Source organism: Pantoea sp. AS142 (assembly GCF_037152305.1).
Taxonomy (GTDB): domain Bacteria; phylum Pseudomonadota; class Gammaproteobacteria; order Enterobacterales; family Enterobacteriaceae; genus Pantoea.
Genome location: NZ_JBBCMO010000009.1, coordinates 173,015 through 229,943 on the forward strand (window position 1 = coordinate 173,015; position 56,929 = coordinate 229,943).

53 protein-coding genes, 3 tRNA genes and 1 other annotated feature (3 of these 57 running past the window's edge) are annotated in these 56,929 nt (G+C 55.8%); of the genes, 27 read left to right on the top strand and 29 right to left on the bottom strand.

Annotated features, from left to right (window positions below):
* The 3 genes from nhaA to dnaK all read right to left on the bottom strand — a co-directional run.
* Positions 1-16: the start of a Na+/H+ antiporter NhaA gene (gene nhaA / locus WFO64_RS16680; protein WP_337013176.1), read on the bottom strand. It extends 1,157 nt beyond the left edge of the window; 16 of the gene's 1,173 nt are visible here — the first part of the coding sequence; its start codon is at positions 14-16; the stop codon falls past the left edge of the window.
* Between the two features lie 162 nt (positions 17-178).
* Positions 179-1,324, bottom strand: coding sequence for a molecular chaperone DnaJ (gene dnaJ, locus WFO64_RS16685; protein WP_337013177.1), 1,146 nt, complete (start codon positions 1,322-1,324; stop codon positions 179-181).
* A 104-nt stretch (positions 1,325-1,428) separates the two neighbouring features.
* Entirely contained in the window at positions 1,429-3,339 is a 1,911-nt protein-coding gene (dnaK, locus tag WFO64_RS16690) for a molecular chaperone DnaK (protein ID WP_337013178.1), read from the bottom strand.
* A gap of 301 nt (positions 3,340-3,640) precedes the next feature.
* Here dnaK and satP point away from each other — a divergent pair, with 301 nt between their 5' ends.
* Positions 3,641-4,210, top strand: a complete 570-nt coding sequence (satP, locus tag WFO64_RS16695) for an acetate uptake transporter (protein WP_337013179.1) — start codon at positions 3,641-3,643, stop codon at positions 4,208-4,210.
* 36 nt (positions 4,211-4,246) lie between these two features.
* Here the strand turns inward: satP and WFO64_RS16700 are convergent, their stop codons facing one another.
* The 3 genes from WFO64_RS16700 to tal form a co-directional block, all read right to left on the bottom strand.
* Positions 4,247-5,554, bottom strand: a complete 1,308-nt coding sequence (locus WFO64_RS16700) for an MFS transporter (RefSeq protein WP_337013180.1) — start codon at positions 5,552-5,554, stop codon at positions 4,247-4,249.
* 104 nt (positions 5,555-5,658) lie between these two features.
* Positions 5,659-6,246, bottom strand: coding sequence for a molybdopterin adenylyltransferase (mog, locus tag WFO64_RS16705; RefSeq protein WP_337013181.1), 588 nt, complete (start codon positions 6,244-6,246; stop codon positions 5,659-5,661).
* 125 nt (positions 6,247-6,371) lie between these two features.
* Positions 6,372-7,325: a transaldolase gene (gene tal / locus WFO64_RS16710; protein WP_337013182.1), complete on the bottom strand. Its 954-nt coding sequence runs from the start codon at positions 7,323-7,325 to the stop codon at positions 6,372-6,374.
* A gap of 208 nt (positions 7,326-7,533) precedes the next feature.
* Between tal and yaaA the strand changes: the two genes are divergently transcribed.
* Complete coding sequence (gene yaaA / locus WFO64_RS16715) at positions 7,534-8,307, top strand: peroxide stress protein YaaA (RefSeq protein WP_337013183.1); 774 nt, start codon at positions 7,534-7,536, stop codon at positions 8,305-8,307.
* A gap of 49 nt (positions 8,308-8,356) precedes the next feature.
* Here yaaA and thrC read toward each other — a convergent pair whose 3' ends face one another.
* From thrC to WFO64_RS16740, 5 genes are all read right to left on the bottom strand, one after another.
* Entirely contained in the window at positions 8,357-9,640 is a 1,284-nt protein-coding gene (thrC, locus tag WFO64_RS16720) for a threonine synthase (RefSeq protein WP_337013184.1), read from the bottom strand.
* Positions 9,641-9,643: 3 nt separating this feature from the next.
* Positions 9,644-10,573, bottom strand: coding sequence for a homoserine kinase (gene thrB, locus WFO64_RS16725; protein ID WP_337013185.1), 930 nt, complete (start codon positions 10,571-10,573; stop codon positions 9,644-9,646).
* A gap of 2 nt (positions 10,574-10,575) precedes the next feature.
* Positions 10,576-13,038 carry a bifunctional aspartate kinase/homoserine dehydrogenase I gene (gene thrA / locus WFO64_RS16730; RefSeq protein ID WP_337013186.1) on the bottom strand — a complete coding sequence of 821 codons (2,463 nt, stop codon included), beginning with the start codon at positions 13,036-13,038 and terminating at the stop codon, positions 10,576-10,578.
* A 26-nt stretch (positions 13,039-13,064) separates the two neighbouring features.
* Positions 13,065-13,183, bottom strand: a sequence feature (Thr leader region).
* The gene (gene thrL / locus WFO64_RS16735) at positions 13,122-13,190 is read right to left on the bottom strand and encodes a thr operon leader peptide (protein WP_071591720.1); all 69 of its coding nucleotides are present in this window, start codon (positions 13,188-13,190) and stop codon (positions 13,122-13,124) included. It overlaps the preceding feature by 62 nt.
* A gap of 187 nt (positions 13,191-13,377) precedes the next feature.
* The gene (locus WFO64_RS16740; protein WP_337013187.1) at positions 13,378-14,082 is read right to left on the bottom strand and encodes a tRNA/rRNA methyltransferase; all 705 of its coding nucleotides are present in this window, start codon (positions 14,080-14,082) and stop codon (positions 13,378-13,380) included.
* 608 nt (positions 14,083-14,690) lie between these two features.
* Here WFO64_RS16740 and arcA point away from each other — a divergent pair.
* On the top strand, positions 14,691-15,407 hold the full coding sequence (gene arcA, locus WFO64_RS16745; protein ID WP_337013188.1) for a two-component system response regulator ArcA: 717 nt from the start codon (positions 14,691-14,693) through the stop codon (positions 15,405-15,407).
* A gap of 69 nt (positions 15,408-15,476) precedes the next feature.
* Here arcA and creA read toward each other — a convergent pair whose 3' ends face one another.
* On the bottom strand, positions 15,477-15,950 hold the full coding sequence (gene creA / locus WFO64_RS16750) for a protein CreA (protein ID WP_337013189.1): 474 nt from the start codon (positions 15,948-15,950) through the stop codon (positions 15,477-15,479).
* A gap of 193 nt (positions 15,951-16,143) precedes the next feature.
* Here creA and robA point away from each other — a divergent pair, with 193 nt between their 5' ends.
* The gene (gene robA / locus WFO64_RS16755; RefSeq protein WP_337013190.1) at positions 16,144-17,025 is read left to right on the top strand and encodes an MDR efflux pump AcrAB transcriptional activator RobA; all 882 of its coding nucleotides are present in this window, start codon (positions 16,144-16,146) and stop codon (positions 17,023-17,025) included.
* 48 nt (positions 17,026-17,073) lie between these two features.
* Here the strand turns inward: robA and gpmB are convergent, their stop codons facing one another.
* The gene (gpmB, locus tag WFO64_RS16760; RefSeq protein ID WP_337013191.1) at positions 17,074-17,721 is read right to left on the bottom strand and encodes a 2,3-diphosphoglycerate-dependent phosphoglycerate mutase GpmB; all 648 of its coding nucleotides are present in this window, start codon (positions 17,719-17,721) and stop codon (positions 17,074-17,076) included.
* Between the two features lie 206 nt (positions 17,722-17,927).
* Here gpmB and yjjX point away from each other — a divergent pair, with 206 nt between their 5' ends.
* Positions 17,928-18,446: an inosine/xanthosine triphosphatase gene (gene yjjX / locus WFO64_RS16765; protein ID WP_337013192.1), complete on the top strand. Its 519-nt coding sequence runs from the start codon at positions 17,928-17,930 to the stop codon at positions 18,444-18,446.
* On the opposite strand, the gene trpR is transcribed toward yjjX, so the two are convergent.
* Both trpR and sltY read right to left on the bottom strand, forming a co-directional pair.
* On the bottom strand, positions 18,447-18,767 hold the full coding sequence (trpR, locus tag WFO64_RS16770) for a trp operon repressor (protein ID WP_086905154.1): 321 nt from the start codon (positions 18,765-18,767) through the stop codon (positions 18,447-18,449).
* A 45-nt stretch (positions 18,768-18,812) separates the two neighbouring features.
* A complete protein-coding gene (gene sltY, locus WFO64_RS16775; RefSeq protein ID WP_337013193.1) occupies positions 18,813-20,732 on the bottom strand; it encodes a murein transglycosylase in 1,920 nt (639 codons plus the stop codon).
* 270 nt (positions 20,733-21,002) lie between these two features.
* On the opposite strand from sltY, the gene atzF reads away from it, so the two are divergent.
* The 11 genes from atzF (at position 21,003) to ettA (ending at position 36,039) form a co-directional block, all read left to right on the top strand.
* Complete coding sequence (atzF, locus tag WFO64_RS16780) at positions 21,003-22,799, top strand: allophanate hydrolase (protein ID WP_337013194.1); 1,797 nt, start codon at positions 21,003-21,005, stop codon at positions 22,797-22,799.
* A 2-nt stretch (positions 22,800-22,801) separates the two neighbouring features.
* A complete protein-coding gene (gene uca, locus WFO64_RS16785; protein WP_337013195.1) occupies positions 22,802-26,431 on the top strand; it encodes an urea carboxylase in 3,630 nt (1,209 codons plus the stop codon).
* 9 nt (positions 26,432-26,440) lie between these two features.
* Positions 26,441-27,142: a GntR family transcriptional regulator gene (locus tag WFO64_RS16790; RefSeq protein ID WP_337013196.1), complete on the top strand. Its 702-nt coding sequence runs from the start codon at positions 26,441-26,443 to the stop codon at positions 27,140-27,142.
* Positions 27,143-27,170: 28 nt separating this feature from the next.
* Positions 27,171-28,439, top strand: coding sequence for an urea ABC transporter substrate-binding protein (gene urtA, locus WFO64_RS16795; protein ID WP_337013245.1), 1,269 nt, complete (start codon positions 27,171-27,173; stop codon positions 28,437-28,439).
* Positions 28,440-28,542: 103 nt separating this feature from the next.
* Positions 28,543-30,108, top strand: coding sequence for an urea ABC transporter permease subunit UrtB (urtB, locus tag WFO64_RS16800; RefSeq protein WP_337013197.1), 1,566 nt, complete (start codon positions 28,543-28,545; stop codon positions 30,106-30,108).
* Complete coding sequence (gene urtC / locus WFO64_RS16805) at positions 30,108-31,181, top strand: urea ABC transporter permease subunit UrtC (protein ID WP_337013198.1); 1,074 nt, start codon at positions 30,108-30,110, stop codon at positions 31,179-31,181. Before urtB ends, urtC begins: the two co-directional genes overlap by 1 nt.
* A complete protein-coding gene (gene urtD, locus WFO64_RS16810) occupies positions 31,178-31,969 on the top strand; it encodes an urea ABC transporter ATP-binding protein UrtD (RefSeq protein WP_337013199.1) in 792 nt (263 codons plus the stop codon). Before urtC ends, urtD begins: the two co-directional genes overlap by 4 nt.
* 1 nt (position 31,970) lies before the next feature.
* A complete protein-coding gene (gene urtE, locus WFO64_RS16815; protein ID WP_337013200.1) occupies positions 31,971-32,669 on the top strand; it encodes an urea ABC transporter ATP-binding subunit UrtE in 699 nt (232 codons plus the stop codon).
* Complete coding sequence (locus WFO64_RS16820) at positions 32,644-32,859, top strand: hypothetical protein (protein WP_337013201.1); 216 nt, start codon at positions 32,644-32,646, stop codon at positions 32,857-32,859. The genes urtE and WFO64_RS16820 overlap by 26 nt, the downstream gene beginning before the upstream one ends.
* A gap of 572 nt (positions 32,860-33,431) precedes the next feature.
* Positions 33,432-34,196: a DNA-binding transcriptional repressor DeoR gene (deoR, locus tag WFO64_RS16825; protein WP_337013202.1), complete on the top strand. Its 765-nt coding sequence runs from the start codon at positions 33,432-33,434 to the stop codon at positions 34,194-34,196.
* Positions 34,197-34,371: 175 nt separating this feature from the next.
* Complete coding sequence (ettA, locus tag WFO64_RS16830) at positions 34,372-36,039, top strand: energy-dependent translational throttle protein EttA (RefSeq protein WP_337013203.1); 1,668 nt, start codon at positions 34,372-34,374, stop codon at positions 36,037-36,039.
* 51 nt (positions 36,040-36,090) lie between these two features.
* Here the strand turns inward: ettA and WFO64_RS16835 are convergent, their stop codons facing one another.
* Both WFO64_RS16835 and WFO64_RS16840 read right to left on the bottom strand, forming a co-directional pair.
* Entirely contained in the window at positions 36,091-36,471 is a 381-nt protein-coding gene (locus tag WFO64_RS16835) for a type II restriction endonuclease (protein ID WP_337013204.1), read from the bottom strand.
* A 111-nt stretch (positions 36,472-36,582) separates the two neighbouring features.
* Positions 36,583-37,479 carry a LysR family transcriptional regulator gene (locus WFO64_RS16840; protein ID WP_337013205.1) on the bottom strand — a complete coding sequence of 299 codons (897 nt, stop codon included), beginning with the start codon at positions 37,477-37,479 and terminating at the stop codon, positions 36,583-36,585.
* A 206-nt stretch (positions 37,480-37,685) separates the two neighbouring features.
* Between WFO64_RS16840 and WFO64_RS16845 the strand changes: the two genes are divergently transcribed.
* Entirely contained in the window at positions 37,686-38,687 is a 1,002-nt protein-coding gene (locus WFO64_RS16845; RefSeq protein ID WP_337013206.1) for a zinc-binding alcohol dehydrogenase family protein, read from the top strand.
* Between the two features lie 45 nt (positions 38,688-38,732).
* Here the strand turns inward: WFO64_RS16845 and nadR are convergent, their stop codons facing one another.
* From nadR to serB, 3 genes are all read right to left on the bottom strand, one after another.
* Complete coding sequence (gene nadR / locus WFO64_RS16850) at positions 38,733-39,974, bottom strand: multifunctional transcriptional regulator/nicotinamide-nucleotide adenylyltransferase/ribosylnicotinamide kinase NadR (RefSeq protein ID WP_337013207.1); 1,242 nt, start codon at positions 39,972-39,974, stop codon at positions 38,733-38,735.
* A gap of 78 nt (positions 39,975-40,052) precedes the next feature.
* The gene (gene radA / locus WFO64_RS16855) at positions 40,053-41,435 is read right to left on the bottom strand and encodes a DNA repair protein RadA (protein WP_003854897.1); all 1,383 of its coding nucleotides are present in this window, start codon (positions 41,433-41,435) and stop codon (positions 40,053-40,055) included.
* Between the two features lie 13 nt (positions 41,436-41,448).
* On the bottom strand, positions 41,449-42,426 hold the full coding sequence (serB, locus tag WFO64_RS16860) for a phosphoserine phosphatase (RefSeq protein WP_337013208.1): 978 nt from the start codon (positions 42,424-42,426) through the stop codon (positions 41,449-41,451).
* A 107-nt stretch (positions 42,427-42,533) separates the two neighbouring features.
* Here serB and WFO64_RS16865 point away from each other — a divergent pair, with 107 nt between their 5' ends.
* Complete coding sequence (locus WFO64_RS16865) at positions 42,534-43,184, top strand: YtjB family periplasmic protein (RefSeq protein ID WP_337013209.1); 651 nt, start codon at positions 42,534-42,536, stop codon at positions 43,182-43,184.
* A 90-nt stretch (positions 43,185-43,274) separates the two neighbouring features.
* On the opposite strand, the gene yjjG is transcribed toward WFO64_RS16865, so the two are convergent.
* From yjjG to WFO64_RS16880, 3 genes are read right to left on the bottom strand one after another with little or no spacing between them, the layout of a single operon-like run.
* Complete coding sequence (gene yjjG, locus WFO64_RS16870; RefSeq protein ID WP_337013210.1) at positions 43,275-43,955, bottom strand: pyrimidine 5'-nucleotidase; 681 nt, start codon at positions 43,953-43,955, stop codon at positions 43,275-43,277.
* 18 nt (positions 43,956-43,973) lie between these two features.
* Positions 43,974-44,414, bottom strand: a complete 441-nt coding sequence (rimI, locus tag WFO64_RS16875) for a ribosomal protein S18-alanine N-acetyltransferase (protein ID WP_337013211.1) — start codon at positions 44,412-44,414, stop codon at positions 43,974-43,976.
* A complete protein-coding gene (locus WFO64_RS16880; RefSeq protein WP_337013212.1) occupies positions 44,386-44,796 on the bottom strand; it encodes a DNA polymerase III subunit psi in 411 nt (136 codons plus the stop codon). The genes rimI and WFO64_RS16880 overlap by 29 nt, the downstream gene beginning before the upstream one ends.
* Before the next feature lie 106 nt (positions 44,797-44,902).
* Here WFO64_RS16880 and rsmC point away from each other — a divergent pair, with 106 nt between their 5' ends.
* The 4 genes from rsmC (at position 44,903) to WFO64_RS16900 (ending at position 46,404) form a co-directional block, all read left to right on the top strand.
* A complete protein-coding gene (gene rsmC / locus WFO64_RS16885) occupies positions 44,903-45,934 on the top strand; it encodes a 16S rRNA (guanine(1207)-N(2))-methyltransferase RsmC (RefSeq protein ID WP_337013213.1) in 1,032 nt (343 codons plus the stop codon).
* 151 nt (positions 45,935-46,085) lie between these two features.
* Positions 46,086-46,172 (top strand) — tRNA-Leu (locus tag WFO64_RS16890).
* 30 nt (positions 46,173-46,202) lie between these two features.
* Positions 46,203-46,289, top strand: a tRNA-Leu gene (locus WFO64_RS16895).
* 28 nt (positions 46,290-46,317) lie between these two features.
* A tRNA-Leu gene (locus WFO64_RS16900) sits at positions 46,318-46,404 on the top strand.
* A 128-nt stretch (positions 46,405-46,532) separates the two neighbouring features.
* Here the strand turns inward: WFO64_RS16900 and WFO64_RS16905 are convergent.
* Positions 46,533-46,817: a DUF1435 domain-containing protein gene (locus tag WFO64_RS16905; RefSeq protein ID WP_337013214.1), complete on the bottom strand. Its 285-nt coding sequence runs from the start codon at positions 46,815-46,817 to the stop codon at positions 46,533-46,535.
* Positions 46,818-47,041: 224 nt separating this feature from the next.
* On the opposite strand from WFO64_RS16905, the gene WFO64_RS16910 reads away from it, so the two are divergent.
* From WFO64_RS16910 to WFO64_RS16920, 3 genes are all read left to right on the top strand, one after another.
* Entirely contained in the window at positions 47,042-48,139 is a 1,098-nt protein-coding gene (locus WFO64_RS16910; RefSeq protein ID WP_337013215.1) for a diguanylate cyclase, read from the top strand.
* A 197-nt stretch (positions 48,140-48,336) separates the two neighbouring features.
* Positions 48,337-49,131, top strand: coding sequence for a siderophore-iron reductase FhuF (fhuF, locus tag WFO64_RS16915; protein WP_337013216.1), 795 nt, complete (start codon positions 48,337-48,339; stop codon positions 49,129-49,131).
* Between the two features lie 94 nt (positions 49,132-49,225).
* Positions 49,226-49,690: a YbaK/EbsC family protein gene (locus tag WFO64_RS16920; protein WP_337013217.1), complete on the top strand. Its 465-nt coding sequence runs from the start codon at positions 49,226-49,228 to the stop codon at positions 49,688-49,690.
* A gap of 149 nt (positions 49,691-49,839) precedes the next feature.
* On the opposite strand, the gene WFO64_RS16925 is transcribed toward WFO64_RS16920, so the two are convergent.
* From WFO64_RS16925 to WFO64_RS16935, 3 genes are all read right to left on the bottom strand, one after another.
* Positions 49,840-50,826 carry a nucleoside hydrolase gene (locus WFO64_RS16925; RefSeq protein WP_337013218.1) on the bottom strand — a complete coding sequence of 329 codons (987 nt, stop codon included), beginning with the start codon at positions 50,824-50,826 and terminating at the stop codon, positions 49,840-49,842.
* 11 nt (positions 50,827-50,837) lie between these two features.
* The gene (locus WFO64_RS16930; protein WP_337013219.1) at positions 50,838-51,860 is read right to left on the bottom strand and encodes a LacI family DNA-binding transcriptional regulator; all 1,023 of its coding nucleotides are present in this window, start codon (positions 51,858-51,860) and stop codon (positions 50,838-50,840) included.
* 85 nt (positions 51,861-51,945) lie between these two features.
* On the bottom strand, positions 51,946-53,334 hold the full coding sequence (locus WFO64_RS16935) for an MFS transporter (RefSeq protein WP_337013220.1): 1,389 nt from the start codon (positions 53,332-53,334) through the stop codon (positions 51,946-51,948).
* A gap of 580 nt (positions 53,335-53,914) precedes the next feature.
* Between WFO64_RS16935 and WFO64_RS16940 the strand changes: the two genes are divergently transcribed.
* A complete protein-coding gene (locus WFO64_RS16940; RefSeq protein WP_337013221.1) occupies positions 53,915-54,469 on the top strand; it encodes a histidine phosphatase family protein in 555 nt (184 codons plus the stop codon).
* On the opposite strand, the gene WFO64_RS16945 is transcribed toward WFO64_RS16940, so the two are convergent.
* Positions 54,451-55,416, bottom strand: a complete 966-nt coding sequence (locus tag WFO64_RS16945; protein WP_337013222.1) for a WD40 repeat domain-containing protein — start codon at positions 55,414-55,416, stop codon at positions 54,451-54,453. The two genes, WFO64_RS16940 and WFO64_RS16945, sit on opposite strands and share 19 nt — an antisense overlap.
* 503 nt (positions 55,417-55,919) lie before the next feature.
* Here WFO64_RS16945 and WFO64_RS16950 point away from each other — a divergent pair.
* Positions 55,920-56,929, top strand: the 5' portion of a protein-coding gene (locus WFO64_RS16950; protein WP_337013223.1) for a glycosyltransferase family 32 protein. Its footprint extends 4 nt past the window's final position; 1,010 of the gene's 1,014 nt are visible here — the first part of the coding sequence; the start codon lies at positions 55,920-55,922; the stop codon falls past the right edge of the window.
* Positions 56,910-56,929: the 3' portion of a LysR family transcriptional regulator gene (locus tag WFO64_RS16955; RefSeq protein ID WP_337013224.1), read on the bottom strand. 898 nt of this gene lie beyond the right edge of the window; 20 of the gene's 918 nt are visible here — the last part of the coding sequence; the start codon falls outside the window, past its right edge — the gene reads right to left on this strand; the stop codon is at positions 56,910-56,912. The genes WFO64_RS16950 and WFO64_RS16955 overlap by 24 nt on opposite strands.

The following is a 56,929-nucleotide window of genomic DNA, read 5'->3' on the forward strand; positions in this document are numbered from 1 at the left end:
TTAGTCTGATATTCACGCACGTTGTCCTTATCCAGAGATCGATCCAAGTCCCTAAGAGTAACGGCAGTGACAGCTCGAAAAAAACAGTTTATTTATCGGGAATCATTCGGAAATAGCGAATCGTTAATCGCAGGCAAAAAAAAAGCCGGCGACTTGCGCTGGCTTTAAGAAGATGAATTTAACGGGTTAAATCATCAAAGAATTTTTTCACGCCGTCGAAAAAGCTTTTGGAACGCGGGCTGTTGTGCTCACCGCTTGGGCCGCCAAAACTCTCTTCCAGTTCACGCAACAGCGTTTTCTGTTTCTCATTCAGGCTGACCGGTGTTTCCACCACGACACGGCACAACAGGTCACCGACCGCACCACCGCGTACAGATTTTACACCCCGTCCACGCATGCGGAACAGCTTGCCGGTCTGCGTTTCTGACGGTACTTTCAGCTTCACGCGACCATCCAGTGTCGGTACTTCAATCTCACCGCCCAGCGCCGCCATTGCAAAGTTGATCGGCACTTCACAGTAGAGATTGTTCTCTTCCCGCTCGAAGATCGGGTGTTTCTTCACCGATACCTGAACGTAGAGATCGCCTGCTGGTGCGCCCTGCTCGCCCGCTTCGCCTTCACCACTCAGACGAATGCGATCGCCGGTGTCAACCCCTGCCGGGATTTTCACTGACAGCGTTTTCGACTTCTCAACACGGCCATGACCATGACAGGCGGTGCACGGATCTTTAATCACCGAGCCGCGACCTTGACAGGTCGGACAGGCCTGCTGGACGGTGAAGAAGCCCTGCCGCATCTGCACCTGACCTGCACCGTGACAGGTTGAACAGGTTTGTGGCTGCGTTCCCGCTTTCGCGCCGCTGCCGTGGCAGACATCACACTCTTCCAGCGTTGGAATGCGAATCTCTTTGGTCACGCCGCGTACCGCTTCTTCCAGCGACAGCTCCATGTTGTAGCGTAAATCGGCGCCACGGGATGCGCGCTGACGGCGTCCACCCCCAAAGATGTCACCGAACACGTCGCCAAAGATATCGCTGAAGTCTGCACCGCCGCCACCAAAGCCGCCGCCGCCAAATCCACCGCCCCCCATGCCGCCCTGTTCAAAGGCTGCATGACCATACTGATCGTAGGCGGCACGCTTCTGCGCATCGGTCAGGATCTCGTATGCTTCCTTGACCTCTTTGAACTTAGCTTCGGCTTCTTTATCACCGGGATTGCGGTCCGGGTGGAATTTCATTGCCAGGCGTTTGTAAGCCTTTTTGATTTCACGCTCGTCCGCGGATTTGGCGACGCCTAAAATCTCGTAGTAATCACTCTTCGCCATGTTTATTTAGCCCTTAACATGATCGCACGGGCGTGGAGAAATCTCCTACGCCCGTGCTGGTTTCAACGGCTGTCAGGCCAACCGTCGCGCCCGGTCAGGGGCAATTATTTCTTGTTATCTTTCACTTCTTCGAATTCAGCATCGACAACGTCGTCATCTTTCTTCGCTGACGCGTCACCGGCATCCGCTGCACCCGCCTGAGACTGCTGTGCCGCTTCCATCAGCTTGCCGGACACTTCCATCAGCGCCTGCATTTTGGCGTCGATTTCTGCTTTGTCTTCGCCTCTCAGCGCAGTTTCCAGCGCGGCCAGAGCAGCTTCAATTGGCGCTTTGTCATCAGCTGACAGTTTGTCGCCCGCTTCTTCAAGCTGCTTACGCGTGCTGTGGGCAATCTGATCACCCTGGTTACGTGTCTGTACCAGCTCTTCGAACTTGCGGTCAGATTCCGCGTTCGCTTCAGCATCACGCACCATTTTTTCGATCTCTTCATCGTTCAGACCTGAAGAGGCTTTAATGGTAATTTTCTGCTCTTTACCGCTATTTTTGTCTTTCGCCGAAACGTGCAGGATACCGTCCGCATCGATGTCGAAAGTGACTTCGATCTGCGGCATACCGCGTGGCGCGTTCTGGATACCGTCGAGGTTGAACTGGCCCAGTGACTTGTTGTCATTGGCGCGCTTACGCTCACCCTGCAGCACGTGAATGGTCACGGCTGACTGGTTATCTTCAGCCGTCGAGAAGACCTGGCTGTGCTTGGTTGGGATGGTGGTGTTCTTGCTGATCAGCGAGGTCATCACGCCACCCATGGTTTCGATACCCAGTGACAACGGGGTAACGTCCAGCAGCAGCACATCTTTCACGTCGCCGCCCAGTACACCACCCTGAACCGCAGCACCGACTGCGACTGCTTCGTCCGGGTTCACGTCTTTACGTGGCTCTTTACCGAAGAACTCGGTCACTTTGGCCTGAACCAGTGGCATACGGGTCTGACCACCCACCAGGATAACGTCGTTGATGTCTGACACAGACAGACCCGCATCCTGCAGCGCAACTTTCAGTGGCGCGATTGAGCGTGCAACCAGATCTTCAACCAGTGACTCTAGTTTAGAGCGGGTTACTTTGATGTTCAGGTGCTTAGGACCGGTCGCATCTGCCGTGATGTATGGCAAGTTAACATCGGTCTGCTGCGCAGAAGAGAGTTCGATTTTCGCTTTCTCTGCCGCTTCTTTCAGACGCTGCATAGCCAGTGGATCGTTGTGCAGATCGATGCCCTGGTCTTTCTTGAATTCAGCAACCAGATAGTTAATCAGGCGACTATCGAAGTCTTCACCACCCAGGTGGGTATCACCGTTGGTCGCCAGAACTTCAAAGGTTTTCTCGCCGTCAACTTCGTCGATCTCAATGATTGAGATATCGAAGGTACCGCCACCCAGGTCATAAACTGCGATGGTACGGTTGCCCTGGCCTTTGTCCAGACCGTATGCCAGTGCAGCAGCAGTTGGTTCGTTAATAATACGTTTGACTTCCAGACCCGCGATACGGCCTGCATCTTTGGTCGCCTGACGCTGCGCATCGTTGAAGTAAGCCGGCACGGTAATCACGGCTTCAGTCACTGGCTCACCGAGGTAATCTTCGGCGGTCTTTTTCATTTTCTTCAGCACTTCAGCAGAGATCTGCGGCGGTGCCATTCTCTGACCTTTAACTTCCAGCCAGGCATCGCCGTTGTCAGCGCTGGCGATTTTGTAAGGCATGATTTTAATATCACGCTGTACTTCTTCGTCCTGGAAGCGACGACCAATCAGACGCTTAATTGCGAACAGAGTGTTCTGCGGGTTGGTCACTGCCTGACGTTTAGCCGGTTGACCGACCAGAATTTCGCCATCCTGTGTATAAGCAATAATTGAAGGCGTGGTGCGATCGCCCTCGGCATTTTCCAGCACGCGTGCTTTAGTGCCATCCATGATCGCGACACAAGAGTTGGTTGTACCCAGGTCAATACCAATAATCTTACCCATCTAAACATCTCCCACTTAAATTCGTTGCCAATTTGGGTTGTGAACCTTTTATGTGGGCAGATTGTTTGCATTCAACCTGCCAGCACATGCTTTTTTCCAATGTTCACAACACTCGATGACAAGTAAATGGGGCCGCTTCGATGCGCATCAAGGGTTAAATCAAAAAAAATTTTCACCTGTGACCCTTTCGGGATCAAAGAACGCAGATCCCACGCTGAATATGATGCGGCGCCTTGTTTCCCTCAGGGGGCAAGTGTGAGTCTTTTTATTTCATCAACAATCATCTTACTGCCGAGGAACTATGGCAAATTCAACGCTGGCTAACCCTGCCCCGCTGGGATTAATGGGTTTTGGCATGACAACCATTTTGCTGAACCTGCACAACACGGGCCTGTTTGCCATGGACGTGGCAATTTTAGCCATGGGGATTTTTTATGGCGGGATTGCGCAGGTGCTGGCCGGTCTCCTGGAGTTTAAAAAGAACAACACGTTTGGACTGACCGCCTTTACGTCCTACGGCATGTTCTGGTTAAGCTTTGTAGCAATCCTGCTGTTACCGGAAATGGGTCTGGCGAAAGCGCCTGACGAACGTTTTCTGGGTGCGTGGCTGGCATTGTGGGGCATCTTCACGCTGTTTATGTTCGTCGGCACGCTGAAAGGTGCGCGGATGCTGCAGTTTGTTTTCGGCTCGCTCACGCTGCTGTTTCTGCTGCTGGCCGTGGCCCATCTTATGCACCTGCCTGTACTGGTGGTGTCCGCGGGCTGGGTTGGGATACTCTGTGGTGCCAGCGCCTGCTATCTGGCGATGGGTGAAGTGCTGAATGAAACCTTTGGCCGCACCATTCTGCCGATTGGCGCGAAATCGCTTTAAGCATAATAAGACGCGGAGCCAGGCTCCGCGCTCCCATTACAACGGTTTAATACTCTGATGCAACCCCGGCTCGTGGCTGACATCACGCCGCAGCCAGATCCCCGTCAACAATCCCACCAGCGCCAACGCCATCACATACCAGCAGGGTGCCATCACTGAGACGTTCATCAGTAGCGACACACAGATCGGTGTCAGGCCGCCAAAGATCGCATAGGAGAGGTTGTAGGAAAAAGAGAGCCCGGTAAAACGCACTTCTGCCGGAAAGGCGCGCACCATCACAAACGGCACTACGCCGACAATACCAACGCTGAGACCCGCCAGGCCATAGAGCAGAAAGAGCTGCTGCGGATAGAGGGCGCTCAGGTGATAAAACTGCCAGCTACAGAGCGCCAGCAGCAGGCTGCCGACACACAGGGTACGACTGGCACCAAAGCGATCGGCAGCGAGTCCGGCAATAATACAGCCAATGCAGAGCATCACAGTGGCGATGCTGTTGGCCTGGAGGGTCAGTGCAGGCGCGATGCCCTGCTGATTCTGCAGCCAGACCGGCGACATCAGGATCACGACTACGATGCAGGCAGAGAGCAGCCAGGTCAGCAACATGGAGATGACAACCGACTTTTTATGCTCCGCCAGCACGGTCTTCAGCGGCAGAGTTTCAGCCAGCGCTTTACGCTGCTGCATCTCAATAAACACCGGCGTTTCATGCAGCCAGCGGCGCAGGAACATCGCAACCAGCCCAAACACGCCACCGAGGAAGAATGGAATACGCCAGCCGCCGTCATGAATCGCCTGCTGCGACATCGAGGTATTAATCAGTGTCGCCACCAGCGACCCCAGTAAAATGCCGATAGTCAGTCCGGCCGTCAGCGTGCCACAGGCGATGCCGATACGTTTATAGGGTACGTGCTCAGCGACAAACACCCAGGCTCCCGGCACTTCACCGCCAATCGCCGCGCCCTGCAACATCCGCATCAGCAACATCAGGAGTGGCGCAGCAAGGCCAATCGTCTGCCAGGTGGGTAGAGCACCCATCATTAAGGTCGGCAGCGCCATCAACAGAATACTCAGACTGAACATCTTTTTGCGCCCGAGTTTATCGCCAAAATGCGCCATCACGATGCCGCCCAGCGGGCGTGCCAGATAGCCTGCGGCAAAAATGGCAAACGTCTGCAGCTGACGCAGCCATTCCGGGATATCAGAAGGGAAAAAGAGGTCGCCGATGACTGTGGCGAAGAAGACGAAGATGATGAAGTCGTAGAACTCCAGTGCGCCGCCCAGTGCGGCCAGCGCCAGGGTTTTGTAATCTTTACCAGACAGACGCTGGGTGTGAGTGGGATTCATAATATTCCAGAAGCAAAAGACGAGGTTGTAAAGATCTTATTACTATAACGTCAATCTTTTGCCACACCAGCGAGGCTATAGCTTATGCCTGAAATGGAGATTATTTAGTTATTTATCTCACGTATCGCGCTTTTAGGCCGAAATGCTGCTACCACATCAGGATGTGTTTCGACGTAAGGCCCTTCCAAAAGCTGTAAACAATAAGGTACAGAGGCAAAGATACCGTGAACTTTTACTTTGCCCTGCTCATCCTTCAGCCCTTCCAGCGTCTCTTTGATCGACTTCGGCTGACCGGGAAGATTGAGGATCAGCGACTGTTTGCGGATTACCCCGACCTGACGCGACAGAATCGCGGTCGGCACGAACTGCAGGCTGATCTGCCTCATCTGCTCACCAAAACCAGGCATTTCGCGATCGGCAACGGCTAAGGTGGCATCGGGCGTGACATCGCGTCGGGCCGGACCGGTGCCGCCCGTGGTTAACACCAGATGGCAAAAACGTTCATCGACCAGCTCGCAAATCGCGTGCTCAATCATCGGCTGCTCGTCGGGTACCAGGCGGGATTCAATCTCAAACGGGCTGCTGAGTGCGTGACTCAGCCAGCTCTCTAGCGCGGGAATACCCTGATCGGGATAGATGCCGTTGGCGGCGCGATCGGAGACCGAGATCAGGCCAATGCGTAATGTATTCATGATGAGCTTCGCTGTGAATTACCGCGTTGCGGTGGAGTAAAAGAGGAATAGCAGAGAGGATAATATAAAGTGAAAGGGTCGGAAAAGGGAAAACCGTGGCAGCCGGCGCCGCCACGGTCAGCTGATTACAGCAGTTCTGCCAGCATTTTCTCAAGTTTGCCCTGATCAACGGCAAAATTGCGGATACCTTCTGCCAGCTTAGCAACCGCCATGGGGTCCTGGTTGTGCTGCCACAGGAACTCAGACTCGGTCATTCTGGCCGGACGCGCTTTAACTTCGCCGCTGTAGCTCAGTTTACGCTCCAGAGTGCCTTCGCTCTCCGCCAGCTCTTTCAGCAGCGCAGGTGAAATAGTCAGACGGTCACAGCCAGCCAGCTCGATGATTTCGCCTACGTTACGGAAGCTGGCACCCATCACTACAGTTTCATAGCCGTGCTGCTTGTAATAATTGAAGATTTCAGAAACTGAAACCACGCCTGGATCTTCGTGCGCGGCATACTCTTTTTTGTCGGTGTTAGCTTTGTACCAGTCGAGGATACGGCCAACAAACGGAGAAATCAGAAACACGCCTGCTTCGGCACAGGCACGCGCCTGCGCAAAGGAGAACAGCAGCGTCAGGTTACAGTTGATGCCCTCTTTTTCCAGCTGCTCTGCCGCGCGGATACCCTGCCAGGTGGATGCCAGTTTGATCAGGATGCGGTCATTACTGATACCGGCATCGTTATAGAGTTTGATCAGGCTGCGGGCTTTGGCGATGCTGCCTTCCGTGTCGTATGAGAGACGCGCATCGACTTCAGTGGAGATACGGCCCGGGATCAGTTTGAGAATTTCCAGCCCAATGTTCACGGCCAGCTTGTCAGAAACCAGCTGCAGCTGCTCTTCTTTGTTGCTGCTCTGCTCACGCGCCCAGCTGATCGCTTCATCGATCAGTTTACGGTATTCAGGGATTTGCGCGGCGTTGAGAATCAGAGAAGGGTTGGTGGTGGCGTCTTGCGGCTGATAGAGCTTCATGGCTGCGATATCACCGGTGTCGGCAACTACGGTCGTGAGCTGACGCAGGGAGGTAAGTTTGTCCGTCATGTTCTTTTCTCTTAGTTAACTGTCAGTGTGAAAAAAGCTGTTGCGATAATATCATGCGGCAACGGTGGCGCAAGGTCAGGGAATGCCGTTTACGATAGCGCGAACAAATAGGTGTGATTCGTCATTTTTTGCGGTTTTTTTGGTACACTGCGGAGCCTGATAAACAGCCAATGCCCTGTTAAAGCAGGCATTAACCGAGGAAGCAACTATGTTGATGGTGATCTCTCCCGCCAAGACGCTGGATTATGAAAGCCCGCTGGCGACAAGGCGGTTCACCCAGCCTGCGCTGTTAGAAAAGTCACAACAGCTGATTGAAATTGCGCGCGATCTGTCACCTGCCAGCATCGCCTCGTTAATGGGCATCAGCGACAAACTGGCGCACCTCAATGCCGAGCGATTTAACAGCTGGCAGCCCGATTTTTCCCCACAAAATGCCCGTCAGGCAATCCTGGCGTTCAAAGGTGATGTCTACACGGGTTTGCAGGCCGAAACTTTCAGCGATCAGGATTTCGATTTTGCTCAGCAGCATCTGCGCATGTTGTCAGGCCTGTATGGCGTGCTGCGTCCACTCGATTTAATGCAGCCTTACCGGCTGGAGATGGGCATTCGTCTGGCGAATCCTGCGGGCAAAGATCTCTACACCTTTTGGGGTGATCTCATCACGGAAACCCTGAATGCCACGCTGGCGGAACAGGGTGATAAGGTGTTAATCAACCTCGCCTCGGACGAATATTTCAGGGCGGTCAGACCAAAGACGCTGCAGGCACAGATGATTAAGCCTGTGTTCCTTGACGAGAAGAACGGCAGCTACAAAGTGATTAGCTTCTATGCCAAAAAGGCGCGTGGATTGATGAGTCGCTATGTGATTCAGCAGCGCCTGACAAAGCCGGAACAGCTTAAGGCGTTTGATCTGGATGGCTATCGTTTTGATGCGGCCGGCAGCAGCGAGAGCGAGCTGGTATTTAAGCGCGCGGAGCAGTAAATACTCCGCGAGCCATGTGCTTCCCGCAGCCGGGAAGCATTTCACAGGACTACTTCAGCAGGAACGCTCGCAGCGGAGCGAAATCAGCTTTCATCTGATGCGACAGCAGCGGCAGTTCGGCGCGCTCCGCTAATTCCGGTGGCAGCGTCAGGGTCTGCTCAAGGATCGCTTCCACGCTTTCCCGGAATTTCGCCGGATGTGCGGTACCGAGGAACACACCATACTCCCCCTCCTGCAGTTGATCGCGCAACAGACGCCAGGCGATGGCGGCATGTGGCTCAGAAATGTAGCCCATTTCAGCCAGTTCGCGCATTGCGGCGCGCGTGGTCTCATCAGAAACGGCACCACAGGCCAGATCGGTTAAGCGCCAGGTTTTACGGCGGAACAGCTCTTCCACACGCGGCCAGTTGTTAGGCTGGCTGACATCCATGGCATTCGACAGCGTAGAGACAGTCTGGTTTGGCTGCCACTCGCCGTTGCCCAGGAAGCGCGGCACCGTATCGTTGGCGTTGGTGGCGGCGATAAAGCGTTTGATCGGCAGGCCCAGCGATTTCGCCAGCAGACCGGCAGTCAAATCACCAAAGTTGCCGCTTGGCACTGACACCACCAGCTGGTTACGTTTTTCCTGAGGCAGCTGTGCAACCGCTTCAAAGTAGTAACAGATCTGCGCCAGCAAGCGGCTGATGTTGATGGAGTTAGCCGAGTTCAGGCCAATTGCCCGTTTCAACTCTTCATCATCAAACGCCTGTTTCACCAGCGACTGGCAGGCATCGAAATCGCCATCAATAGCAATGGTTTCGATGTTACCGCCTAAGGTACAGAAGAGTTTTTCCTGCAGCGGACTGATTTTGCCCTGCGGATAGAGGATCACCACACGCACGTTCTTCATGCCGTAAAATGCGTGAGCCACAGCCGCACCGGTATCACCGGAGGTGGCGGTCAGAATCGTGATCTGCTCGTCCGAGCCTGAGACATACGACAGCATCTGTGCCATAAAGCGGCCGCCGAAATCTTTAAATGCCAGCGTCGGGCCGTGGAACAGCTCCAGACAGGCCACATCCTCACTGACTTCTTTCACCGGGGCTGGAAACGCAAAAGCGGCTTTTACACGCTCATGCAGCTGATGGGCCGGGATTTCGTCACCAATGAAAGCAGAGAGAATTTTGCTGCTGCGGCTGACAAAATCCATCTCCAGCATCGCGTCGATGTCGGTCAGTTCAAACTCTGGCAGTTCCAGCGGAAAGAACAGACCCTGCTGCGATCCCAGACCCTGTTTCACCGCCTGGGCGAAGCTGACCTGCTCGTTGTGATCCTTAAGATTGTAGAGTTTCATGCGTTATCCCAATTGTCGTGCGCCAGCCGTGTCAAGACGGCAGATATGGACGAAGCCTTCATCATTCTGCAGATAGTGCTGGCTCAGCCAGTCAGCCATCCGCTGTGCCGTTTCCATCTGATTGCAAACGGCGAAAAGTGTCGGACCAGAGCCTGAGATACCGCACGCCAGTGCGCCAATATCTTTAGCGGCCTGCCGCGCCTCAGCGAAGCCTGGCAGCAGCCTGGTCCGATAAGGTTCAGCAATCACATCCTGCATCAGTTTAGCTGCCAGCTGCGGCTGACGCGTATGACAGGCGTGAATGAAGCCGGCCAGCAAGCGGCCATGCTTGATACAGTCCTCTTTGCGGTACTGCGCCGGTAAAATGGCTCGCGCTTCTGCGGTCGACACTTTAATGCCCGGATAGGCCATCACCCATAGCCAGTCGTCAAAGCCTGGCACCGCCTGGCTGATGATGTCATTCTCCTGCAACATCAGCTGAATGCCGCCGAGGAAGCAGGGGGCGACATTATCATAATGCACGCTGCCGGAAATCCGCCCTTCCAGCTCCCCCATCAGCGTCAATAACGTGCTGTCGTTGAGTGGTTTGCCGCAAAACTCGTTCATCGCCATTAAACCGGCCACAACCGAGCAGGCGCTGGAACCCAGCCCGGAGCCAATTGGCATATTTTTCTCCAGCGTCATCGCCACCGGAATCTCTTTGCCAATTGCCTCACAAAAACGTTGCCAGCACTGATAAACAATATTCTCTTTAGGATCGGCGGGCAGCTTGCTGACAAACCGTCCGGCGTTGATCAGTGAAAACTGCTCTGCCGCTTCAACGGAGACGCAGTCACCCAGCAGGGAGCCATCCACCGGCGAAACCGCCGCGCCCAGCACATCGAAGCCGACGCTGACGTTACCAATTGAGGCCGGTGCGTAAATTTTTACCATGATTAAACTCCCAACTTCCATGACAGCGTTCGCAACAGGTCGGCAAAAACACCGGCCGCTGTGACATCATTTCCTGCACCATACCCGCGCAGAACCAGCGGAATCGGTTGATAGTAGCGGCTGTAAAACGCCAGTGCGTTCTCACCGTTTTTCACTTTATAGAGTGGATCGTTGCCGTCAACAGCGTCGATCTTCACTTTACAGACGCCACCCTCTTCAATCACACCCACGTAACGCAGTACTTTACCCGCATCACGAGCCTGTGCAACGCGGGCGGTAAAGGCGTTATCCAGCTCAGGCAGACGCTGCATAAACTGTCCAACGTCCTGAATTTCAATCAGGCTGGCAGGCAGCAGCGGCTCAATCTGAATGTCACTCAGCTCCAGCTGATGGCCCGCTTCACGCGCCAGGATCAGCAGCTTGCGCGCCACATCGGTACCAGAGAGATCGTCACGCGGATCGGGCTCGGTGAAGCCCATCTCACGCGCCAGATTGGTCGCCTGCGACAGCGTCACCCCTTCATCGAGCTTGCCGAAGATAAATGATAGCGAGCCTGAGAGGATGCCAGAGAAGCGCAGCAGCTCATCACCGGCGTTCATCAGGTTCTGCAGGTTTTCGATCACCGGCAGTCCGGCACCGACGTTGGTATCATAAAGGAATTTACGCCGCGATTTGGCGGCAGCGGCCCGCATCTGCTGATAGTAATTCCAGGATGAGGTGTTGGCCTTTTTGTTCGGCGTCACCACGTGGAAACCTTCGCTGAGAAAATCAGCATACTGATCGGCGACCGCCTGGCTGGAGGTACAATCCACAATTACCGGATTGAGCAGATGGTACTCTTTCACCAGGCGGGTGAGACGACCGAGATTAAACGGCTCTTTCGCTTCGCTCAACGCCGTCTGCCAGTTGCTTAAATCGATGCCGTGGACGTGGGTTAACAACGCACGCGAGTTAGCGATGCCGCAGACTCGCAGGTCGATATGCTTCTGCTTCAGCCACGCCTGTTGACGATGTAACTGATCCAGCAGCGCACCGCCGACGCCGCCGACGCCGACCACAAACACTTCGATCACCTGATCGGTGGCGAACAGCATCTGGTGCACCACGCGAACGCCGGTGATCACTTCATCATTGTTTACCACCACCGAGATGGAGCGCTCGGAGGAACCCTGAGCAATCGCCACGATATTGATATTGGCGCGCGCCAGCGCCGAGAAGAATTTGGCTGAGATGCCGCGCAGGGTGCGCATGCCATCGCCCACCACCGAAATCACCGCCAGGTTTTCAATGATATCCAGCGGATCCAGCAGATCATCTTTCAGTTCCAGGTAGAACTCCTCCTCCAGCACCTGACGCGCCCGCGCCAGCTCGCTCTGCGGCACGCAGAAACTAATGCTGTATTCGGAAGAGGATTGGGTGATCAGCACCACCGAGATACCGGTACGCGACATCGCCGCAAAAACTCGGGCCGCCATCCCGACCATCCCTTTCATACCGGGACCGGAGACGTTGACCATCGCCATATTATTCAGGTTAGTGATGCCTTTTACCGGGTTTTCATCCTGTTCGCCTTCGGCGCCAATCAGGGTGCCGAAGGCCTGCGGATTGGCGGTGTTTTTGATAAGACAGGGGATCTGAAACTGGGCAATCGGCGCGATGGTGCGGGGATGCAATACTTTTGCCCCGAAATAGGAGAGCTCCATCGCCTCCTGATAAGACATAGATTTCAGCAGGCGTGCATCCGGCACCTGACGCGGATCGCAGGTATAGACGCCATCCACATCAGTCCAGATTTCGCAGCAGTCGGCGCGCAGACAGGCGGCCAGCACGGCAGCTGAATAGTCTGAGCCGTTACGGCCCAGCACCACCAGCTCACCGCGCTCGTTACCGGCAGTAAAGCCAGCCATCAGAATCATGTTCTGCGTCGGAATTTGACTCGCTTCAATGCGACGGGTCGATTCAGCAATATCAACAGTGGATTCGAGGTAGTGGCCGACCGCCAGTAATTTCTCCACCGGATCGATTACGCTGACCTCATGGCCGCGCGCTTGCAGCAGCGCTTCCATGATCGCAATCGAGAGTTTTTCGCCACGACAGATAATCGCCGCGTTGACGCTGTCCGGGCACTGTCCCAGCAGGCTGATACCGTGTAGCACCTGCTTCAACTGCGCAAACTCCAGGTCAACGCGAGTCTTCAGTCGATCATACTCAAAGCCCGGCTGCGCTTCAGCCAGTCCATGCAGTAGCTCGTTGAAGATACGTTCGGCGTCGCTGATATTCGGTAAAGCATCCTGACCACTGATGGTTTTTTCAATCATCGCCACCAGATGGTTAGTGATCTTTGCTGGCGCAGAGAGCACGGTTGCAACCTGTCCTTGTTGCGCATTACTTTCCAGAATGTCAGCGACGCGAAGAAACCGCTCCGCATTCGCTACCGAGGTCCCGCCGAATTTCAGCACTCGCATGATATAAACTCTCCTGAATTTAAGCCGAAAAAAAAGCCCGCACTGTTTAGGTGCGGGCTTTTTTTCTGTTTTTCCTGTATGCGTCAGCCCGCACCGTTACCTGTGGTAATGGTGGTGGTAATAATTGTGGTGTTCAGGCTGATTTTACGCATTTAGATTTATTTTCTGTCTGTTTTGTCTGTCCGTCTTGCTTCCAGAAGTAAAGCAAAGCGCACATTAAGTCAACCCCATCTGGCCGGTGGACAGATTTCCACCACTGCGCACAGGAACCGGTGAAACTGTAAAATGGTGTTAGATCGTTTGCAATGCAAAAATTCTCTGCGATCTGTTGCTATAAAATCAGCTTTTTGCCGAGGATTTATCTGTGAGTTTTTTTTCAATATCGTGCAGTAGGCGATGCAGCATCGCACTGTCACGCTGTTCCAGCAGACCCACCCGCTGATCTATCCAGTCTGACAGCTTCTCATCATCACTGACGCCCAGTTGCGCCAGCAGCTGATGGAAGCGCTGACGCAGCGCCTGCAACTGCTGCCCATCGGCGACGGATGCTACTGGCGCCTCAACCTGATTCAGTTTTGACAGCTGGTAGCAGTAGACCATTACCGCCTGACCAAGATTGAGTGAAGGATAATCATTTGCCATCGGGATACCGGTCAGCAGATCGACCTGCTCCAGCTCCTCATTGGTCAGTCCGCTATCTTCGCGGCCAAACACCAGCGCCATACTGTTTACCCACTGACGCTTCTCCAGCAGTTGCGTTTTAACCTGCTCCGGTGTGGCGTAATAGCGAAACTTTGCCCGACTGCGCGCAGTGGTCGCGACCGAAAAATCGATATCTGCTAATGCGTCGGCCAGAGTTGCAAACGTCTGAACGTTATCGAGAATGTCGCCGGCACCATGTGCCACCCGGCGCGCGGCAGGATCCTGCCAGGCGTCGCTGGCGACAATGCGGAGCTGACTGAACCCCATGGTTTTCATGGCACGCGCCGCAGCGCCGATATTTTCTGGCCGCGCGGGCGAGACGAGAATAAGGGGAAAAAGCATATTTATTCCGTTGGTCCATTTACATAACGCCATATTAACATGGCTGTTAATGATTCAGTTGCAAGAAGGTAATATGAAAATCATTTGTTAACGATGTTAAACCGGTTAAAAGTGAGGACCTGAAACTTTTTATCACTGAAAGCAGCCTTATTAAAGAATGCATTATTAAACCATTTAACTTCAATTAGATAGAATGTGATTCCCAGTAGGTTTTATTTTGGCTCGACTGCGTAAAAAATGTAACTAAAATGATGCTTTTTGTGAGCTAACCGGGCAATCTGCGAGAAGTTTTTCACAAAAGTGTTAACGTGCTACAATTGCATTTGATATAAGTCAACGAAGCGTTGTTTTTATGCTTATCGGTTGTGGTTGGTGCTGTTAGGTTGCTGTTAATACAGTTAGGATATGCGCCATTATCATTAACGCCCGGGGCATGCAATTTTCATCCTGAATGGCTGAGCTAATACTGTTGTTGGCGTTGATAGATGGCTTATCAAAATATGATTTCGTACAACGGTTCAGTGCGGCCCGCCGCTCTCGATGATGGAGAACGCCATACCGCTGTACGCCCTGTTTTCAATTTGTTGGCAAATTTTAGGTAGCTAAACATGCAGACCCCGCACATTCTTATCGTTGAAGACGAACTGGTCACGCGTAATACCCTCAAAAGTATTTTTGAGGCGGAAGGTTATGTGGTGTATGAGGCGACGGATGGTGCTGAAATGCATCAGGTGCTGACCGAAAATGACGTTAACCTGGTTATCATGGACATCAACCTGCCGGGTAAAAACGGCCTGTTGCTGGCACGTGAACTGCGTGAGCAGGCCAATGTTGCACTGATGTTCCTGACCGGCCGTGACAACGAAGTCGATAAAATTCTTGGTCTGGAAATTGGCGCTGACGACTACATCACCAAACCGTTTAATCCGCGTGAGCTGACTATTCGTGCCCGTAACCTGCTGTCGCGCACCATGAATCTGGCTATGCCAGGCGAAGAGCGCCGTCAGGTAGAGAGTTATAAATTCAACGGCTGGGAGCTGGATATCAACAGCCGTTCACTGATCAACCCCAATGGCGAGCACTACAAGCTGCCACGCAGTGAGTTTCGCGCTATGCTGCACTTTTGCGAAAACCCTGGCAAAATTCAGACCCGCGCCGATCTGCTGAAGAAAATGACCGGCCGCGACCTTAAGCCACACGATCGCACCGTGGATGTCACCATCCGTCGTATCCGTAAGCACTTTGAATCAACGCCGGATACGCCAGAGATCATCGCCACTATTCATGGTGAAGGTTATCGCTTTTGCGGCGACCTGCAGGATTAAGCAGCGGTCAGTGCCGCAAATAAAAACGCCCCCGCGGGCGTTTTTTTTGGTCTAAATGCGGCCACACAATCAGTGCCACGGCATAATCGGCACGGCGCTGAGCGCATTTTTCGGTGAGCCATCGACTACTTTATCGGAATAGGTCAGATAGACCAGAGCGTTGCGCTTTTTGTCGAAGAAGCGTACAACCTGCAGCTTCTTGAAGATCAATGAGGTGCGCTGGCGGAATACCACGTCACCCTGCGCTTTGCCCTGCGCGATTTTCTCGCTTAGCTCGACCGGGCCTACCTGCTGACAGGAAATCGCTGCATCAGAGGTATCTTCTGCCAGACCCAGTCCGCCTTTAATGCCCCCGGTTTTCGCCCGACTGATATAACAGGTTACATTTTTGACATCCGGGTCATCAAACGCTTCTACCACGATCTTGTGGTCAGGCCCGAATATCTTGAATACCGTATCAACAGAGCCAATCTCTTCAGCAAACAGCGGGCTGGAAAGGGTCAGCGTGGTAAGCGCAGCGATCACAAGGCGGGTTATTGTCATGGAGTTACCATTGCAAATTGAATAGATGAGAATGTAATGTACTGTTAATCGATACAATGACCAACCCAAAACGGGTTCAGCCCGTACTGATTTAGCACAATCTTCCCCGGAAAACGGCCCACGTCTTTTGAGCAATGAGTGCTAATATTCTTCGAATGCGTTTAGCTGCACCACCAGAGTATGAGGATGTTTTATGGACCAAGCCGGTATCATTCGCGATTTGCTTGTCTGGCTGGAGAGCCATCTGGATCAACCCCTTTCACTGGACAACGTTGCCCAGAAAGCGGGTTACTCTAAATGGCATTTACAAAGGATGTTTAAAGACGTGACCGGAAACGCAATCGGTGCCTATATCCGTGCGCGTCGTTTGTCTAAAGCCGCTGTGGCGCTGCGCCTGACCAGCCGCCCCATTCTGGACATCGCACTGCAGTATCGTTTTGATTCACAACAGACTTTTACCCGCGCATTCAAGAAACAGTTTGCGCAGACGCCGGCCTGGTATCGTCGCTCTTCCGACTGGAACTCATTCGGTATTCGTCCCCCTATTCGTCTGGACGATGAGACGCAGCCGGAACCCGCTTTCGTCACTTTGCCGGAAACTGTGCTGGTAGGACAAACCCAGAACTACACCTGTATTCTGGAGCAGATTTCCAGCTACCGCGATGAGATGCGTATTCACTTCTGGAAGCAGTTCCTGCTGGAAACGGACATGGTGCCGCCGGTGCTGTATGGTCTGCATCAGGTGCGTGCCAGCCAGGAAAAAGATGATGAGCAGGAGATTCTCTACACCACAGCGGTGCCTGCGGATAGCGCAGTCAATCTGCATTCCGGCCAGAACGTTATCCTGGAAGCGGGCGACTACGTGCAGTTCACTTATACCGGCCCACGCGTCAATCTGCAGGAATTTATCCTGCTACTCTATGGCACATGCATGCCAACGCTGGGACTGACCCGTCGTCTGGGACAGGACATCGAACGCTTTTATACCGATGGCGGTAAAAAGCGCGGTGAGCCACCTACCGAGATCCGTTGCGAATATCTGATTCCTATTCGCCGCCAGGTTGTAAGCAGCTAAGATCAGGGCTGTTGTCATCGCGACGGCAGCCCTGACAACATCACCAAATCAGCGTTGCAGCTCGTCGAGCGCGGGCGCATCCAGATGAGAAATATCTCCCGCCGTCTCTACAATCCACCCTTCAGCCAGCCAGGCGCTCTGCTGATAATCAACACGTGAGAGTGAGCAGTTGCGCAGACGCAGGCGACGTTCAGCGTACGCAGGCAGACCGAGAATCATGCTGACCAGCGAACCCAGCGCCATACCGTGACTGACGAGCAGCGGCCGGCTTCCGGCAGGCAGATCGAGACAGGCATTCAGCGCGGCGTACATGCGCGTCGCCATCTCCGTCATCGACTCCCCTTCAGGAATACGACCGCCTTCCGTGCCGTTGACCAGCGTGGCGCGCCACTGTTCTTCTTCGGCGGTTAAACCCTCCAGCGGACGCTTCTCCAGCACCCCCATATTCAGCTCACGCAACCGCGCATCAAGGGTCACCGGGCAACCGCAGGCATTCGCAATAATCTCCGCGGTGCGCCGTGTGCGCCCCAGATCGCTGGCAATAATGTGCGTGATGCCCAGATGTTTCACGCGCTCACCCACCTGCCAGGCTTGTTGCTCACCTTTTTCCGTCAGCGGACTGTCGGACTGCCCCTGAATGCGGCGTTCCGCATTCCATACCGTTTCACCGTGACGAACAAGATAGACCTGTAGCATGTTAGTTTCCGTTATACTGCGACAAAAATCGCCTTAAAGCCTGTCCCATCAGGCGTCATTGTTGCAGGCAGTCTGGACACTGACAGCGCGGAACAACCCGGCGTACACGGAGTACGTGAGGATTGTGAGCACTGCCCAGGTTCAGACTGACCCATAAAATAGCTTGATGGGCCAGGCACTTAATCACCTGAGGGTTCAATACAATTATGTACCATGTTGTCGCAGCCACAACCAACCCAGCGAAGATTCACGCCATTGCTCAGGCTTTCAGCGACGTTTTCGGCGAGGGATCCTGCCATATTGAAGGGGTCGAGGTCGATAGCGGCGTCGCAGCACAACCGTTAACCCATCTTGAAACGCGAACTGGCGCACGTCAGCGCGTAATGAATGCCCGGCAGGTCCGGCCTGAAGCGGCGTTCTGGGTCGCGATTGAGGCCGGCATCGAAGATGATAGCGCGTTTGCCTGGATGGTGGTGGAAAACCAGAAGCAGCGCGGCGAATCGCGCTCGGCCAGTTTCACCCTGCCGCCGGTGGTGCTGGCAGGTCTGCGTGAAGGCCGCGAGCTCGGCGAAGAGATGGCGCGGTTAACCGGCATCGAAAATATCAAACATCAGGGAGGCGCTATCGGGGCGTTCACGAACGGCCTGCTCAGCCGCTCCAGTGTCTATCATCAGGCCCTGATTCTGGCGCTCTGCCCGTTCATCCATCCGCTCTATCAGCAGTAATCAGGCGCGTCCCAGACGCGCTTCCAGCCAGCGTTTCAGCTCTGGCGGCGCCTCTTTCAGGCTATTAGACCCGCGGGTAATGGTTGCGATGCCGACGCCGAGCTCATTTTTCAGCTCGCGCTGGCTCATTTCGCCGTTCATTAACTCTTCGATAATCCGCAGTCGGGTGCCGAACGCTTCCCGCTCATCAGGCGTCATCATCAGTTGCATCAGTGGCAGCGCATGGCCATCAGCAAAGGCCTGCTGCATCAGAACGACAAAGCGTTGCCAGCTATCTTCTGCCGGATGCGCATCGGTAGAGGGGGAATCAGAATGGGTCATGAAGAGGCTTCCGTACTCGCTAAAGAGTACGGAAGCTTAGCACAGCTAGTAACGGCGATTCCACTCAGCATCTGACAGGAGCTTGTCAGGCTTGCCCATGAAATGACGATAGTAGGCGTCATACGCCAGCACATTCTTCACGTAGCCACGTGTTTCAGAGAACGGGATAGTCTCGATAAACGCGACGGCGTCGAGATTGCCTGCACTGGTTTTCTGCCAGCTTCGCACCCGGCCCGGCCCGGCATTGTAGGCCGCAGAGGCGAAAATCCGGTTCTGGTTAAACTGCTGATAGACATACTCCAGATACTGGGTGCCAATCTGAATATTGGTTTCCGGATCGAGCAGCTGGCTGGTGTTGCTGTAGCCAGGGATGTTGTACATCTTCACGGTATGCGCCGCGGTGGCAGGCATAATCTGCATCAGACCACTGGCCCCGACCGGCGAACGCGCTTTCGGGTTCCATGCGCTTTCCTGACGCGAAATCGCCATCGCATAACTCGGCGGGATCTGCTTCACCGCGGTGTTGCGCTCATAGACGCTCTGCCACGCCAGCGGGAAACGCTCTTTCAGACTGTCCCACATTTTGGCGGTGATAGTCGCCTGCACGCTGAGATCCCACCAGTCCTGCTCATTGGCGTAGCGCGCCAGCATCTGCTGCTGCGTATGCGTGCGGCTGCTGATCAGATTGCTCCACTCACTGCGTGCCAGGTTATCCAGCCCCCAGTACATCAGCTCGCGGACGCGGGCCAGCTCCGGTCCCTGCACCGTGGCACTGTCAGGCTTCGGCGCTTCATCCACCTGCAACGGGTAGTCAACGCCCAGGCGTTGGGCCGCCACCATCGGATAGAAGCCACGCGCCTGCAGCAGTTTGCGCAGGATCTCTTCTGCTTCCTCTTTGCGATCTTTCTCAAACAGCAGGTCAGCCTGCCAGTACTGCCACTCATCTTTCTCTTTCGCTTCCAGCGGCAGACGGGCGATCCAGGTGTTCAGGCCACGTCGGTCATGCTGAGAGAGTGCCAGTCGTACCCGGCGTTCCACCAGCGCGGTAGACTCACTGTTCATGACTACCGCATCCCGCCAGCGCGCCTGCTCAGACGTGAGATCGCTACCCATCATGCGCCAGACCACAATCTCTTTCAGCGCCTGCTCATCTTCCGGCCCCATCTTCTGCGCCCGGACCAGAATCGGAATCAGGCTGCGGGCATTTTCAATATCCTGCCGTGCCACGCGCGTAAAGGCGTAAATCGTGGCCTGCCGGGTGAAGTCAGTTGGCCCAACGGCGCTGGCAAACGTGCTGACCGTCAGGGGATCCTGCTGCAGGGCCTGCACCGCATCAGACATGGTCTGATAATCGGCGGGCAGCGTTTTCGCCAGATAGCTCACCAGGCTGTCATTACCTGCCTTCATCGCCAGCCGGATACGTTCCAGGATCGTAATCGGCGAAATCTGGCCGGAAGCCTGCCATACCGAGAAGAGTTTATCGCAGTCTGTGGGCAGCGCCGTGCCACGCAGCCAGATCTGCTTCGCGCCGTCAAACGCGGCCTGCTGCTGACCGGTGGCCCATTTGGCGTAATACCAGTTGCAGCGCGCCTGCACCGGCTTAGGTTCGGTCGGGCTGAAGTTCAGCACACCCTGCCAGTCCTGTCGGAAGGCCAGCACATTGATAAAGCGGGTGCTGAGCGATCGCGCAGGTGGCAACGTCGGATACTGGCGAATAAAGTTCTGCACTGCCAGGGTGGTCTCCTGATCGAGATCCTGTGCCAGCAGGCGATATTGCAGATATGGATAGAGCGGATAATCCTGTAGCGTGGGCAATAGCTGAGCCACAGTGGCCATCTGATTACTGTCCCATGCCTGTTTAATTTGTTGATAACGTTGCCGTTGTTGATCAAGCGAATCGGCCCATGCGCTGCTGGCCGTACCGACCAGGCAGATCCCTATCATCCAGTTACGCCACTTCACCACGTAAATCTCCTCTGTTGCTGGGCGCCGGCGAGTTGCCAGACTGTCTTCATGCTAACCAGGGCATCGGACTCTTGCCATGTTCTTCACAAAATTTACGCACAAGGAGAGTGAACGCACCGTCATTGCTCAGCGTGCGCGCCGTGATTGTGCAAATTATCATCAGAAAATCTTATCACTGAACACATTAAACTGTTGAATCATTGCGTTAAAAAAGTGGCACAGCCTTTGCTCTGTTGAATCCCATCTTGTATACCAGATGGAATCCTTTGTATGACTTCAACCATCGGCCTGACGCTTCACGCCTGGGAGCAGCGCTATCAGCAGGCTCCGCAACAGATTACCTCGCTGCTGAGCGGGCACCTGGCGGCTCTCGATCCGCAGGATAATGCCTGGATATATCTGGCGACACCCGAACAGTTAGCAGCACAGATTGAACCGCTACTGGCGCACTTTCAGCGCGACCCCGGCTCACTGCCGCTGTTTGGTGTCCCTTTCGCCGTCAAAGACAACATCGATGTGGCGGGCTGGCCGACCAGCGCCGCCTGTCCCGCCTTTACCTATACTGCCAGCGAAGATGCGGTAGCCGTCGCCAGGCTGAAAGCCGCTGGCGCGGTGGTGATAGGCAAAACCAACCTCGATCAGTTCGCCACCGGTCTGGTGGGCACCCGCTCACCTTACGGTGCAGTCAGCAACACGTTTGATGCCGATTACGTCAGTGGCGGCTCCAGCTCAGGCTCGGCGTCGGTGCTGGCGCGCGGGCTGGTCGCCTTTTCACTGGGCACCGATACCGCCGGATCGGGCCGCGTTCCGGCGGGCTTTAACAATATTGTTGGACTGAAGCCGACCAAGGGCTGGTTCTCTGCGCGCGGCGTGGTGCCCGCCTGTCGCCTCAACGACACCCTTTCCGTGTTCGCGCTGACAGCAGAAGATGCCTTTAGCGTTGCCAGTGTCATAGGAGGCTATGATGCCGGTGACGCCTATTCACGCGTGAATCCGCGCACCGCCCCGGCCAGCCTGCCCGCTCATCCCCATTTTGCTATCCCGACGAATCCGGAGTTTTTTGATGATGCCGCCGCTGAAGCCGCCTGGGATCGGGCGCTGGAGGCGTTGCAGGCAGGCGGCGTGACGCTGCACCCCATCGACTTCACCCCGTTCCGGAAGCTGGCTGAACAGCTCTATTTCGGTGCCTGGGTCGCCGAACGCACGGCGGCGGTGGGCGGGATGCTTGATCGTCCGATGGAGATGGACCCGGTAGTCCACGAAATCATCGCCAGCGGCCTGAAATTTAGCGCGGTCGATGCCTGGAAGGCGGAGTATCTGCGGGCCGAACTGACGCGTCAGATTCAGCAGACGCTGGCACAGTTTGATGCGCTGGTGGTGCCGACCTCGCCCACCATTCATACCCTGGAGGAGATGAAACAGGAGCCGATTCACTACAACTCGCAGTTTGGCACCTATACCAACTTCACTAATCTTGCCGACCTCGCTGCACTGGCGCTGCCCGCGCCGTTCCGCAACGACGATCTCCCGGCAGGCATCACGCTGATTGCGCCTGCCTGGCACGATCGGGCGCTGGCTGAATTTGGCCTTCGCTGGCAGCAGCAGCTTGCCCTGCCGCTGGGCGCAACCGGCCAGCCCTGCCCTGCCCGGCGCACCACGCTGCCTGCCTCACCCGACCACGTCCGGCTGGCGGTGGTTGGCGCGCATCTTACCGGCATGCCGCTTAATTTCCAGCTCACCGAACGCAAGGCGGTCTGGGTGGAAGAGACACAGACCGCGCCGCACTACCGCCTGTTCGCCCTGCTGGAGGGCGCGATCAAAAAGCCTGGCCTGATGCGTGACGAACAGGGCGCCGCGATTACCGTGGAACTGTGGGATATCCCGGTGGCGCGCTTTGGCGAGTTTGTCGCGGAGATTCCCGCACCGCTGGGTATAGGCAGTCTGACGCTGGCCGATGGCCGGGTGGTGAAAGGTTTTATCTGCGAAGGTGCGGCGCTGAACAACGCGTTGGAGATTACTGAGACCGGCGGCTGGCGCAACTGGCTGAAAACACAGGGGAGTCACTGATCATGTTCACCACCGTACTGATTGCCAACCGCGGCGAAATTGCCTGTCGCGCCATACGAACCCTGAAGCGTTTGGGCGTCAAAAGTGTCGCGGTCTATTCAGATGCTGACCGCAACGCGCAGCACGTTAAGCAGGCGGATATCGCCATCGCGCTGGGCGGTAACAAAGCCAGTGACAGCTATCTGCGCATCGACAAAATTCTGGCGGCGGCTCAGCAGAGCGGCGCCCAGGCTATCTGGCCAGGCTACGGTTTCCTTTCAGAAAGCCAGCCGTTTGCCGAAGCCTGTGAAGCGGCGGGTATCGCCTTTGTCGGCCCGACCGCGCAGCAGATTGGTGAGTTCGGCCTTAAGCACCGCGCCCGTGACCTGGCAGCCAGTGCGGGTGTTCCGATGACGCCAGGCACACCGCTGCTCGCGTCGCTGGAAGAGGCGATGCAGGCGGCGGATGAAATTGGCTACCCGGTGATGCTAAAAAGCACCGCGGGCGGTGGCGGCATTGGCCTGACGCGCTGCGCCAACGCCGACGCGCTGGCCAGCGCCTGGGAAAGCGTACGCCGTCTTGGCGAGCAGTTCTTCAGTGATGCCGGCGTGTTTCTGGAGCGCTGTATCGATCGCGCCCGCCATCTTGAAGTGCAGATTTTTGGCGACGGTAACGGCACCGTGGTGGCGCTGGGCGAACGCGACTGCTCCCTGCAGCGCCGCAATCAAAAGGTGGTGGAAGAGACGCCTGCGCCCGGCCTTTCACAGGCGACGCGTGATGCCCTGCTCGCCTCGGCGGTACGGCTCGGCGAACGGGTGAACTACCGCAGCGCAGGCACCGTGGAGTATATCTATGACGTCAGCCAGCAAGCCTTTTACTTTCTTGAAGTGAACACCCGCCTGCAGGTAGAGCATCCGGTTACCGAATGCGTCACCGGACTCGATCTGGTGGCGTGCATGTTGCAGGTCGCGGCGGGCGATGCCGTTGACTGGTCTCGTCTGCAGCAGGCTCCGCAGGGTGCAGCCATTGAAGTGCGCCTCTACGCGGAAGATCCCCTGAAGAACTTTCAGCCCAGCCCCGGTCTGTTAACCGGCGTCACTTTTCCTGATGGCGTGCGGGTCGACAGCGGCATTGAGACCGGCAGCGAGGTTTCCAGCTTCTACGACCCGATGATCGCCAAGCTGATTGTGCATGCCGACACTCGCATTGCTGCGCTGGATAAACTTCACCATGCGCTGGATGCCACTCAACTGCATGGCATCGCCACCAACCTCGATTATCTGCGCCAGATTACCGCCAGCGACGCATTTCGCAGCGGCAACGTCTGGACGCGCTACCTCGACAGCGTTGTGCCTGCCGCATCGGTAGTGGAAGTGCTGCAACCCGGCACCTTCAGTTCGGTTCAGGACTATCCTGGCCGCCTCGGCTACTGGGATATCGGCGTGCCGCCCTCCGGTCCGATGGATGATTTCGCTTTCCGGCTGGCTAACCGCATCGTCGGTAACCATGACGCGGCGGCGGGTCTGGAGTTTACCCTGCAGGGACCCACACTGCGGTTTCACTGTGATGCCATTCTGGCGCTGACCGGTGCAGACTGCGACGCCACGCTTGATGGTGAACCGGTCAGCACCTGGCAGCCGCTGGCGGTAAAAGCGGGACAGACCCTGACGCTGGGACGCGCCCGGCAGGGCTGCCGCAGCTATCTGGCGGTGCGCAACGGCTTGGACGTGCCAGAGTACCTGGGCAGCCGCAGTACCTTTTCACTGGGCCAGTTCGGCGGTCACGCCGGGCGCACCCTGCGGGTTGCCGACATGCTGGCCATCTCACAGCCTGAACGGGCAGCCTGCACCACGCCTGCCCCGGTCAGCGACCCGCAGCCGCTCGATGCGGCGCTGATTCCGCACTACGGCAGCGAATGGCGCATCGGCGTGCTCTACGGCCCGCACGGCGCACCGGACTTCTTCACCCAGGCCGCCATAGACGAGTTCTTTGCCAGTGACTGGCAGGTACACTACAACTCCAACCGCCTCGGCGTGCGGCTGGTCGGCCCAAAACCGACCTGGACCCGCGCCAACGGCGGCGAAGCGGGCCTGCATCCCTCCAACGTTCACGACTGTGAATATGCCATCGGCGCGGTCAATTTTACCGGCGACTTTCCGGTGATCCTGACACACGACGGCCCGAGCCTCGGCGGCTTTGTCTGTCCGGTGACCATCGCCAAAGCCGAGCTGTGGAAAGTAGGCCAGGTCAAACCTGGCGACACCATCCGCTTCCACCCCATCACCGCAGACGATGCGCTGGCGCGGGAAAAAGCGCAGATGCGGCTGATTGAAACATTGCGGCCGGAACATCCGACCCTATTTGCCGTGCCATCACTGGCCGAAACCGCCCACGGCTCTGCGACCATTCTGGCTGCACTGGAGGCCACCGGCAGCACGCCGAAAGTGGTCTATCGCCAGGCGGGCGACAAATATGTGCTGATTGAGTATGGCGACAACGTGCTTGATCTGGCGTTACGTCTGCGTGTCCATCTGCTGATGAATGCGCTGACGGCGCAGGCGGAGCCTGGTGTAGAGGAGCTGTCGCCTGGCGTGCGTTCGCTGCAGGTGCGCTACGACAGCCGCATCATTAACCAGTCCGCCCTGATGTCGCTGCTGCTGGCGCTGGAAGCGACCCTGGGCGAGGTCAGCACGCTGAAAGTGCCGTCGCGGGTGGTGTGGATGCCGATGGCATTTGAAGACAGCGCCACGCTGGGTGCCGTCAGCCGCTATCAGGAAACGGTGCGCGCCCGCGCCCCCTGGCTGCCAAACAACGTTGACTTTATCCAGCGCATTAATGGCTTAAGCAGTCGCGAACAGGTACGCGACACCCTGTTCGACGCCAGCTATCTGGTGCTGGGGCTGGGCGACGTCTACCTCGGCGCACCCTGTGCTGTGCCGATCGATCCGCGCCATCGCCTGCTTAGCTCCAAATACAGTCCGGCGCGCACCTTTACCGCAGAAGGCACCGTCGGTATTGGCGGCATGTACATGTGCATCTACGGCATGGATTCGCCTGGCGGCTATCAGCTGGTGGGCCGCACGCTGCCTATCTGGAACACCTTCCTGAAAAACCCGCAGTTCGTAGCCGATGCGCCATGGCTGCTGCGCTTCTTCGATCAGGTGCGCTTCTATCCGGTGAGTGAAACCGAACTGAACCAGCTGCGCGAAGATTTCCGTGAGGGCCGCGCCAGCCTGCGTATTGAAGAGACGCTGTTTGATTTTGCCGCCCATCAGCAGTTCCTCGCCGACCACGCCGCTGAGATCGCAGCGTTCCGCCAGCGCCAGACTGCCGCCTTTGAACAGGAAGTGCAGCTATGGGCGCAGGAAGAGCAGAACGCGCTGCCGATGGATGACGCGATCGCCAGCGCCAGCGCCAGCGCCAGTGAAGAGGATAAGACGGGGCTGGCGGTGCAGGCTGACCTCAATGGCAACATCTGGAAAGTGCTGGTACAGCCGGGCGACGAGGTCAGCGCCGGGCAGACGCTGATTATCGTTGAGGCGATGAAGATGGAGCTGGCGATTGTCGCCCCGCAGGCGGGTCGGGTAACGCAGATTGCCTGCCAGGCGGGCCGTCCGGTCAGCCCTGGCGATAACCTGCTGTGGCTGGAATAAGGAGCGGCAATGACAACCCAACCTCAATCCCCTAAAGCGCGCCCGGAAGCGCTGGCTGAACGGGTCTATCAGGCGCTGAAGGACGATATTTTTGCCTTTCGCCTGATGCCGGGCGATCGCTTCAGCGAAAGCGAAATCGCCGGACGGATGGCGGTCAGCCGCACGCCAGTGCGCCAGGCACTGTTCCGGCTGGAGCGCGAAGGCTTTGTCGACGTGTGGTTTCGCAGCGGCTGGCAGATTAAGAACTTCGATTTCGCCTGGTTCGAGTCGCTATATGACCTGCGTACCGTGCTGGAGTGCGAGGCGGTAAAACGTCTCTGCGCCCTGCCCGCGCCGCAGTGTGCCGCGCTGTTAAACGAACTGTACCAATTCTGGTGTCAGGCGGAGGCGCTCACCGAAGGGCTGGTAGTGTCGCAGCATGACGAAGCGTTTCACATGACGCTGGTCGCAGCAGCGGGCAACCCGGAGATGGCACGCATCCACGCCGAACTCACGGAAAAGATCCGCATTATTCGCAGGCTGGATTTCACCCGCGACGACCGCATCTGTGCCACCTATCAGGAACATGCTCAGATTTTACAGGCAATTTTTCAGCAGCAGACCGCCGAGGCGCAACGCATTCTGACCGATCACATCGCCATCAGTAAGGCGGAGGTCAGGAAGATCACCCTGCACCGCCTCCAGCAGGCCCGGCTCCAGCTCACCGAATAACACAACAACCATTCAGGGGTTTCAGATGATGAAAAGACGTTCGTTGCTCAAGGCTTTCGCCCTCTCCGCTACCGTTGTCAGTATGGGATTCGCCTGGAATGCGCAGGCAGCTGACACCATCAAAGTGGGGATCATGCATTCACTCTCCGGCACCATGGCGATTTCTGAAACGCCGTTGAAAGATGTAGCGCTGATGACCATTGATGAGATCAACGCCAAAGGGGGCGTGCTGGGGAAAAAGCTGGAGCCGGTGGTGGTCGATCCCGCCTCTAACTGGCCGCTGTTTGCCGAGAAAGCCCGTCAGCTGCTGACCCAGGACAAAGCGGCGGTGGTGTTTGGCTGCTGGACCTCGGTGTCGCGCAAATCGGTATTGCCGGTGTTTGAAGAGCTGAACGGCCTGCTGTTCTATCCGGTGCAGTATGAAGGGGAAGAGATGTCACCTAACGTCTTCTACACCGGCGCTGCACCTAACCAGCAGGCAATTCCGGCGGTGGAGTACCTGATGAGCGAAGATGGCGGCAGCGCAAAACGTTTCTTCCTGCTGGGCACCGACTATGTCTATCCGCGTACCACCAATAAGATCCTGCGCGCCTTCCTGCACAGCAAAGGCGTGGCGGATAAAGATATCGAAGAGGTTTACACGCCGTTTGGCTACAGCGACTACCAGACCATTGTGTCGAACATTAAAAAGTTTGCAGCAGGCGGCAAAACGGCGGTGATCTCGACCATCAACGGCGACTCCAACGTACCGTTCTACAAAGAGCTGGCTAACCAGGGCATCAAAGCCACTGACATTCCGGTCGTCGCCTTCTCGGTAGGCGAAGAGGAGCTGCGCGGCATCGACACTAAACCGCTGGTGGGTCAGTTAGCGGCCTGGAACTATTTCGAGTCGATCGAGAATCCGACTAACGCGAAATTTGTCGCCGATTACCGCGCTTACGCCAAAGCACACAACCTGCCGAACGCCAGTACCGTCGTCACCAACGACCCGATGGAAGCGACGTATGTTGGCATTCATATGTGGGCGCAGGCAGTAGAAAAAGCGGGCACCACCGACGTGGACAAAGTACGGGCGGCGATGGCCGGTCAGACCTTTAACGCGCCGGATGGCTTTACCCTGACCATGGATCAGACCAACCATCATCTGCATAAGCCGGTCATGATTGGTGAAGTGGAAGAGAACGGCCAGTTCAGCGTGGTGTGGCAGACCGATAAGCCGGTGCGCGCGCAGCCGTGGAGCCCGTACATTGCCGGAAACGACAAAAAACCCGACCACCCGGTGAAGACCGCGCAGTAATCGCGCATTGCTGATGGATCTGCAGCATCACACGCTGTGAAGCGGCAGCACGGTAGTTTGTCTTCAGGCTGCCGTGCTGCCTTCCCCTGATGAGGCTCTCTTTATGAATCTATGCCGCTGCATTTTCAGCCTGCTCCTGCTGATGCCGCTGTTTGCCAGTGCCGGACCGGCGGCTGACTTTGCCGCCGCCAGCCGCAGCCAACAGGCTACGCTGCTGCAACAGTGGGCCGCCGCACCGGACAGCCATCGCCTGACGCTGCTGGAAGCGCTGAATGCCGAAACGGTAGTCATCGACCAGAACAAACAACCGTTCAGTCAACAGGGTTCAACGCTGCAGCCGCTGGATGCGGTGGCGCAGCCCACGGGCAACCTGAAAAAACTGTTTATGAACAATCGTCTGCGCGTACTGGTTAACAACGCGCTTGCCGCCCATCAGCTGCTCAGTAACGATGCGGCCCTGCGTCTGCGCGCAGCGCAGCAGTTACAAAATGAGGGCGTCGCCAACCAGTTGCCGCTGCTGGAGCAGCGCCTGGCCGCCGAGCAGGATAGCCGGGTGCATGCCGCATTAGGACTGGCGCTGGCGAATCTGCAACTGGCAGATGGCGAACCGATGGTGCGCCTTCGGGCGGTGAAACTGCTGGGTGAGTCCAGCGATCCCAATACTCAGGCCAGCCTGCAACGCCTGACCCAGCCTGCGAATGAGCCGGACGCCACGGTGCGGACGGCAGCGGCGGAGAGCCTGCAACAGATTCAGAAACGGCTGATGTGGGGCGATCTGCTGGGGCAGGCCTTTAGCGGCCTGTCGCTGGGCTCCATTCTGCTGCTCGCCGCGCTGGGCCTGGCGATCACCTATGGCCTGCTCGGGGTGATTAACATGGCACACGGTGAAATGCTGATGCTCGGCGCTTACGCCACCTGGTGGGTACAGAGCCTGTTTCAGCAGTTTGCTCCGCACTATTTAGACTGGTATCCGCTGCTGGCGCTGCCAGCCGCTTTTCTGATCACCGCCGCCATCGGGATGGCGCTGGAACGCTCAGTGATCCGCCATCTCTATGGTCGTCCGCTGGAGACGCTGCTCGCGACCTGGGGGATTAGCCTGATGCTGATCCAGCTGGTGCGGGTGCTGTTCGGCGCACAAAACCTGGAGGTGGCGAATCCGTCGTGGCTTTCGGGTGGTTTACCGTTGCTGCCCAATCTGGTGCTGCCGTGGAACCGCATTGCGGTGATCCTGTTTGTGGTGTTCGTGCTCGTGCTTACCTGGCTGCTGCTGAACCGGACCCGCCTTGGCATGAACGTGCGCGCCGTGACCCAGAACCGCGCCATGGCGGAGTGCTGTGGGGTGCCGACCGGCCGCGTCGATATGCTGGCATTTGGGCTCGGCTCAGGCATTGCCGGGCTGGGCGGCGTGGCGCTGTCGCAACTGGGCAACGTCGGACCGGAGCTGGGTCAGGGTTACATCATTGATTCGTTTCTGGTGGTGGTGCTGGGTGGTGTCGGCCAGCTGGCGGGCACCGTGGTTGCCGCATTCAGCCTGGGTATTCTGAACAAAGTGCTGGAGCCGCAGATTGGTGCCGTGCTGGGTAAGATCCTGATTCTGGTAATTATCGTGCTGTTTATTCAGAAACGTCCGCAGGGACTGTTTGCAGTTAAAGGAAGGGTGACTGACTGATGACGCAACCCATCACGCTTCGCGTGGCGCGCACCGCACCGCGCCTGACAATCAGCATCGGCCTGGCGATTGCTTTGGCGTTACTGGTGATGCCGTTTCTGGCGCTGTTGCCCGCCACGCATCCGCTGGCGATCTCTACCTATACTCTGACGCTGGTCGGTAAAATCCTCTGCTACGCGGTGGTCGCGGTGGCGCTGGATCTGGTGTGGGGTTACGCCGGATTGTTATCGCTGGGCCACGGCCTGTTTTTTGCCCTCGGCGGTTATGCCATGGGCATGTATCTGATGCGCCAGGCCGCAGGCGAGGGCTTACCCGCTTTTATGTCTTTTCTCTCCTGGCGTGAACTGCCCTGGTTCTGGACCGGCACCGACTCTTTCGCCTGGGCGCTCTGTCTGAGCATGCTCGTGCCGGGCCTGCTGGCGCTGCTGTTTGGCTTCTTCGCCTTTCGCTCAAAGATCAAAGGCGTCTACTTTTCCATCATGACCCAGGCGCTGACCTACGCCGGTATGCTGCTGTTTTTCCGTAACGAAACCGGTTTTGGTGGCAACAACGGCTTTACCGGCTTTACCACCCTGCTGGGCTTTTCGGTAACGGCAACCGGCACCCGTATCGGGCTGTTTATCGCCACGGTGCTGCTGCTCTTGCTGAGCCTGGCGACGGGCTTCGCCCTGGCGCGCAGCAAATTTGGCCGGGTGCTGACCGCCGTGCGGGATGCAGAGAACCGCCTGATGTTCTGTGGTTACGACCCGCGCGGCTTCAAGCTGTTTGTCTGGACGCTCTCCGCCGTACTGTGCGGTCTGGCCGGGGCGCTCTATGTGCCGCAGGTCGGCATTATCAACCCGGGTGAGATGTCACCCGCTAACTCGATTGAAGCAGCAATCTGGGTGGCATTGGGCGGACGCGGCACACTGATTGGCCCGCTGCTGGGCGCGGCGATTGTTAACGGCGCGCGCAGCTTTTTTACCGTCGCCTTCCCCGAATACTGGCTCTTTTTCCTGGGACTGATGTTCATCCTGGTGACGCTGTTTCTGCCGCATGGCGTGATTGGCCTGCTGCGCCGGAGGAAAAAATGAGTGCTGACCTTTTTACCCAACCCCAGCAGGCAGATCGCCATCGGGTGCAGCGCGATCCGGTGCTGCAGCTGGAGCAGATCAGCGTGTCGTTTGAGGGCTTCCGGGCGCTGACCGATCTTTCGCTGCAGATTGGTGTCGGTGAGCTGCGCTGCGTGATCGGTCCCAACGGTGCGGGCAAAACCACGTTGATGGATGTGATCACCGGCAAAACCCGCCCCGATTCCGGTCGGGTGATCTACGACCAGGACAGCGATCTGACCCGTCTCTCACCGGTGGAGATCGCCCGGGCCGGAATTGGCCGTAAGTTCCAGAAACCCACGGTGTTTGAGGCGTTAACCGTGTTTGAGAATCTTGAGATCGCGCTCAGGGCAGATAAATCGGTCTGGGCCAGCCTGCGCGCCCGCCTCAGCAGCGACCAGCGCGACCGCATTGATGAGGTGCTGACACTGCTGCGACTGGGCGGCGAACGCCAGCGCAGCGCGGGCCTGCTGTCGCACGGCCAGAAACAGTTTCTTGAGATCGGCATGCTGCTGGTGCAGGAGCCGCATCTGCTGCTGCTGGATGAACCGGCCGCGGGCATGACCGACGCAGAGACAGACTACACCGCCGAGCTGTTCCGCAGTCTGGCGGGCAAACATTCCCTGATGGTGGTGGAACATGACATGGGCTTTGTGGAGACCATCGCCGACCATGTCACGGTGCTGCATCAGGGGCAGGTACTGGCCGAAGGTTCGCTGCGCGAAGTTCAGGCCAATGAGCAGGTTATCGACGTTTATCTGGGGCGCTGACATGTTACAGGTTACTAAACTGAATCAATATTATGGCGGCAGCCACATTCTGCGTGGCCTGTCGTTTGAGGTAAAGATTGGCGAAATCACCTGTCTGCTGGGGCGCAATGGCGTGGGGAAAACCACGCTGCTGAAGTGCCTGATGGGGCTGATCCCGACGAAGTCAGGTGAGATTCACTGGCAGCAGCAGCGGATAAATGGCCGCAAGCCCCACCAGCGGGTGCAGTCCGGCATCGCCTATGTGCCACAGGGACGGGAAATCTTTCCGCGTCTGACGGTGGAAGAGAATTTGCTGATGGGCCTGTCACGCTTTCCGGCTGCGCAGGCACGTGACGTGCCGGAGGAGATCTACCAGCTCTTTCCGGTGCTGCTGGCGATGAAGTCGCGTCGGGGCGGCGATCTCTCTGGCGGTCAGCAGCAGCAACTGGCGATCGGCCGGGCGCTGGCCTGTCGGCCCCAGCTGTTGATCCTTGATGAACCGACAGAAGGGATCCAGCCCTCGGTGATCAAAGAGATCGGCGCGGTGATCCGCCAGCTGGCGCAGCGGGGAGACATGGCGATCCTGCTGGTGGAGCAGTTTTATGACTTTGCGGCGGCGCTGGCGGACAGCTATCTGGTGATGTCGCGTGGGGAAATCGTGCAGCGTGGCCGCGGCGACACCATGGAAGCAGAAGGTGTACGCGGACTGGTGGCCATTTAACCCCCGCTCAGAGCAAGCCGGTCTCGACAAAAAAGTCGCTCTGCGTAATCAGCGTGCTGGCCTGCTGCGCGGCAAGAAAGCCCTCTGGCCGTCAGGTGGCGGGCAGAATAGAGGTTGCCACCTGATGGTCGTGGTTATGCGGGTGGCCTGCGGACACGGCGCGGTCGAGAAGCCGGTCATCAGCGCATAGCCCTGTGGCGCATGCCACTCAAACTGCATCTCATCGCCCTACTGCGGAAGATCATCCGCGAAAAAGACGATTTCCGGGTCACAGAGCTTCGGCTGATCGAGATGCTGTAATGCCAGCGGATCCGTATAGCCGCGCCAGGCGGGTGTGGGTCCAGGTCATCAGATCGGTCATGTTTGAGCCGATTACCCCCATTATTACGATGGTTTCTGCCGGATATTTTTTAAACTTCAAATGTAATGAAAGTAACAATAACCATTTTAAAAGGTTAAGTATGAGACAAAGAATCCTGCGGCATCAGGAATCAGTGAGTAGTGGCATGAAAAGGGATTTACAGCGTGACTTTTATAACAAGATAACATCATGGATCGCGCCGGCTGAGAGACGTGACCGTCTGCTGTAATGGGCAGATATCACAGCGCGGCGGAGGTTTGCGGCTCTTAAAGATTGCGGGTAATATTGACCAGCCTGACGTATGAAACGCAACTCATTCAAATCTGTGAGGTTTGTCGCGATATGACGTCGATTAGGACGTCCCTTCTCCGCACTAAAGGATAAGTAACAGAGAGATGACCATGGAAACCCGACGCGACGAACGCATTCACAAGCTGACACAGGCGCTTAAACGCACCGACAAACTGCATCTGAAAGATGCGGCACAGTTGCTGGGTGTTTCAGAGATGACGGTTCGCCGCGATTTAACCGAACCGGGTTCCAGCGTGGTCCTGCTGGGCGGCTATATCGTCAGCGATCCGAAAAGCCATTCCAGCCACTATTTTGTCAGCGATCAGCTTGGACAGAATGCCACCAGAAAGCAGCGGCTGGCTCAGGCGGCCGCCAGCCTGATCAGCGAGAACGATACGGTTTTTTTTGACTGCGGCACCACCCTGCCCTACATCATTGATGCCATTCCCGTCACCCTGTCGTTTACCGCCATCTGCTGCGCCATGAATACCTTTCTGACTCTGAAAGAGAAACCGGCCTGTAACGTCATCCTCAGCGGCGGTGAATTTCATGCCGACAATGCCCTGTTTACGCCGATTGGTGTGCACACCATTCTTGACGATCTCTGTCCGACGCTGGCCTTTATCTCGGCAGCGGGCATCGACAAAGATCAGGGGGCGACCTGCTACAACACCAATGAGTTGATGATGAAACATCATGCCCTGCTGCGCGCCCGCCAGTCGGTGCTGGTGGCTGACAGCAGTAAATATGGCAAAGTGCTGCCTGCCCGCATTGCCGGGCTGCAGCGCTTTGATCTGCTGGTCAGTGACAGCGCGCCCGATCAGGCGTTGCAAAACTGGCTGGCACAGCAGGCGATACCGTTGCGCCTGCCCTGACGCCTGCCTCTGGCATCCTCTCCTGACGCTGCCAGCCAGACAGTTAACCCCTGAAGGGTCCGGCATTGACTCCGGCACGGTAATATTCGCCGCTCCCCGGCTGGGATTAAACGGTGAAAAAGGCTAAACTTCGACATCATTCCAACGACCATCAGACCCAGAGGCTCAAACCAACGTGGCTCAATTCGTCTATAGCATGCATCGCGTCGGCAAAGTGGTTCCGCCGAAGCGACATATCCTGAAAAACATCTCCCTTAGTTTCTTCCCTGGCGCAAAAATCGGCGTACTCGGTCTGAACGGCGCGGGTAAATCTACCCTGCTGCGCATCATGGCTGGCATCGATAAAGATATCGAAGGGGAAGCGCGTCCGCAGCCAGGCATCAAAATTGGCTACCTGCCGCAGGAGCCGCAGCTTAACCTTGAACACACCGTGCGTGAGTCAGTTGAAGAAGCGCTCTCAGAAGTGGTTGGCGCACTGAAACGCCTCGACGAAGTCTATGCGCTCTATGCCGAAGAGGGTGCAGACTTCGACAAACTGGCCGCTGAGCAGGGCCGTCTGGAAGAAATCATCCAGGCGCACGATGGTCACAATCTGAATACCCAACTGGAACGTGCTGCCGATGCGCTGCGCCTGCCAGACTGGGACGCGAAAATCGCGACCCTTTCCGGTGGTGAACGTCGCCGTGTCGCCCTCTGCCGCCTGCTGCTGGAAAAACCAGACATGCTGCTGCTGGATGAACCGACCAACCACCTTGACGCCGAATCTGTCGCCTGGCTGGAGCGCTTCCTGCATGACTTCGAAGGTACCGTGGTCGCAATTACGCATGACCGTTACTTCCTGGATAACGTTGCAGGCTGGATTCTGGAACTTGACCGCGGTGAAGGTATCCCGTGGGAAGGTAACTACTCTTCCTGGCTGGAGCAGAAAGATGCGCGTCTGGCGCAGGAAGCCTCTTCTGAAGCCGCTCGTCGTAAATCCATTGAGAAAGAGCTGGAGTGGGTTCGTCAGGGTGCGAAAGGCCGTCAGTCCAAGGGCAAAGCCCGTCTGGCACGCTTTGAAGAGCTGAACAACACCGACTACCAGAAGCGTAACGAAACCAACGAACTGTTCATTCCACCTGGTGCTCGTCTGGGTGACAAAGTGCTGGAAGTCAGCAATCTGCGTAAGTCCTACGGCGACCGGGTGCTGATTGACGATCTCTCGTTCTCCGTGCCAAAAGGCGCGATTGTCGGCATTATCGGTCCGAACGGCGCGGGTAAATCGACGCTGTTCCGCATGATGTCCGGTCAGGAACAGCCTGATTCCGGCAGTATCGTGCTGGGCGATACCGTTAAGCTGGCCTCAGTGGATCAGTTCCGCGACAGCATGGATAACGCCAAAACCGTGTGGGAAGAGGTCTCCGGTGGTCAGGACATCATGCGTATCGGTAATACCGAGATGCCAAGCCGTGCCTATGTGGGCCGCTTTAACTTTAAAGGCGTCGACCAGGGCAAACGTGTTGGCGAACTCTCTGGTGGTGAGCGTGGTCGTCTGCACCTCGCGAAACTGCTGCAGGTTGGTGGCAACATGCTGCTACTCGATGAACCGACCAACGACCTGGACATTGAAACCCTGCGCGCGCTGGAAAACGCCCTGCTGGAGTTCCCGGGATGTGCCATGGTGATCTCGCATGACCGCTGGTTCCTGGACCGAATCGCCACGCACATTCTGGATTACCAGGATGAAGGCAACATCGAATTCTTCGAAGGTAACTTTACCGAATATGAAGAGTACAAGAAGCGTACCCTTGGCGCTGACGCGCTGGAGCCGAAGCGCATCAAGTACAAGCGTATGACGAAGTAATGGCAAGCTGATTCGTGTTAAAAAGGGAAGCAAATGCTTCCCTTTTTTTATTTAATAAAGCCGTGTCCATTGCTCAATAATACCTTGATGTTCGTCATCACTTGTTTTAAACAAAATACAGGTCAATTTATTATTTTTATCAAAACCAATCACAATATTATCCCCAGGAACAGCAAGTTCTGTAACCGGATTGCTTTCGTAATAAAGTCGAAACTCGGAACGCGTTTCATGTGACTCTCGGGCATCATACCAGGTAACAGACGCATTACAGCTGACGTCACTACCTCTGAGGATAAATACAGCATCAATCACCCTGTTTTCACTACCCATAATATTTTTAAGGGCTGTTACGCCATTAAACTCTCTCTGATCGTAAAGTTCACTTTTTGATAAAGTTTTAATACATGCCGTCTTTGAATTTCTAGCTCGCATGAAAATTCTCTTCCTCTAAGAACAATAGGAAAAGCCATCATAATTACTGCAATATAATTTTCTGCTACAGGTAGCAAACTTATAGATTAATGTAATTCCTTTATGTAAAGGTCAGCGATAAAACTCCCTGAACACCGGTGACTGCAGCGCGAACTCAATAAACCGCGCCAGCGCAGGCGAATTCAGTTTACGGCCCGGATAGACCAGCCACAGCTCATTCCCCTCAATCTCCCACTCCGGCAGCACCGGCACCAGCCGGGGATCCGCCATCGCACCATCGGTCAGAAAGTGCGGCAGCAGCGTAATGCCAGCATCCCCCAGCGCTGATTCGCGCGCATAGAGTAAATTGTCCGTGAGATGCCCTGGTGGCAGTAGCCAGCGGTAGAATTCGTCATCGCGCTGCAATACCCACTCATTCCAGGCGCGATGCGCAATACAGCGGTGGGCCGACAACTGCTGTGGATGTACCAGCGGTGGATGCTGATTAAGATAGTGCTGTGAAGCCACCAGCAGTCGCGGGCAGTTGCCTATCCGCCGGCCAATCAGCGAGGACTCCTGCGGCTGACCGGTGCGCAGCGCCACGTCAAAGCCCTCCAGCACCAGATCGCGCATCTCATCGGAGATCGAGACATCCAGCGTCACATCGGGATAGAGACGTAAAAACGCTGCGTTACAGCGCGCCAGCAGAGTGGCACCAATTCCAGCCGGACTGGTGATGCGCAGACGCCCGCTGGGGTTTTCACGCAGGTTGGCGATCGCCTGATCGGCGCGTTCACTGGCCTGCATCATCTCCTGACAATGCAGCAGAAAGCGCTCGCCGGCAAAGGTCAGGTTGAGCTGGCGTGTGGTGCGGTTCAGCAACCGAATTCCCAGCCGCTGCTCCAGTTGACTGATACGCTGACTGACGCTCGATTTGGGCAGACCTGCACGTTCAGCCGCACCGGTAAAGCTGCCGCATTCCGCTAACAGAGCAAAAAGCGCCATATCCTGCCACTGACGAAAGGCCATTGTTCACCTCAGACGAACACTCTATAAAATATTGTCCATCTTATCACCGCTAAAACCAGGTTCTACACTTAAAGCCTGTTCCAAATCGTTGCAGCCGCTCTGCCACGAAGAGCGTGTCACCTCCTCTGCCGAGGGTGAGCACTTTTCAGGGTCAGAATGGCAACCATAAGATCCAGGCTCATAGCCTGACTAAACAGGAAAACGTTATGTCTATTCGTGCTATCGCAGTTAATCCGGCAAGTCCTGAAAACTTCACTGAAATTTTCCCTGAAACTCTAACGCCAGGTGAATATGACCTGCGTGTTGAAGTCAAAGCCGCCTCGGTCAATCCGGTCGATACCAAGGTGCACAAAGGGGCGATGAAGAATGGGTTAGAGCAGCCACGCATTCTCGGCTGGGATGCCAGCGGCGTGGTGCTGGAAGTGGGCAGCAAAGTCAGCAACTTCAAGCCTGGCGATGACGTTTTTTATGCAGGTGACCTGACTCGTCCTGGCAGCAACAGCACCGAGCAGCTGGTTGACTCACGCATCACCGGTCACAAGCCAAAAAGCCTGGACTGGGCGCAGTCAGCCGCGATCCCGCTGACTGCCCTGACCGCCTGGGAAGGATTGTTTGAGCGACTGAACCTTGAGACAGCAACAGAAGCGCAGACCCTGTTGATCGTCGGCGGCGCAGGCGGTGTCGGATCGCTGGCGATCCCGCTGGCGAAGCTACGCAGCAAGGTACAGATCATTGCCACTGCCTCGCGTGAAGATTCAGCGCAGTGGTGCCGCGATCGCGGGGCCGATCTCGTGATCAATTACAAAGATATGGCTGGCGAGCTGGAGAAACAGGGCATTAAACAGGTCGATTTTATCTTCTGCCTGAATGATACCGACGGGCACTGGGAGACCATGGCAAAGCTGATCGCGCCGCAGGGCCATATCTGCACCATCGTGGAAAACGAACATCCGCTGTCAATGGATCAACTGAAGCTGAAGAGTGCTGCACTGCACTTCGAGCTGATGTACACCCGCAGCATGTTTACTACCCCGGATATGGCGCGTCAGGGCGAGATACTGGATGCCGTATCGGCGTTGCTGGATGAAGGGAAGCTGCAAACCACACTGAGCGAGACGCTGCACGGCTTAAGCGTTGAGACTTTAACCGCCGCCCATCAGCGGGTGCTGGAAGGCCACATGCGCGGCAAAGTGGTGATGGTTTATTAATGCACTGACCCGGCTGCCGTGCGGCAGACCGGGTCACAATATGCATTACGGCTGGGCGTTTTTCTCGCCCAGCATCGCCTTCACCAGCTCAATGCAGCGCAGGAATCGGGTGTCATAATCATCTTCCTGCACATGCAGGAATTCGATGTTGTTTTCCCGCAACATCGTCACCAGCATTGACTGAAACTCCCGGCGATCCACCGAACTGCCCAGACTGCGCAATCCATCCGCGACCCAGGGCACGTTGTTCTCCAGCAGAATCACCAGGTCAAAGCGATATTCATCAATGAGTGCCTGCACAAACGGATGTTCGCGCCCTTCATACTTCAGACAAAACGCCTGCGTGGTCACAAAATCCGTATCGATAAACGCCACTTTATTGGCGTATTTAACAGCGAAATCGATGTACTGTGCCTGGCCTAGCGCGATTTTGTCGTAATCAGAATATTGCAATGCCATTTCGTCACCGCCCAGGTGGGAAAAGACATAGTCGCGGCCATATTCCCAGGCACTGGTGGTATTGAAGATGTTGGCGAGTTTATTGACCAGCGTCGATTTACCGCTCGATTCTCCGCCGAGGATCGCCACGGTGCGCACAAAGAAAGGCTTCACTTCAGTGGGTATGTAATCCCAGAAGCGGAATGGATCCTGACGAATCTGCGCGCCGCTGATGCTCATAAAGGATCGATTGGGATCAACCAGCACGGTCTGAATACCAAGGTGCTGCTGATACATCTCCGCATCGGGCGCTTCGCTGGTGTAGATGCAATCCGGTGCAATACCATGCTCGCTGAGAAAAGCGCTAACGCCTTCGCTCCAGACATCCCAGCCGTGTGGATAGGGTTCAATTCCCTCCTCATCAAAGGCGTGAATGCGGATATTTTTCTGATACTTAAAGGTTTGCAGCAGCCAACGCAGGCGATCGCTCACCGTGGGCTGTTGTGACATCGCGCTGTTCTCAAATAGCTCGCGGTCTCGCGGCTCATCGTAGCCCATGATGATATGCAGCTCATCCACCTGGCTACAAGCGCGCTGAATCAGATAGATATGGCCGGTGTGCAGTGGATAGAACTTACCGAACACCACGCCTACCGTTTTATCACGGCGTGGAAACTCCAGCCCCAGAAAACGATGCAGCGCTTCCAGCTTTTGCGCGCTGGGACTTTTGATTTTGGCATTGAGCAACTGGCTCAGATAGCCTTTGGTCATGCCGCTGGCATCAGCGACCTGTTGCAGCGTATGGCCCTGCTGCCGAATGGCCGTTTTCAGATAATCAAACGACGACATGTCGTGCCTCCTGCATCAATGCGGTTAAGGTGGGAGCAGCCTGTGTCAGCAGCTTTTCGCCGACAGGCCGCAGGCGCGTTACAGATCGTCCAGAATCGCCAGCGCATCGGCCAGCTTCTTCGCGCTGAAAACCTGCATCCCGGCTATCGGTTTTTTCGGTGCATTCCCTGCCGGTACAATGGCGCGTTTAAAGCCATGCTTCGCCGCTTCAGAGATACGCTCCTGACCGCTAGGCACCGGACGGATCTCACCGGCCAGCCCCACTTCGCCGAAGATCACCAGATCCTGCGGCAAAGGACGATCGCGCAGACTCGACACCATCGACAGCATCAGCGCCAAATCAGCACTGGTTTCAGTGACTTTAACGCCGCCAACCACGTTAACGAACACATCCTGATCCGCCATCTGCAATCCGCCGTGACGGTGCAGAACGGCCAGCAGAATCGCCAGGCGATTCTGCTCCAGCCCCACGGCCACGCGGCGTGGATTGCCCATCATCGAGTGATCGACCAGCGCCTGAATCTCCACCAGCAGCGGACGCGTTCCCTCCCACAGCACCATCACCGAACTACCTGAGGTCACCTCTTCGCCACGCGACAGAAAGATAGCTGACGGATTGCTGACTTCACGCATGCCCTGTTCGGTCATGGCAAATACACCCAGTTCATTGACCGCACCGAAACGGTTTTTATGACTGCGCAGGGTGCGGAAGCGGGAGTCGGCATCGCCATCCAGCAGTACCGAACAGTCGATACAGTGCTCCAGCACTTTCGGCCCGGCCAGCGAACCATCTTTAGTGACGTGACCGACCATGATGATCGCCACCCCGCGCGTCTTGGCGAAGCGTGTCAGGTAAGCGGCGGTTTCACGCACCTGGGCGACGCTGCCCGGGGAGGACTGGATCTCCGCCATGTGCATCACCTGGATCGAGTCGATCACCATCAGTTGCGGCTGCTCCTGTTCGGCGATCAGACAGATCTGCTCAATGCTGGTTTCCGACAGCATATTCACGTTTTCAGTCGGTAATCCCAGACGATGGGCGCGCATCGCCACCTGCTGCAGCGACTCTTCACCCGTGACGTAAAGGGTTTTCATCCCTTCCGACAACCGGCACATCACCTGCAGCAGCAGCGTGGATTTACCTGCGCCGGGACTGCCACCGATCAGAATGGCGCTGCCAGGCACAACGCCGCCGCCCAGCACCCGGTCAAATTCTTTGAAGCTGGTAGAGAAGCGCGGTAGCGCCTCCAGGCTGATTTCAGAGAGCTTCTGCACCCGGCTGGTCCCGGCGCTGCCAGCATAGCCACTCAGGCGCTCGTTACGGGCAGCCGCGGGCGAGGCGGCTATCCGCACCTCGGTGATAGTGTTCCAGGCGTGACAGGCGCTGCATTGCCCCTGCCAGCGTGGGTAATCTGCGCCACATTCGTTACAGACAAATGCGCGTTTTGCCGCTTTGGCCAAATCAATACCTCAGTTAACGCTCTTCGTGGATCAGGCTACCGGTCAGGATGCAGAGCACCCCCATTAAATCGGCATGGCGAATGGTGACCGCAGTCTGCTCATTCACCTTAGGTTTAGCATGGAACGCAATACCCAGCGCTGAGGCTTTGATCATCAGCAGGTCATTGGCACCATCGCCGATCGCCACCGTCTGCTCTGCCGCGATTTCAAAACGCTGCGCCAGCTTCTTCAGGGTATCGGCTTTATATTGTGCGTCGACAATCGGACCCAGCACGTTACCGGTCAGCTTGCCGTCGCGAATTTCGAGTTCATTGGCCGCTACTGCAGACAGATGCAGCTTGTTGCGCAGGTATTCGGCGAAGTAGGTGAAGCCGCCGGACGCGATGGCAACCTGCCAGCCCAGCGCCTGCAGCTTCTGCGTCAGGGTGGTCAAGCCTGGCATCAACGGCAGGTCATCGCGCACCTGTTTCAGAATATTGGCGTCCGCGCCCTGCAGCGTGGCTACGCGCTGACGCAGGCTGGCGGTGAAGTCGAGTTCGCCGCGCATCGCGCGTTCCGTCACTTCGGCCACCTGCTCGCCGCAGCCCGCCAGTCTGGCGATTTCGTCGATGCATTCGACCTGAATCGCGGTGGAGTCCATATCCATCACCAGCAGGCCTGGCGTTTTGAGATGCGGGATTTTGCCGAGCGGCGCGACGTCCAGGCCGGCGTCGTGCGCCAGCTTGCTGGCAAATGGCGTCAGCGATCCCGCCAGGCGAATCACCTGATACTCATCGACGTTCCATGCACTGACGATCACCATCGCAGCACCCAGCTGGTGCTGGTAATCGGTCAGCCTTTGCTTATCCAGCCCACGGCCATACAGCAGCCAGCCGGTGCGGCCAGCGCGATAATCCAGCGGCATCACTTCAACACCACTAAGAGAGAGGGGCAAACCCGGCCAGAGGGAGACATCGGCGGGAAGATCGCACCAGGTTAAACGATTTGGCATCAGAGCTCCTGTAGGGACAACAAAACCACGCAAGAGGCTACCTTGTCTGCGCCGCTTCTGGCAACATAATCTCCAGGCTTTCTGTTGTGATATGACCCGGATGATTAATGGCTAAAACCGCATTGAAATTTCGCTTACATCGTACCGTGATCGTTCTCATCTCGATGGCGCTGCTGGTCGTGCTGATGCAAGGCGCATCCTGGTTCAGTCTCGGCCATCAGACGGCACGTTCTGAGCAGGTCGAGGAGCTGGCGCATACGCTGACCAGTCAGGTGGCGTTCAGCCTTAAGCCGTTGATGGACAACAGTGAAAATAACCGTAATCAGATAGAAGCGATTCTTAATCAGATGACGGCTAACAGCCGTATTCTGGATGCATCAGTGTATGACGGCGATGGCAGCCTGGTGGCGCACAGCGGTGAAAACATCAACGTGCGCGATCGGCTGGCGCTCGACGGGCAGCGCGCGGGCAGCTATTTCAACCATCAGATTGTGCAGCCGCTGGCCGGAAACGATGGCCCGCTGGGCTTTTTGCGCGTAACTCTGGATACCCACGTGCTGGTCACCGACTCCCATCAGGTCGATAACACCACCAATATTTTGCGTCTGATGATGCTGCTGGCACTGGCGATTGGCATTATTCTCTCCCGCACCCTGCTGCGCCACCGCCGCACCCGCTGGCAGCAGTCGCCGTTCCTGCTCACCGCCAGCACACCGGTAAAAGAGGATCGTGATGAGGACGACGAGAAGAAAGAGTAGCAATCCTGCTCCGCGGTCACGATAAAACAAAAAAGGCCCGCACTGTGGGCCTTTTTATCGGAAAAAATCAGATTTGCGAGGTGGCTTCCATCAACCAATCAACAGCGCTTCCAGCTCGCCCAGCGATTTAACCTGCCAGGTAGGCTTAATATGTTCCGGCAGCGACCAGGTGCCATGATCAAGCCAGCAGGTTTTCACCCCGGCATTCATACCGCCCAGAATGTCTGACGCTGGCGTATCACCCACCATCAGCACTCGCTGACGATCCGGATTGCCCATCAGTCTCAGTGCGTAATCAAAGATCTCTGCTGCCGGTTTTGGCACGCCGACCTGCTCAGAGATCACCAGTGCCGAGAAGTAATCGCGGAAACCGGTGCGCTCCAGACGCGTCTGCTGCAACGCAGTAAAACCGTTGGTGATGATGCCCATCTTTACCCGGCCATGCAGATGGTTCATCAGACTGACTGCACCCGGCAGCGGCGTGCAGATCTCCCCCATTGCGGAGAGGAAGCCGCTGTTGAGGATCTCCGGCGCAACGCTGAGCTTTTCGCTCCAGTGGTTGAAACGCTGGGTCTGCAGCTGTAACGCTGAGATGACGCCATTCTGATAATCGACCCACAGCGGCTTGTTGATCGCCTGATAATCGCTGTAATCCTGGTCGGTAAACTGCACATCATAACCGGCGAACAGGCGCTGCAAACCGGCATAGGCATCGAAATGAAAAAGGGTATCGTCCGCATCAAACAGGATGCAATCCCAGTTATCTGACATTAAGGCTCCTTAGTACCGCTACAACGTCAGCGCCATGAGAATGGCATCTTCACGGCCGCTGGCGGTGGGATAATAGTTGGGGCGACGACTGACCTGATTGAATTCAAGCTGCTCATAAAGCGCAATGGCGGGCAGGTTCGAGGCCCGCACTTCCAGCCACAGTGTCAGTACATTGCGTTTGATCAGCTCATCGATCAGATGCTGCAACAGCTGGCGACCCAATCCCCGGCGCTGAAAGGCGGGATCGACCGCGATGTTGAACAGCGAGGCTTCGTCGAGTACAACCTGGGTAATGGCGAAGGCGGCCATTTTGCCCCCGGCGTCGAGCCGTAAATTGAGGAAACGCTCACCCTGATTGCTGGCAAACGTCTGTTCACGCCAGGGAAACGCGTGACTACGACACTCAATGGCGTAGGCCTGCGCCAGATCGTTATGAGTGAGTAAAGAGATGGCTGTCATGGTTACACATCTGTTGCCAGAGCGCGCGTTTGGCGACGCCGCTGCTGATCAGTTCATTGAAAGAGGCGCTGGTTAATGCCACGCCATTGAAAGTCTGTTCGCTCTCAACCCCGAGCAACCAGCCCGCACAGTTCAGCGTTTCCGGCAGCATTTGCAGCTGATCCGGCGTTACGGTCATCACCTGAGCGGGTTGCAGATTGAGGGCATGCAGCACGTCGCGCATTAGCGGCTCATGCAGACCGGGCGGCACGTCAGCCACAATAATTAATTGCGTGTCCGGTGCCAGCGTGACGGCTATTTCGCCCTGAAGCACGCGCGGGCGGCGCAGTTGGTACTGCGTAATTCCCATTTGCTGTAAAAGCCAGTCGCGCCTGGACGTCATGGTGTTACCTGTTCTGCTGCCTGAATGCGAGGCTATGCTAGCAAACCCATCGAACATGCGCCAACAAACCACTATAATCCCTGCTCAGATCTTACAGGAGCCCTACATGTCTGCTTTTACACCGGCCAGCGAAGTCATTCTGCGCCACAGTGATGAATTTACCGCCCGCCATGTTTTATTTGCTGGCGATTTGCAGGATGACCTGCCCGCTCAGCTGGAAACTGCCTCGTCGCGCGTTCACACCCAGCAATATCATCACTGGCAAAACCTGAGCCGCCGCATGGGCGAACAGGCACTTTACGGAATGGTTGCGCAGGCAGAAGACGTGCAGGGCTGCGATACGCTGGTCTACTTCTGGACCAAGAATAAGCCGGAAGTTCAGTTCCAGCTGCAGAACCTGCTGTCGCTGCTGCCGGTAGGCTGCGATGTGTTCGTGGTCGGTGAAAACCGCAGCGGCGTGCGCAGCGCCGAAGGCATGCTGGAGGCATGGGTGCGGCTTGAGAAGATCGACAGCGCGCGTCGCTGTGGTCTCTACCACGGTCGCCTCGACAGCCAGCCTGAGTTTGATGCCAGCACCTTTGGTCACCAGTATCAGCTGGATGGTTTGACGATTCATACCCTGCCCGGTGTCTTTAGTCGTGATGGTCTGGATAGCGGTAGCGCCCTGCTGCTGTCAACCTTTACCCCCCACACCAAAGGCAAAGTACTGGATATGGGCTGTGGCGCGGGCGTGATTGCTGCATCGCTGCCTGCCCGTTCGCCAAAAGTGCGTCTGTGGCTGTGCGACGTGCACGCAGCCGCCATTGAAGCGAGTAAAGCGACGCTGGCCGCCAATGGCATCGAGGGCGAAGTCTTCGCCAGCAACGTTTTCTCTGACGTGACCGGCCGTTTCGACATGATTATCTCTAACCCGCCATTTCATGAAGGCACCCAGACCAGCCTCGACGCAGCACAGGCGCTGATTCGGGGTGCGGTGAAGCACCTGAATACTGGCGGCGAGTTGCGTATCGTTGCGAACACCTTCCTGCCTTATCCGCAGGTGCTTGATGAAGCCTTCGGTAGCCACGAAGTCATCGCACAGACCGGTCGCTTTAAAGTTTACCGTGCCGTCTATGGTCGCGGTGCCAAAACGCGCTAAGGGCTTTTCCCACCGTTAACCGCGTTGCCGGGCTGAAAATGTTGCTTTTTACAGCGATCGTTTCAGCCCGACAAAATAGTTGTTGACGCAAGGAGTAAAGTCTCTAGAATGCGCCTCCGTGGTTGTAACATTCTCAAGGTGTTACGGGTATGCGAAGGTGGCGGAATTGGTAGACGCGCTAGCTTCAGGTGTTAGTGTCCTAACGGACGTGAGGGTTCAAGTCCCTCTCTTCGCACCAAAATCACATGTTTCATATCGCGAGCACTGCGCGAAGGTGGCGGAATTGGTAGACGCGCTAGCTTCAGGTGTTAGTGTCTTAACGGACGTGAGGGTTCAAGTCCCTCTCTTCGCACCATTGCGGTGATATGAACAGACAACTCGATGCGAAGGTGGCGGAATTGGTAGACGCGCTAGCTTCAGGTGTTAGTGTCTTAACGGACGTGAGGGTTCAAGTCCCTCTCTTCGCACCAACGTTGTCACCCTCAGGCTTTTCCCGCCGGTCTCTTATGCGCCCACTGAAGATTCGTTTTATCCCCTGTTCGCTTTACTTTTTTCCAGTCTATTCATCCTTTACGTCGATTTAAACTCTCTGCCTGGTTTAATTCAGATGAAAATTCACAGAGATTGCCGCCAGTCCACCCGCTAACGCCAGACAGGATGGCAGCAGCAGATAATGACGCAGACGCTGGTTAAACAGCATGACGACAGTCAGCAATAACGCAACTGTCATGACCATTCGCCACTGGCTGAAGCTCGGTTCCCATAAGGCAAGCAGCGGCAACGCAATGCACGGCAGCAATACCCCCCACGCACTATCCAGTTTTTTACCCAATGCCCAACTGACTCCCCACAGGCCGCAGGCCGCGATAATCGCTATCCCCATGACGCAAACCTCAAATGATAAGCATTCCCATTATCATATGACAATTTTGCTCACTCTGCAGCCTGTTTTTGTCCGGCCCGGCAACGAAGATGACAGACCAGTTGGAAAATGCTAGATTGCGGCCGATAACACCTTTAATAACAGCAATAATTTCTCACTGTCTGGCAGAACCTGTTTTTGCCGGCTTACGCTTTGGTATTTCAGGGTCGTCACGAGTATTTATAATGAAATTACAATCATATGAAGAACTGAAACAGAGTAAATACCGACTTTCCGTGATGCTTTTTCTGTTTCTGAATATCGCCGTTTCGCTATTTTATCTGCTGCCAATAATGAGCAATGAGAAAAGTGATACAACCCTGCCGGTAATTTTTGTCGCGGCCTTTAGCGGCATAATGTTAATTACCCATTTAATATGGCCTAAAGTAAAACTTCCCCTGTTAAATCCTGTGGCGCTGCTACTGGGAATGCTCTGGGCCTGGCATATTAATTATCGTTTTCATCAGGTATTTTATTTTGATGGCGGCTTTCTTATTATCAGTTTGATCAGTGTGTTATTTATCAGTGCCATTGCCCTGAGCGATTATCTGGGAGCTTTTTGTTTGCATGTCGCGCCGCCGGTGCTCACTGTATTGCTGCTCGATAATGCGCAGCACCTGCCACTAATCCTGCTGACCATCACTCTGCCGCTGATCGGTTTTTCACTACAGCATCTGATGCGCCGCCGTGCCGACAACTTTACCCTGCGTCTGATGCATCAGCTCTATGAAGAGAAAGAGATATTCAGCGACCTCAGTATGCTCGATCCGCTGACCGGGCTTTATAATCGTCGTGGCCTGAAGAACCGACTCGATAATATTCTGGAAAACCATGCTGGCAGCCACTATGTGTTGTTGCTGGATATTGATCACTTCAAAGCCTACAACGATAACTATGGACATGCGATGGGCGACCAGGCGCTGGCGCGGGTTTCTGTTGCTATTCGTGATGCGGTGCGTTCACGCGATGTTGTCACCCGCTATGGCGGCGAAGAGTTCCTGGTACTGATGACCAACGTAAACAGTTCTATCGCCATGAAACTGGCAGAACGAATCCGTCAGTATGTGGTGGATTTAGAAATCCCCCATCTTTTCAATGAGACCGTTTCAACCCACGTGACCATCAGCGCTGGCATCGCGCCTATTTACGATAATGAATTTGATCTGGCGGTAGCCAATGCTGACAGCGCATTATATGTGGCTAAAAATCAGGGCCGGAATACCATTCTCGCCTGGGAAGATTTACCCCGAAAACACCATCAGACCCCCAGCGAACATGCATAATAAAGCGTAACGCGGTTAGCAATGACAGAGGCTTTGGCACGATATGTTCTGCTCTGCCCGGCTATGCTCATCCGTTCTGATAACTGACCTCCTTCCTCACGGTTTACCCGCCCGCAGCCACGAATTGTGTGCGACTTGTAGAGTGAATCAATAACGATTATCATTTGCTTTCTTATCTACACTTTTCGCGAGTCGTCATGGCAACCGTTTCAGCTCAGGAACAGCGTTTTAACGCTCAGTCGATGATCTTTCGGCAGAATGACCGTCCGCTGGCGGAAAGCCTGCACGATCGACTGCAACAACAGCGCAGCTATCTGCTTGAATCGACAAAGCTTAGCCAGCCTGCTCCGCACGACACGCTAACCCTCGCCGCCTGGTCACAATCAGAAGCCTTTGCCCCGCTTATCCAGCGCTACAGCGATTATCTTTATCGCGAGCATCCTGATGCGGTTCGCGAAGCGAAACCTGTGCTTTCACTCTGGGCGCAATGGTATTTTGGCCTGCTGCTGCCACCGCTAATAATGGCGTTGTTGCAGGAGTCGCGCGCGCTGGACTGTTCGCCAGAGCATATTCGTGTCGGGTTTCATCAGCATGGTCATCCGGCCACTTTCTGGATTGATGTGCAGGAGGATGAGGAGGCGCGCTATCTTAATCCCCTGCAGCGTATTGATCGGCTGATTCAGCAGCATCTGATCCCGGTGGTCAATGGTATTACGCAGCATGGTGATATCAACGCCCGACTCATCTGGAACAACATGGGCTACTCTTTCCAGTGGTTCCTGGGTGAGCTGAAAAGCCAGATCGATGACACGCTGGTGCTGCAACTGGAGCAGGTGCTGTTCTTCAACCAGCGGCTGCTGGATGGCAGCGAGAACCCACTCTATCGCACCATGATCCCGCGTAACGGCGAACTGGTCCGTCGCAGCTGTTGCCAGCGTTATCGCATTCCCGATGTCGAACAATGTGGCAACTGCACCCTAGGCAGCAGCTAAACAGAGTTAATTACCACGAATTCTCCCTTTATCTCGTTTACAGGCACTAAGGCTTGTGGCAATTTTTACGCCTTCGATCAGCCTGGAGAGAAAGATGAGTCTGGAGTCCGTGCGCCAGTTCTTCGCCGAACACGCCCCTGAAATTGAAATTATTGAATTGGCCGAAAGCACTGCAACGGTCGGGATGGCTGCTCGCGCCCATGGCGTGACGCCGGGAGAAATTGCCAAAACCCTGTCATTGAAAGTGAAAAACGACGTGGTGCTGATTGTTACACGAGGCGATGCCCGGCTGGATAATCGCAAACTGAAAGCGGCGCTGGGGGCGAAAGCGCGAATGCTAAGTGTTGACGAGGTGATTAACTGGACTGGCCATCCAGTGGGCGGCGTCTGTCCTTTCGGTCTGGAGAATCCGCTGACCGTTTACTGTGATATCTCACTGCGCAGTTTCGACGAAGTCTTACCCGCTGCTGGCGCGATCCACAGCGCCGTCCGCATTACGCCACAACGGATGGCTGAACTGACTAACGCCCGCTGGATCGACGTGTGTCAGACGATTTAAGACTTATTATCTGCTCACCTGGCCCTGAAACTTCTGCCCGCGCGTTGATGCTGCTGACAAACTGACGGATATCGTCAGTTTTTGACGACCATAGCTCTTTTCCTGGAACCTAAACAGCGCAGCCAGCGAGCGAGGCATCGCCCATTGCATCAGGATTTCAGGCGTTTAAATGCCTGTTCAATGATCGACAACAGCAGCGTGTTATCGACACGATGCAGCACATGCACGGAAGCGCCGCAATCATCAGGCACACCGACAGTGAGGCGAAGCGGCTGACGATAACGCCAGCTTTTGCCACGCGTCGCACCAGGACGCAGCTCAATATCGACCCGGTAATCGATGCCTGATGCAACGCGCTGATTCAGCAACCAGGCGACGACCAGCACATCGTGGATCCAGCATCCCGCCAGTTGACGGGCCTCCATCGAATAGTCGATCCACGGACGCAGCGTGTCGCGCACAAAGTCGGTCAGCGGATGATCTACCGCGGTAAGGCGGGCCAAATCCTGCTGGGTCAGCAGCGTCTGCGTGGTGACATCCATCGGCACCAGCGTCATTGCAGCACCGCTGTGCAACACCTGATGCGCTGCCTCCGGATCCAGACCAAAATTGGTGTCTTTGATATAATCATCCAGCGTAAAAACGCCACCCATGATCACAATTTCCGCCACAGATTCTGCCATGGCGGGATAGCGCTGCATCGCCAGCGCCACGTTAGTCAGCGGGCCAATTGCCACCAGGGTAATCTCACCCGGATTGTCGCAAATCAGCTTGCCGATAGCGTCAGGCGCATCGAACGCATCCGCCTTTAAATCCGCTGGCTGACGCACATCCTGCCACAGATTAGTCAGCGCGAGTTGATTGACCCGATTATCCAGTGTCTCGCGCCACGGCACAGGATCTTCCTGTAGCGCCTGAGTTGCACCCTGTACCACCGGAATAGATAATCCCAGCCGGTCAATCAAATCTTTGGCGACGCGCGCGCCTGTTTCACATGGCGTGTTACCCGCCACGGTAGTAATCAATTCCAGCGACAGTGCCGGAGAAGCTAAGGCCAGCGCAATCGCCAGCCCATCATCGGTGTTGGCACCCGCGATACCGTTGCCGGGATCGCAGTCAATAATGATTCTTTTCATATTCTTATAAATTAACTCTGGCTTTGCGGCTGACAGCCGCAGGATTCACCGATTTCAAGATAGTGTGGAAACTCCTTTAATTGCGCTTCGCCCTGACCCTCTTTCAGCATATGAATCGCAGCACGGGCCATTTCACGCAGTGGCTGGCGCACGGTCGTTAATGTAGGAACATGAAACGACGAGTGATTGGTACCGTTAAAGCAGACCAGCGCCACATCCTGCGGTACGCGGATCTGATGTTCAGAAAAGGCGCGGAGCGCACCAATTGCCTGACCTTCGTTGCTGGTAAACAGCGCACGCGGCACACACCCTTGGGCGATCATGGTTTGTGCCGCAGCATATCCGCCCTGTGGGGTGTAACTGGCGGGAAACATAAGCGATTCATCAATTGGCAGACCGCGATCCTGCATCGCATCACGCCAGCCCTGAATACGATCCTGCGCGTTAAGCATATCGACCGGGCCGCTGATTATGCCGACCTGTTGATAACCGTGACTCAACAGATGCGCCGTCACCTGCCAGGCAGCCTGACGCTCATTGACCCGCAGCATGTTAACGCCCGGTTGTGGCTCAACCCGCTCCAGCATCACCAGCGGCGTACCGCTGCTTTTGATCAGATCAATATAAGGATGGCGATCGACGCTGTTGTAAAACAGGCCATCTACCTGCCGGTTAAGCAGCCCCTGAATTAACTCCAGTTCACGCTTGCGGTCATCGCCTGCATCGCCCAGCAACATGACATGACCGTGATTCATCGACTCCTGCAACAAAACGTGCGCCATTGACGCTACAAAAGGGTTACCAATGTTGGGCACCACCAGTCCAAACGTTTTGGTGTTACCGGATGCCAATGCACGGGCAGCGGCATTTGGCCGATAACCGGTCGCTTTTATCGCCTCCAGCACCCGCTGACGGGTCGCTTCCGCAACCGGACGAGGACCGTTATTAATAACATAACTGACGACTGCCACTGAGGTGCCTGCCGCTTTCGCAACTTCACTGCGGGTCACTTTTCCCGTTAACGACTTAGGCACATCACCTTCCTCCATAAAAAAACAGGCCGTTTTACACGGCCTGCTGCTTTTCGCTCTATCCTGGCAGATGAATCCTCAGGCAAATCTAGATGGCATCCTCAGGCAGATTGAGATTCCGCCCTCGCGTTTCGGGCGCGACAAAGGTCGTAAAGAATCCAATCGCGGCCATCGCTGAGAAATAGACCGCAATTGGCCACCAGTGACCGGTATAAGAGAGCATAGCAGCGGCAATGAGTGGTGCAGTGCCGCCGGACAAAATAGAGCCCAGCTCTTTAGCCACCGCCATTTTTGTGTAGCGATGATGGACGCCAAAGATCTCCACGCCCCATGCCGCCTGCACACCAAAAATACCCAGCGACGCCAGCGCCATGCCGACCACGATAACCGGGATCACCAGCATCGGTTCACGCGTGTCCAGCAGCGTAAAGGCGGGCCAGGCATAGAACATCAGTAACAGACAGAACATGCGATAAACCACCCGGCGGCCAAAACGGTCAGAGAGCCAGCCCGCTAAAGGAATGATCAGGAAACCTAGCAGCGAGGCGAGGAACACGGCGGTGGTTGGTACGGATTTATCCACCATCAGCACCTTAGCGACGTAACCTACGATGAAGCCCTGTGCCAGATAGGAAGGGCCATTTTCGCCGATCCGCAGACCAACCATGGTCCAGAAGGCGCGGGTACGCTGGAAGAAAGGCCGCTGATCCACCACCGGGGCCGCCAGCGCGCCTGCACGTTCCGCTTCCATCTCCGCTTTCTTGCGCTCAAACACAGGCGTTTCACGCAGATGACGTCGAATCCACAGCGCAACCAGTGCAATCAGCGCACTGCTAAGGAAGGGAATCCGCCAGCCCCACTCCAGCAGGCTCTGCTGATCCATCTGCACCACTAGCAGCCAGACCAACGAGGCCAGCAACGTGCCGCTGTTGGAACCCAGCGCGATGACGGAAGAGACCAGTCCGCGGCGCTCTGTCGGCGCATACTCACCCAGCATCACCGTGCCACCAGATAACTCCGCGCCAGCGCCGAAACCTTGCGTAAAACGCAGCAATACCAGACAGGCGGGCGCCCAGAGGCCAATGGCGGCATAGCTCGGGATTAAACCGATAAAGGTAGTGGAAGCCCCCATCAGAATGATGGTGCTGATCATCACCACCTTTCGTCCTTTGCGGTCGCCAAGCCAGCCGAAAAAAAGTGCGCCGATAGGCCGGGCAATAAAGCCGACTGACCAGGTCGCAAAGCTGGAGAGCAACGCCATGGCTGGGGTTGATTCCGGAAAGAAGACGTCGCCAAAGATGATACCGGCAGCCAGGCCATAGAGCGCGAAATCCGCGTACTCCATTGCCGTTCCGAGCCAGCATGAAAAAGTGGCGCGCCAGAAATCTTTGCGGCCTGAAGGGGTGTTAAACCGCTCATCGGCGGCTGAAGTGGATGACAGTGATGCCTGCTGCTTAACGGAGTTTTGTGCCGTCATAACCCTATCCCTGAATGAGTATGCAGATCGATAAACGCCCGTCCATGGGTCGATTCCCTGATGAAAGCGGAATTCCCCCGGTGACGACGTTCAGTTGGCTAACCATGCTGAAAGGTTAAAGGATTCCCTGGTGTTGGAATCGTATTCTTCGCCCCATCTCGCCGATGTATTTTTCACCGGTCGCTTAAACTGAGCGAATATAACTTAACAATCAATGGAGTCTACTGTGCATCGGGCACCGTGAGCAATCACTGGAACCCAGTGTATCTACGCGCGTAGATAAATCAATAGATTCTGATGAAAATTGTTAGTGAAACTTCACTATCACATCCCATCACCACGCATTTTAAACGCAAATACAGCCAGTTAACTGCACCACATCGCACAACAAAATCACTATTACCTGTAAGTTACCATTTTCTCTAATCATTAAGCGTTATAAGACGGGTTAAGATTCTTTCATCGCGCTCTGTTGTCGCACAGGCCTGTGACCAAAAGATGACACTTCGTATTTATTCTGAAAAGTCGCTGTAAGCGCAGACAATGCGTTACCCTGAAAAAAAAGCCGGACAGAGGTGCTATGACAATTATTCTGATGCGACACGGTAAACCCGACCACCCGGCGGCGGGTCGCCAGAGCGTGCAGGCACTGGCAGACTGGTGCGCAGCCTACGACCAGTCCTGGGTCAGTGACGGACCGCCGCCGCGCAGTATCGAGATTGCACGTCAGGCTGCAGTTATTGTCTGTAGTCCCCTGCCCCGCGCGCAATCCTCCCTGAGCCAGCTCGGATTGCAGCCGCATGAGATTGATGCGCTGTTCAGCGAAGTCGCTGTGCCGCTGCTGCGAACCGGCGCAGTGCAGTTACCGACGCTGTGCTGGCTGGCCTTGCTGCGGCTGTTGTGGTTCTGCGGTTATGCGGGCGAAGCGGAGTCGCTGCAACATGCACGCAGCCGTGCCTCGGCGGCGGCAGAGAAGCTGATAGATCACTCACGGCATGGCACGGTGCTGCTGCTGGGCCACGGCATCATGAATAAGATGATTGCGCGCGAATTACGTAAACGCGGCTGGCAGGCGGAGAAGCACGCCAGCAGTCGCCACTGGAGTTCGGCCATCTATCATCGTCCGTTTATCTGACCGATCGGAAAATACCCCAGCACCTCACAGCCCGTACCGACACGCGGCGTGGCAATGACTTTACGCTGTACCAGATCGATCACGCTAAGGGTTCCATCATCCTGATTGGCAATCAGCAGCTGTTGCCTGTCTGGCGTGAAACAGCCATCCATCGGCATATTGCCTACGCTGATGTCGCCCAGCGGATTCAGCAGATCGTCAAACAGCGTCACCAGCGGTTCCTGATCCCCTATCGCCACCAGCTGCTCGCCATCGGCGCTGAAGCGTACCACCTGACAGGGCTGCTGATGACCCGGCAGCGTCAGGCGCTGGCGAATACGATGGCTTTGCCGATCAATCACATAGAGCAACGGCGCGTCAGCCGCACTGGCGACCAGATAAGGGTGTTTCGGTGACGCGGCGATGCCCGCAATCGGGCCAGGCAGCAGAATAGTATCGATCACCCGCCCCTTCACTTCACAAAGATCCACCACTGTAATGGTCGCATCCTCTTCGTTATCGGTGAACAGCTTGCGGCCGCTGGGTGAAAGCGTCAGGCGATGCGCGTTATGAGAAGGTATCGGAATGATTTTTTCCACTTTGTCGGTCTGCGGATCAATCACGGCCACTGCGGCACTCTGCTCACAGCAAAGATAGACTTTGCCATCGCGTCCCAGCTGTCCGCTATGTGGGGCCCGCAGCGGCGACAGATCGATAAAGCCACTAATCACCCGGCGCTGTAAATCGATGATTGCCACTTTGTGACCCGGATGCGGGTTATTGCCATGAATGCCGTCGCCGTAGATAGGCACATAGGCTTTACCCCAGGGGGCCAGCATCAGGAGTTCATGCGGCCGCGGCGGAAAAGCATTCAGTTCCCGCTCGACCGCAAAGGTTCCCGGATTAAGAAACAGGATGCGATTACCCTGCTTATCAACCGCCAGTAAACCATAGGCTTCACTCTGCATGCGCGCTCCTTTCTCAGTCAGTTCTTCTTAAGCGTAGACAATCCTCTTCAGGCTGTCTGATTCCGCGGATTGATGAGCAGGGCTTACGCAACATATTAAGCACAATATTCATTCATCAGGTGGTCCGGGCCGCACGGCATTACGAAGGTTCAGAATGCTTTTCAGATATTCCTTAATTATGGGTTCCGCCGCATTTAAATAAATGATTAACAGTGTCGATATTCTTATTTCCGCACCGTGACCGGATTATTTCCGTATTCTCCTAAAATCAAAAAAAGACATAGCTAATGTGTAAATAATGTTTTATTAAAAAGGTGCAGTGTAATTAAACAGCCGTGAGGAGACTATCGCGCGCTCCAGCACTGCGCCGCCACCAGAGAAAACTCGTCATTAATTCTCTCACTCATCAGGATTGTAGCCAGTATGCAATGCCACACGTTCTTGCTCTGGCGGAACGGGCAGAGGCTGCAATATGACGGGAAAATAACAATAACAGGTGTACCATGACTTCACATCGCCAACGTCCAGCGCATAAAATCTGGCGTAACTGGAAAAGAATATTGTTCAGTAGCCAGATGTTATGGAATAAAAAACAGCAAAGTATCTGTCAGGCACCGGAATATGATCCGGGTCGGGAAGATAATGTCGTATTAGTCGCGCAGCAGAAAAATCTGCCGGCGATTCCAAAAATCGTCTGGATGGTCTGGTATAACGATCAACTGCCTATTTCAATGGCGCTGAATATCAGTAAAATCCGGCGGGACAATCCCGACCACCAGGTTTATCTGATCACGCAACGCACCCTGTCGCAGTGGTTGCCCGATCTCAACTTTATCTCTTCCGATCTGACGCTGGCATATAAGAGTGAAATCATCCGGCTCGAGCTGATTCACCGTTATGGTGGCATCGGCATCGATTGCAGTACATTGCTGTTTGAGAATCTCGCCTGGGTGCATCGCGTTCACGAAGCGCGGTCAATGGATCTCATCGGTTACTACCGTGAGCAATCGACGCTTAACCTGCTTGCGCCGGTTACCGAGAGCTGGTTTCTGGCCGCGCCTCCGCAAAATCCCTTTATTCGCGAATGGCTGAAACAGCTGGCACCGGTTAAAAACGTCGGTATCCACAATTATTTCCATGAGCTGAAGATGCGTAATGATTTTCCGCTGATTGCGCAGAATATAGATAATCCGTCACGTCAGCTGCTGTCGCTGGCGCAGCAGGTCGCGATGCGCGAATACCGGCGGGCCAATCTCTATCTGCGTAAAGGTGAAGCCAGTGCCTGGTACTATCAGCGCCTGCATGCCGCCAGCAGCAGCGCATTTGCGCAGTCAGTGATGTTTCAGCAACGTCCACAGACGCCGCCACCGATTATCAAATTAACCGGCAACGAGCGACTGCATCTCGACTTCAATCTGCGGCTGGGTTTATATAACCGCAGCAGCCTGATTGGCGAGATGATGCACACCTCGCTGCCTGCGCTGGCATTGCCATCAGTGGTCAAAGCGCGCGC

What these genes read in the sequence shown, in the direction of transcription:
- dnaJ (WP_337013177.1), bottom strand. Translation starts at nt 1,324, where the DNA reads ATGGCGAAGAGTGATTACTACGAGATTTTAGGCGTCGCCAAATCCGCG.
- dnaK (WP_337013178.1), bottom strand. Translation starts at nt 3,339, where the DNA reads ATGGGTAAGATTATTGGTATTGACCTGGGTACAACCAACTCTTGTGTC.
- satP (WP_337013179.1), top strand. Translation starts at nt 3,641, where the DNA reads ATGGCAAATTCAACGCTGGCTAACCCTGCCCCGCTGGGATTAATGGGT.
- WFO64_RS16700 (WP_337013180.1), bottom strand. Translation starts at nt 5,554, where the DNA reads ATGAATCCCACTCACACCCAGCGTCTGTCTGGTAAAGATTACAAAACC.
- mog (WP_337013181.1), bottom strand. Translation starts at nt 6,246, where the DNA reads ATGAATACATTACGCATTGGCCTGATCTCGGTCTCCGATCGCGCCGCC.
- tal (WP_337013182.1), bottom strand. Translation starts at nt 7,325, where the DNA reads ATGACGGACAAACTTACCTCCCTGCGTCAGCTCACGACCGTAGTTGCC.
- yaaA (WP_337013183.1), top strand. Translation starts at nt 7,534, where the DNA reads ATGTTGATGGTGATCTCTCCCGCCAAGACGCTGGATTATGAAAGCCCG.
- thrC (WP_337013184.1), bottom strand. Translation starts at nt 9,640, where the DNA reads ATGAAACTCTACAATCTTAAGGATCACAACGAGCAGGTCAGCTTCGCC.
- thrB (WP_337013185.1), bottom strand. Translation starts at nt 10,573, where the DNA reads ATGGTAAAAATTTACGCACCGGCCTCAATTGGTAACGTCAGCGTCGGC.
- thrA (WP_337013186.1), bottom strand. Translation starts at nt 13,038, where the DNA reads ATGCGAGTGCTGAAATTCGGCGGGACCTCGGTAGCGAATGCGGAGCGG.
- WFO64_RS16740 (WP_337013187.1), bottom strand. Translation starts at nt 14,082, where the DNA reads ATGCTTTTTCCCCTTATTCTCGTCTCGCCCGCGCGGCCAGAAAATATC.
- arcA (WP_337013188.1), top strand. Translation starts at nt 14,691, where the DNA reads ATGCAGACCCCGCACATTCTTATCGTTGAAGACGAACTGGTCACGCGT.
- creA (WP_337013189.1), bottom strand. Translation starts at nt 15,950, where the DNA reads ATGACAATAACCCGCCTTGTGATCGCTGCGCTTACCACGCTGACCCTT.
- robA (WP_337013190.1), top strand. Translation starts at nt 16,144, where the DNA reads ATGGACCAAGCCGGTATCATTCGCGATTTGCTTGTCTGGCTGGAGAGC.
- gpmB (WP_337013191.1), bottom strand. Translation starts at nt 17,721, where the DNA reads ATGCTACAGGTCTATCTTGTTCGTCACGGTGAAACGGTATGGAATGCG.
- yjjX (WP_337013192.1), top strand. Translation starts at nt 17,928, where the DNA reads ATGTACCATGTTGTCGCAGCCACAACCAACCCAGCGAAGATTCACGCC.
- trpR (WP_086905154.1), bottom strand. Translation starts at nt 18,767, where the DNA reads ATGACCCATTCTGATTCCCCCTCTACCGATGCGCATCCGGCAGAAGAT.
- atzF (WP_337013194.1), top strand. Translation starts at nt 21,003, where the DNA reads ATGACTTCAACCATCGGCCTGACGCTTCACGCCTGGGAGCAGCGCTAT.
- uca (WP_337013195.1), top strand. Translation starts at nt 22,802, where the DNA reads ATGTTCACCACCGTACTGATTGCCAACCGCGGCGAAATTGCCTGTCGC.
- WFO64_RS16790 (WP_337013196.1), top strand. Translation starts at nt 26,441, where the DNA reads ATGACAACCCAACCTCAATCCCCTAAAGCGCGCCCGGAAGCGCTGGCT.
- urtA (WP_337013245.1), top strand. Translation starts at nt 27,171, where the DNA reads ATGAAAAGACGTTCGTTGCTCAAGGCTTTCGCCCTCTCCGCTACCGTT.
- urtB (WP_337013197.1), top strand. Translation starts at nt 28,543, where the DNA reads ATGAATCTATGCCGCTGCATTTTCAGCCTGCTCCTGCTGATGCCGCTG.
- urtC (WP_337013198.1), top strand. Translation starts at nt 30,108, where the DNA reads ATGACGCAACCCATCACGCTTCGCGTGGCGCGCACCGCACCGCGCCTG.
- urtD (WP_337013199.1), top strand. Translation starts at nt 31,178, where the DNA reads ATGAGTGCTGACCTTTTTACCCAACCCCAGCAGGCAGATCGCCATCGG.
- urtE (WP_337013200.1), top strand. Translation starts at nt 31,971, where the DNA reads ATGTTACAGGTTACTAAACTGAATCAATATTATGGCGGCAGCCACATT.
- deoR (WP_337013202.1), top strand. Translation starts at nt 33,432, where the DNA reads ATGGAAACCCGACGCGACGAACGCATTCACAAGCTGACACAGGCGCTT.
- WFO64_RS16835 (WP_337013204.1), bottom strand. Translation starts at nt 36,471, where the DNA reads ATGCGAGCTAGAAATTCAAAGACGGCATGTATTAAAACTTTATCAAAA.
- WFO64_RS16840 (WP_337013205.1), bottom strand. Translation starts at nt 37,479, where the DNA reads ATGGCCTTTCGTCAGTGGCAGGATATGGCGCTTTTTGCTCTGTTAGCG.
- WFO64_RS16845 (WP_337013206.1), top strand. Translation starts at nt 37,686, where the DNA reads ATGTCTATTCGTGCTATCGCAGTTAATCCGGCAAGTCCTGAAAACTTC.
- nadR (WP_337013207.1), bottom strand. Translation starts at nt 39,974, where the DNA reads ATGTCGTCGTTTGATTATCTGAAAACGGCCATTCGGCAGCAGGGCCAT.
- serB (WP_337013208.1), bottom strand. Translation starts at nt 42,426, where the DNA reads ATGCCAAATCGTTTAACCTGGTGCGATCTTCCCGCCGATGTCTCCCTC.
- WFO64_RS16865 (WP_337013209.1), top strand. Translation starts at nt 42,534, where the DNA reads ATGGCTAAAACCGCATTGAAATTTCGCTTACATCGTACCGTGATCGTT.
- yjjG (WP_337013210.1), bottom strand. Translation starts at nt 43,955, where the DNA reads ATGTCAGATAACTGGGATTGCATCCTGTTTGATGCGGACGATACCCTT.
- rimI (WP_337013211.1), bottom strand. Translation starts at nt 44,414, where the DNA reads ATGACAGCCATCTCTTTACTCACTCATAACGATCTGGCGCAGGCCTAC.
- WFO64_RS16880 (WP_337013212.1), bottom strand. Translation starts at nt 44,796, where the DNA reads ATGACGTCCAGGCGCGACTGGCTTTTACAGCAAATGGGAATTACGCAG.
- rsmC (WP_337013213.1), top strand. Translation starts at nt 44,903, where the DNA reads ATGTCTGCTTTTACACCGGCCAGCGAAGTCATTCTGCGCCACAGTGAT.
- WFO64_RS16905 (WP_337013214.1), bottom strand. Translation starts at nt 46,817, where the DNA reads ATGGGGATAGCGATTATCGCGGCCTGCGGCCTGTGGGGAGTCAGTTGG.
- WFO64_RS16910 (WP_337013215.1), top strand. Translation starts at nt 47,042, where the DNA reads ATGAAATTACAATCATATGAAGAACTGAAACAGAGTAAATACCGACTT.
- fhuF (WP_337013216.1), top strand. Translation starts at nt 48,337, where the DNA reads ATGGCAACCGTTTCAGCTCAGGAACAGCGTTTTAACGCTCAGTCGATG.
- WFO64_RS16920 (WP_337013217.1), top strand. Translation starts at nt 49,226, where the DNA reads ATGAGTCTGGAGTCCGTGCGCCAGTTCTTCGCCGAACACGCCCCTGAA.
- WFO64_RS16925 (WP_337013218.1), bottom strand. Translation starts at nt 50,826, where the DNA reads ATGAAAAGAATCATTATTGACTGCGATCCCGGCAACGGTATCGCGGGT.
- WFO64_RS16935 (WP_337013220.1), bottom strand. Translation starts at nt 53,334, where the DNA reads ATGACGGCACAAAACTCCGTTAAGCAGCAGGCATCACTGTCATCCACT.
- WFO64_RS16940 (WP_337013221.1), top strand. Translation starts at nt 53,915, where the DNA reads ATGACAATTATTCTGATGCGACACGGTAAACCCGACCACCCGGCGGCG.
- WFO64_RS16945 (WP_337013222.1), bottom strand. Translation starts at nt 55,416, where the DNA reads ATGCAGAGTGAAGCCTATGGTTTACTGGCGGTTGATAAGCAGGGTAAT.